This is a genomic window from Roseateles sp. FW301-B2, from assembly GCF_058788955.1.
The window spans coordinates 55476-110958 of the sequence record NZ_JBYTBE010000009.1; the positions used below are offsets into that span (position 1 = coordinate 55476).

Consider the following 55483-nt stretch of genomic DNA (forward strand, 5'->3'; position numbering starts at 1 on the left):
AGCCTGCAGGCGCGCAAGAGCGGTACCCGCATCGAGCTCGACCTGCCGCATCCCGCGCCGCGCGTGCGCTGCGACCGCACCATGGTCGAGCAGGTGCTGCTCAACCTCACCCGCAACGGCATCCAGGCGATGGACGGCCCCACCCCGCCGGCCGAGCGCGTGCTGACCCTGCGCGTGCGCCAGCTGCAGCAGCGCTGGGTCAGCATCGCGGTGAGCGATCGCGGGCCCGGCATCGCGCCCGCCATCGCCAAGCAGCTCTTCACGCCCTTCTTCACCACGCGCAGCGAGGGCATGGGCCTGGGGCTGAGCCTGTGCCGCACCGTGATCGAGCAGCATGGCGGCGCGATGGACTTCGAAACCCGCACCGAGGCCGCCGCCGGCCTGCCCGCCGGCACCGAGTTCCGCTTCACCTTGCCAAGCGCTGAGCGTGCCGCGTTAGCATCGCCCACCGATGAAGGAGGGATCCAAGCATGAACCGAGTCGCCTTGCCCATGGTCTATCTGGTGGACGACGAGGAGGTGGTGCGCGATGGCCTGGCCTGGTTGCTGCGCTCGCGCCGCCTGCTGTCGGAGGGCTATGCCAGCGCCGAGGCCTTCGAGGCCATGCTGGACGCGCTGCCGCGCCGCGGCGAGGGCTGGCCCGATGCGCCCAGCTGCCTGCTGCTGGACGTGCGCATGCCCGGCCTGAGCGGCATCGCCCTGTTCGAGCGGCTGATCGAGCGCGGCCTGGCGGCGTCGCTGCCGGTGATCTTTCTGACCGGCCATGGCGACGTGCCCACCGCGGTCGCCGCGGTGAAGCGCGGCGCCTTCGACTTCTTCGAGAAACCGTTCTCCGACAACGCCCTGGTCGACCGCGTCGAGCTGGCGCTGGCCGAGAGTGCCAAGGCGATCGCCGCGCGCTCGGCCCAGGGCGCGCTGGCGCATCGCATGGCCGAGCTGACCGAGCGCGAGCGCGAAGTCATGCAGCTGGTGATACAGGGCCTGCCCAACAAGCTGATCGCCGACCAGCTCAACATCAGCGTGCGCACGGTGGAGGTGCACCGGGCGCGCGTGTTCGAGAAGATGGACGTCAAGTCCGCGGTGGAACTCTCCAACATGCTGCGCGACGGCTGAGCCGCTCAGCCGCTCAGCCGACCAGCGCCTGCGCGCAGGCCCGCACGCGCTGCGGCACGCTGCCGGCCAGGGCGATGGCCGGGCGCGGCTGGCCGGGCTGTTGCTGCGGCCCCAGCAGCAGCTGCTCGAACACCGCCTGCACCTGTGCCGCCGTGACCTCCTGCAGCTGCGCCATCAGCTCCTGCGGCGCACGCAGCCGGCCGAAGTGGAACAGCTCCTGCGCCGCCGCTTCCATGCGGCGCGCCGGCTGCTCCAGGGCGCGTAGGCTGCGCATCTGCAGCTGCTTGCGTGCGCGTGCCAGCGCCACCGCATCCAGTGGCCCCTGGGCCTGGCGCAGCAGCAGCGCATGCACCGCCTGCAGATACTCCTCGGCCTGAGCCGGCGCGGTGGCCCCCTCGATCAGGAACTGGCCGTAGAGCGGCAGGATGTCGGCCGAGCAGGCCACGTGGTAGGCCAGGCCGCGGCGCTCGCGGATCTCGTCCAGCAGCGGCGAGCTCATGCCCTCGCCCAGCAGCGCGGCGGCCAGCACATGGGGCAGGTGCGCGGTGCTCTCGGCGGCGCCCAGACTCGGCGCCTCGAAGCCCAGCAAGACCTGGCACTGGCCGCTGCCGGCCATGCGCCGGGTTTTCAGGCCGCCCTGCCAGCGCGGCGCGCTCAGCTCATTGGGCAGGCCGGCGGGCATGGCGCCAAAGGCCTGCTCCACCAGGCGCGTGAAGGACTCGGCATCCACCGGCCCGGCCGCCGCCACCACCACATTGCAGGCGGTGTACTGGGCCCGGGCATAGGCCAGCAAGTCCGCGCGGCCTAAGCGCTGGATATTGGCGCGCGTGCCGATGATGGGCCGGCCCGCCGCATGGCCCGGCCCATAGCAGGCACGGTCCAGCAGCAGGAAGGCCACGCTGCCCGGGTCGTCCTCGAACTCGCTGAACTCCTGCTCGATCACGCGCCGCTCGCGCTCCAGCTCATCGGCGGGGAAGCTGCTGTTCAGCACGATATCGGCCAACCACTCCACAAAGGCCGGCAGATCGCCCGGCAGGCCCTCGATATGAAAGGCGGTGTGGTCCTTGTCGGTATGGGCATTGACCTCGGCGCCCAGCGCCTCGGCGTCGAGATTGATGCGCTGGCAGTCGCGCTTGGCCGTGCCCTTGAAGGCCATGTGCTCCACCACATGGCTGATGCCGTTCAGCCGCGCGCTCTCGTGCAGGCTGCCGGTGCGGATGAAGACGCTCAGGCTCAGCGTCTCGCGCCAGGGCATGGGGATGGTGACGGTGCGCAGGCCATTGGCCAGGGTGGCCAGGCTGGCGGGCGGGGCGGCGGAAGTGGGGGCTTGAAGCAAAGTAAGCGGTGCGAGGCGAAGAAAAGCCGAGTGTCACCCATGTGCGGAAGCTGGCCTTACATTGCCAGGCTGCAGACCTTTCACATCACCGCAGCCCGCAACCAGGCCTCCCGCCCCCCCTTCCTTCTTTTTGCATGCAGCCAGAGATCGCCGCCCAACTGGCAGCCGCCATCGAAACGCCCCGGCTCCTGCTGGAGCCGCTGTGCGCGCGCCATGCCGATGCGTTCTTCCAGCCGCTGCAGGACGACGAGGCCCTGTACCGCTGGATCTCCATGGCCAAGCCGGCCAGCCTGGAGGCCTTGCGCGCGCATTGGCAGCGCATCGAGCACAGCCGCATGGACCCCGACGCCCAGTTCGCATGGCCCATCTGGGCGGTGCGCCGCAAGTCCGATGGCCACTACCTCGGCCGCGTCGATGCCGAGATCACCGACGGCCTGGAGGCCAGCAATTTCGGGTTCTACTTCTTCAGCCGCTACTGGGGCAACGGCTATGCCAGCGAAGCCGCCGCCGCGGCGATTGAGAAGCTAACGGCGCGAGGCGTGCGCCGTTTCGTCGCCACCGTGACCGTGGGCAACGAGGCCTCGGGGCGGCTGCTGCAGAGAATTGGTTTTCAGTTCACGCGCATCCTGCCGGGCAACGATGTGATCAGGGGGATGGTGATGGATGACGAGGAGTATGTGAGGAGGGTGGGATAGGGCAGGGATGCAGCGGGTGAGGTCAGTCATCTGACTGGTACATAGGGACCGCTCCCGGCCAGGAGCGGAAGTTCGCCCATCCGATGCAGGAGACAGTTCTAGGCTGAACTGAGTCATTCACGGCAGCGTAGAGATCTGGTGAGGCCCTTCATAATCAAGCGCCGCGCTTGTTTGAGATGCCGACCTTCAATCATGGATAAATTCTTGCTGCAACAGCAGGTTCTTGAGCGGCTTGCCGAAGACCTGCTGCTAGCCGACGAGGCCGCGCGGGTGGCGCATGAAACGGCAACACACGAAGAGAACATCGCCGAGAACAAGTACGACACGCTCGGTCTTGAAGCTGCCTATCTGGCCACCGGCCAAGCTCGTCGCGCCGAAGCCATCCGCCAGGCGATGGCCAATTGGCGCCAATTCCGTCCATGCGCCTACGATGCCGACAAAGGCATTCAGGTTGGCGCGCTGGTTTGCCTCGTCGATGCCGACGACAAGCAGCAACAGTTCCTTCTCGGCCCGGCTGGAGGCAGCATGAAGTTGGTCAATGGCACTCAGGTCGTTCAGGTCATCAGCAGTGAAGCCCCCCTGGGCAAGGCCATGTTGGGCAAATACGAGGGTGATGAGGTGTCAATGGAGGGGGCGCCTATCCGACAGCAGTTCGAGGTGCTGTGGGTTCATTGAGCCGCCAGCAAGTTCACGCCTCACCCATGCACCCATCGACGCTGACGCCGCGGGCACCTCTCTGCGCTTCAGGCCCGCTCCTGCCTCGGCTCTACACCTTTCGCCGCTGCCCCTATGCGATGCGCGCTCGGATGGCGTTGCTGCAAGCTGGACAGGTCTTCGAGGCAGCGGAGGTCAGCTTGCGCGACAAGCCGGCAAGCTTGCTGGCCTTGTCTCCCAAAGCTACGTTGCCGGTGCTGCACTTGCCCGATGGCTGCGTGATCGAGGAGAGTTGGGACATCATGCGCTGGGCGCTGGCAGCACCCGATGCACAGGGTTGGTGGGCGAGGGCGCAGTCGCCTGCGAACCTTGACCTTGTGCAGCGAAATGACGGCGATTTCAAGCGTCACCTGGACCGCTGGAAGTACCCCCAACGGTACGCAAATGAGATGCTCACCCCAGACGAACACCGCGACAGGGCACTGGGAGTGCTTCTGGAGCCGCTTGAGGCACGGCTGCACAAGGCGTCCTACCTGGGAGGGGCCACGCCGTGCGCCACCGACTTGGCCGTGCTGCCCTTCGTTCGCCAGTTCGCCGCTGTGGAGCCGGGATGGTTTGCGAGGCTGGACTTGCCATCGGTACGGCAGTGGCTCGATGGATGGCTCGTCAACCCGCTGTTCGTTGCCTGCATGCACAAGTTGCCCACGGATGGCGTGAATCCCTTCCCGCCGCTCTAGCCCTGCCCTGGCTGTCCGCCATCGACCCAATCCAGTCGGCTGGGCTGGCAAGCTCGACGACTGCTTCGCAGCGAATTGAGCCTGTCACGCCAGCGGAGCTGAATGGCTGGTCTTGGCTGGCGCGGTCGCTCAGGCACTGAACCGCGAACGACTCAGACCAGCTGGTGGGCGTCGGTCGCGCTTGACAGCGATAGCTCGACGCCGACGCTCACCAGCTGCCTTACTTCGAGAACCAGCCGACAACGCGCTGACGCAAACGCTCGAAGAAGCCTGCGCGCTCCACGTCAGCGAGCGCGACGACGGGGGCCTCGCCGAGTTGCTTTCCGTTGGCCGTGGCGACGATCTTGCCGATCACGGCGCCCTTGGCGATCGGCGCTTCGACTGCAGGATTCAGCGTGATGGCCGTCTTGACTGCGGCTGCCTGGCCCTTGGGAACCACCAGCGTCCAGGGCTGTGCAAGGCCTGCATTGACGGCGGGCGCCACGCCGTAGGTGACTTTCGCGCTGGTCAGCGTCGCGCCCGCCTGTGCGGGGGACGCTTCCTCGAAGTTCGCGTAGCCCCAGTTGAACAGCACGCGCGTCTGGTCGGCGCGGGCCTGCTTGCTGTCGGCATTCATGATGACCGAGATCAGGCGCATGCCGTTGCGCTTGGCCGATGCGGTCAGGCAGTAGCCCGCTTCGTCGGTGTGCCCGGTCTTGAGTCCGTCGACCGTGGGGTCGGTGTACAGCAGCGCATTGCGGTTGCCTTGCTTGATGCCGTTGTAGGTGAACTGGCGCTCGGCGTAGATGGGGTAGTACTCGGCGCTGTTGCGGATGATGGCGGCCGCCAGCACGGCCAAGTCGCGGGCCGATGCCTTGTTGTTGGGGTCGGGCAGGCCGGCCGAATTCGCGAATTGGGTCTTGCTCATGCCCAGCTTCTTCGCCTCGGTGTTCATCATCGCCACGAAGCCGGGCTCGGAGCCGCCGATGTGCTCTGCCAAGGCCTTGGAGGCGTCGTTGCCGCTGGCGATGACCACGCCGCGCAGCATGTCCATCAGGGACGCCTGCGCGTTGAGCGGCACGAACATGCAGCTGTCACCCTCCTTGCCGCCGCGGCACCAGGCGCTGAGGCTCATGGTGACCGGATCGTTGGGCTTGACCTTGCCGCTCTTGAGCGCCTGCTCGACCAGGTAGCTGGTCATCATCTTGGTCAAGGACGCCGGTGGCAGCGGCTCATCCGGGTTCGACGAGGCCAGCAGCTGCCCGGTATTGAAATCCATCAGCACCCAGGCCTTGTTGGCGAGGACCGGCACCGACTGCCCGTTGGCGTCGGTGGTCATCGCGGGTTCGGCGGGGGCAGCGGCCTTTTGCTTGTGCGCGGCGGCGCGCGGCTTGGCGTGCGGGGCGCTGAGGGCCGTCGTGGGCGCTGCGACCAAGAAGGCGCTGGCAAGCATGACGGAAAGCGGAAAGGCGGAGTGGAAGCGGGAAATCATCGAGAGGTGCTTTTTCAAAAGGGCGACGGCTGGGAGCATGAAAGGGCTGGCAAAGGCGCGGGGCGCAATGCGGCCAGATGGGGCATTGTGCCAATGGAGTGACTCTGCCGATTGTGGTGGCGCTTGCTGCAGTTCAGGCACTGGACCGCGAGCGACTCAGATCAGCCTATTGCTGCCCCCGGTCCCGCCGCCGCCCCCCGCACCCCTGACACAATCCCCCCCATGGGTGAATTCGATCTGATCCAGCGCTTCTTTCTTGAGGGCCAGGGCCGGCTGGCGGCGGGTGATGAGGTGCCGGTGGGCATTGGCGATGACTGTGCGGTCATCAATCCGACGCCGGGCATGCAGTGGCTGGTGTCCAGCGACATGCTGGTGGAAGGGCGGCATTTCCTCTCCACGGTGGCACCGGAGCGCCTGGGGCACAAGGCGCTGGCGGTGAATCTGAGCGATCTGGCGGCCTGCGGCGCCACGCCGCGTGCCTTCACCCTGGCCTTGAGCCTGCCACGCGCTGACGAGGCGTTTCTCGCCGGCTTTGCGCGCGGGCTGTTCGCGCTGGCGCAGGCGCATGGCATTGCCCTGGTGGGTGGCGACACGACGGCCGGGCCGCTGAACATCTGTATCACGGTGATGGGCGAGGTGCCGCGCGGCCAGGCCTTGCTGCGCAGCGGCGCGCAGCTGGGCGACGACATCTATGTCTCCGGCACCACGCTGGGCGATGCGCGCCTGGCGCTGGAGCTGTTCCGCGGCACGGTGCAGCTGGCGGGCGATGCGTTTGAAAGCGTGCGCCGCGCGATGGAGTTGCCGCAGCCGCGCGTGGCCCTGGGCCAGGCCCTGCGCGGCCTGGCCAGCAGCGCCATCGATGTCTCGGACGGGCTGTGCGGCGATCTGGGCCATATCCTGGCGCGCTCCGGCGTCGGCGCCCGCCTGGAGGCGGATGCGCTGCCGCGCAGCGCGACCCTGGCCGCGCAAGACCTGGCCCTGCAGCGCCTGTGCACGCTCAGCGGCGGCGACGACTACGAACTCGTGTTCACCGCGCCGGCCGCGCGGCGCGCCGAGGTGGCAGCGGCGGCCGCCCTGGCCACCACCCCCGTCACCCGCATCGGCCGCATCGAGGCCGAGCCGGGCTTGCGCCTGTTCGACGCCCAGGGCCAGGTCTTGCCCCTGGCGCTGTCCTCCTTCGACCATTTCAAATCATGAGCGAACCCGCCGACCTGGCACCGCGCCGCGCCAGCGCGGCCTTCATGCTGGAGCACCCGGCGCACTGGATGGCGCTGGGCTTCGGCAGCGGGCTCTCGCCCAAGGCGCCGGGCACCGTCGGCACGCTGTGGGCCTGGCTGGCCTTTCTGGTGCTGAACCGCTGGCTCACGCCGCAGGGGTGGGCCTGGGTGATCGGCATCGGCACGCTGATCGGCTGGTGGGCCTGTACCGTCACCGCGCGCCATCTGCGCACCCCGGACCCGGGCGCCATCGTCTGGGACGAGGTGCTGGCCTTCTGGCTGGTGCTGTGGCTGGTGATGCCGGCGGGCCTGTGGATGCAGCTGGCGGCCTTCGGGCTGTTCCGCTTCTTCGATGCGGCAAAACCTGGCCCCGTGGGCTGGGCCGACCGCTTGTTCAAGGGCGAGCGTGGCGCGGCCGTCAGCTGGGCCCAGGGATTCGGCATCCTCTTCGATGATTTCGTCGCGGCTGGCTGTACCCTAGTCGTGTTGGCGCTGTGGCGCGCCGTTTCTTCTGGAGGCTGAACATCATGCTGTTCCCCGACGAGTCCGAGCTGATCGACCGCATTGCCCTGGCCCTGATACAGCGCCGCGAGCGCATGGGCACGGCGGAGTCCTGCACCGGCGGCCTGATCGCCGCCGCCTGCACCAGCCTGGCCGGCTCCAGCCAATGGTTCGAGCGCGGCGTGGTGAGCTATAGCAACCAGGCCAAGACCGAGTTGCTGGGCGTGCCCGGCGCGCTCATCGAGCTGCATGGCTCGGTCAGCGGCGAGGTGGCCCAGCACATGGCGCGCGGCCTGATGGCGCATGCGCCGATCGACTGGGCCCTGGCCGTCACCGGCATCGCCGGCCCCACCGGCGGCAGCGAGGGCAAGCCGGTGGGCACGGTGTGGCTGGCGCTGCTGCATGCCGGCAAGCCGGTGCGGGTCTGGAAGGAGCTGTTCCCGGGCGATCGTTGCGATGTGCGCATGGCCACCGTGCGCGCCGGCTTGACGGCCCTGTGCGAGGCCCTGGAGGACAGGGACAGCTGATGAGTCTGCTCTTGCTGGGGCGCTGGGCCGAGGGCGAGCAGCAGGCCTGGCTCCAGGCCCTGCAGGCCGCCATGCCGGGCGAGCAATGGCTGCTGGCGCCACCGCGCACGGCCGCCGAGGCCGCTGCCGTGGAGGCCGCCATCGTCGCCAACCCGCCCCATGGCAGCCTGCAGGGCCTGCCGAATCTGCGCCTGATCCAGTCGGTCTGGGCGGGGGTGGACAAGCTGCTCGGCGACCCGACGCTGCCCGCCGAGGTGCCGCTGGCGCGCATGGTCGACCCGGCCATGAACGAGGCCATGGTGCACACCGCGCTGTGGGCGGTGCTGGGCCTGCACCGCGGCTTCTTCCGCCTGCAGGCGCAGCAGCGCGAGGCCTTGTGGCGGCCGCTGCCGCAGCTGCGCGCGCAGGAATGGTCGGTGCTGGTGCTGGGCCTGGGCGAACTGGGCGGGCGCGTGGCTGTGGCGCTGGCGGCGCAGGGCTATGCGGTGAGCGGCTGGAGCCGCAGCCCGCGCCGGCTGGACGGCGTGCATTGCTGGCATGGCGAGGCCGGGCTGGCCGAGGCGATGGCCGGCGCCGACACCCTGATCAACCTGCTGCCGCTGACGCCGCAGACGCAGGGCTTCTTCGACGCACCGCGCCTGGCCGCGTGCAAGCGCGGGGCCGGCCTGGTGAACCTGGCGCGCGGCGCGCATGTCGACGAAGCGGCCCTGCTGGCGGCGCTGGACAGCGGCCAGATCGGCCATGCGTTGCTGGACGTGTTCGCCGTCGAACCGCTGCCGCCCACGCATCGCTTCTGGAGCCACCCGCGCGTGACGGTGCTGCCGCATACCGCGGCGCAGACCGATGCCCGCAGCGCCGCGCTGGTGGCGGCCGAGAACCTGGCGGCGCTGCGCCGCGGCGCGCCGCTGCAGCATCTGGTGGCGCGCACGCGCGGCTACTGAGCATGACGATGAGCGCTCCGGCCGCCCCCGCACTCTTCCTCCCGGCCGATGAACTTGCCCGGCTGGAGCTGGCGCTGCAGCAGGGCCCGAGCCTGGCCCTGCAGGCGCAGCTGGCCTGGGCCTTGCGCCAATCTGCCGGCGCGCGTGCGCAGGGGCTGGCCGAGCAGGTCGAGCAAGGCCTGGCGGCCTCCGGCTGGCCGCTGCCCGCGCAGGCCGCCTGGCGCGCGCGCATGCGGCTGGTGCGCGCCGAGCTGGCGCTGCAGGCGATGGATTTCGAGGCGGCGCGCACGCTGCTGGACGAGGCGCTGGGCGGCTTGCAGGCGCAGCAGGACGAGATCGGCTGCGCCGATGCCCACCACCTCGCCGCCTCGCTGGCGGCCGACCTGGGCGAGGTGCAGCGGGTGCACGATCAGCTGGGCCTGGCCATTGCCTGCGCCCGACGTGCCGGCGATGGCGAGCGCCTGCTGTTTCTGCAGGCGGTGCTGGGCCGGGCCGATACCTTTCGCGACCTCTCTACCGCGCGGCAGACCTGGGCCGCGCTGCTGGGCCTGGACATCGAGGGCCTGAGCCCGGTGGTGGCCGCCGCCGTGGCCGACCTGCGCGGCCTGGTGGCCGGCATGGCGGCCGAGTTCTCCCCCGCCATCGCGGCCATGACGCGGGCCTTCGAGCTCTCGCTGCAGACCGGCCAGCTGCGCCGCGCCATCGCGCTGGCCAGCAACCTCGGCCGCGCCTACTGGGGCATGAGCGAGTTCCAGGCCGCGATGGAATGGCTGACGCGCGGCCTGGCGCTGGCGCGCGAGGCCGGCTGGCCGGCCTCGATGGCGCTGTGCATGGCGCAGGCGGGCGAGACGCTCAGGCGGCTGGGGCGCCGCGACGAGGCGCGCGCGCAGCTGCAGGATTGCCTGCGCATGCTGGGCGCGCAGCCGGCCTCGCGCACCGCGGCGCTGGCGCTCAAATACCTCGCCCATACCGAGCAGGACGATGGCCGCACCGAGCCGGCGCTGCAGGCCTTCGATGCCCTGATGCAGCGCGCCGTGCATGCCGATGCCAACGATCTGAAGATCGATGCCCAGCTGGGGCGCGCGCGCGCCCTGCTGGCGCTGGGCCGCCATGCCGAGGCGCGCAGCGCCGCCGAGGCCGCGCTGCAGCTGGCGCACGGCCAGCTCGAGACCACGGTGGACCTGCTGTGGATCCTCGGCGAGGTGACGCTGGCCGAGACCGGCGCGCCGCAGCAGGCCTTGCGGTACTACCTGGAGGCGCTCGAGCGCGCCGCGCGCGTGGAAGCGTTCGTGCCCCCGCCCGAGCTGCTGGAGGCGGCCGCGCGGGCCCATGCGCTGGCGGGCGCCTATCAGCAGGCCTACGAGCTGGCGCAGCGCGCCGGCGTGCTGCGCCAGCGGCGTTTCGGCGAGGAGGTGGGCCAGCGCTCGCTGGCCCTGCACACCCATCACCAGATCGAACGTGCGCGCGCCGAAAGCGAGCACCTGCGCCAGCTGGCCGAATCGGAGGCGGCGCGCTTCCAGGCCTTGCGTGGCACGCACGAGGTGCTGCTGCATCTCAGCGAGGTCGGGCGCGAGCTCACTGCCGAGCTCGAGACCGACCGCGTGCTGGCGGTGCTGGAGCGCCATGTGCATGCGCTCATCGAGGTGGACAGCATGGCGGTCTACCTGCTCGACGAGGGCGGCACCCAGCTCTACTGCGCCTTCGGCATGGAGGACGGCCAGACCTTTGTCGATCCGCCGATCGCGCTGGACGACGCGCGCAGCTACTCGGCACGCTGCGTGCGCGAGGGGCGCGAACTCATCCTGCGCATGTCGGAGCTGCCGCGCGAGCATTACCAGGTGCCCGGCACCAGCGCCATGCAGGCCATGATGTTCGCCCCGCTGCGCGTGGGCGAGCGCGTGATCGGCGTGATCACGGTGCAATCCCTGCATCTGCCGGCCTATGGCGAACGCGAGACCCTGGCCTTCCGCAGCCTGAGCGCCTACGCGGCGATCGCGCTCGACAACGCGCGCGCCTATCGGCGCCTGTCCGATCTGCAGCGCCATGTGATGGCGCAGGAAAAGCTCGCCGCGCTGGGCTCGATGGTGGCCGGCGTGGCGCATGAGCTGAACACGCCGATCGGCAACAGCCTGCTGCTCGCCAGCACCCTGCTGGGCGGCGCGCGCGAGTTCAACGCCCGGCTGGCCCAGGGCGCGCTGCGGCGCTCGGACTGGCAGCGCTTTGCCGACCAGCATGTGCAGGGCCTGGAGGTGATCGAGCGCAGCATGGACGCCGCCGCCGCGCTGGTGCGCAGCTTCAAGCAGGTGGCGGTGGACCGCAGCGCCGAGCAAAGGCGCGCGTTCGCGCTGGCCCAGGTGTGCGAGCAATGCGCCCAGACCATGGGCCTGGCGCTGCGTCGCGCCGGCCTGCGGCTGTCGCTGCAGGTGCCCGCCGAGCTGCGCCTGGATGGCTATCCCGGCGAGGTGGGGCAGGTGCTGCTGATACTCATCAACAACGCCATGGCCCATGCCTTCGAGGGCCGCGAGAACGGGCAGATCGAACTTGGCGCCCAGGCCCTGGGCCCCGACCGCCTGGCGCTATGGGTGGCCGACAACGGCCAGGGCATGAGCGCGGCCCTGCAGGAGCGCATCTTCGAGCCCTTCTTCACCACCAAGTTCGGCCAGGGCGGCAGCGGCCTGGGGCTCTCGATCTGCCACAACATCGTCGAGACCCTGCTGGGCGGGCGCATCCGCGTCAGCAGCGAGCCGGGCCAGGGCAGCCGCTTCACCCTCGAACTGCCGCTGCAAGCCCCCTGAGTGCCGCGTTTGTGCGCATAGCGTGATTTGCTCGCGCCCGTGCGGGCGCCGTGGGCCAGGCGCGGTAGGCAGGCGGCGCCTGCTGCAGTAGTCTGGCGCTGTCGTTGGCCCCCACAAGAGCATCCGCATGCCGTTCCGTGCGGCCCTGGAATTGTTCCCCAGCCAAACCGCGCTCGAGGCGGGCGAGCAGCGCCTGCGCGCCACGCCGCAGGATCCCCAGCTGCAGCTCTTCATGGCCTGGGCGCTGCGCCAGCGCGACATGCCGCGCGCCCTGGCGCTGGCCGAGGCGCTAGAGACCCATGCGGCCACGCTGGCCGAGCCCGAGCGCCGCGGCCTGCGGCTGCGCCTGCAGCTGCTGCGCGCCGAGGCCGCGCTGCTGTATGCGCAGCTGGAGCAGCTCGAGCCCCTGCTGGCCGCGATCCGGGCCGAGGCGCTGGCGCTGGGCGACCTCGGCGCGCAGGCGGACGCGGCCTGGCTGGCCCAGGGCCTGGCCGCGCTGCGCGGCGACTTTGCCGGCGAGCAGCGCGAGCTGCTGGCCGCGGCGGCCGCCGCCGAGCAGGCCGGCGATACGCTGCGCCTGCTGATCTTCCGCGCCGAGCTGGGCCGCAGCGCCGCCTTCCAGGACAACCTCAAGGCCGAGCAGGACTGGGGCCCGCTGCTGCCCGCCGAGCTGGCCGGCCTGCCGCCGGCGGCGCGCGCCGCCGTGGCCGATTTCCGCGGCGTGCTGGCGGCGCTGCGCGCCGACTACGAGGCCTGCATCGCCAGCTTCGGCGCGGCCTTCGAGGCGGCGCTCGAATCGGGCCAGCTGCGCCGCGCCATCGCGCTGGCCAGCAACCTCGGTTTCAACTACGGCAATATGGCCGATTACGAGACCGCGCTGAGCTGGCTGCAGCGCGGGCTGGAGCTGGCGCGCGCGGCCGGCTGGCCCTCGCTGGTGGGCGGCTGCCTGATGCATGTGGGCGAGGTGCTGCGCCACCTGGGCCAGCTGGATGCGGCGCGCGAGGCCTTGCAGGAAGCGCAACAGGTGCTGCGCCCGCTGCCGCATGGCCGCAACCAGGCGGTGCGCCTGAACGTGCTGGCGCGCATCGAGCTGGAGTCGGGCCGCTATGCCGAGGCGCTGGCGGCCTACGAGGAGATGGCGGCGCTGCCCAGTGCCGCGGCCGCCGATCTGCGCGTGATCGCCGGCATCGGCCGGGCGCGCGCGCTGCTGGGCCTGGGGCGCGTGGCCGAGGCCGCCACCGGCATCCAGCAGACCCTCAGCCGGGCGCGCGCCCAGTTCAATCGCAACTACGAGATCGAGGCCCTGTGGGCCCAGGCCGACATCGCGCTGGCGCTGGACCCGCATGGGCCGGCGGCGCTGGGCTGGTACGAGCAGGCGCTGGCGCAGGCCGCCACCTTGCCCGCCTACCGGCCGCAGGCGGCCCTGCTGGAGGCGGCGTCGGCGGCGCAGGCCGCCCAGGGCAGGTTCGAGCGCGCCTATGCGCTGGCGCATGAGGCCAGCGCGAACCGCCAGCGCCATTTCAGCGAGGAGGCGACGCGCCGCATGACCGGCCTGCGCGCCCAGCACCAGATGGAGCGCGCGCGCGTCGAGCACGAGCATCTGCGCCGCAACCACGAGCTGCTGCTGCACCTCAGCAGCATCAGCCAGGAGATCACCACCGAGCTGCAGGCCGAACGCATCTTCGAGGCGCTGGAGCGCCTGGTGCACACCATGCTGGACGCGCAGAGCGTGGCCATCTACACGCTGGACGAGGCGGCCGGCCAGCTGGTCTGCAGCTTCGGCATGGAGTCCGGCCAGGCCTTCGTCGACCCGCCGATCGCGCTGGACAGCCCCAACAGCTATTGCGCGCGGGCGCTGCGCGAGCGCCGCGAATTCGTGCTGGGCACCGGCGAGCTGGCCGATCCGCACAGCGAGGTGCCGGGCACGCGCGCGATGCTGAGCATGATGTTCGTGCCGCTGCGCCTGAGCGAGCGCATGCTGGGCGTGATGACGGTGCAGTCGGTGCGCGCCGCCGCCTATGGCGAGCGCGAGCAGCTGATCCTGCGCATGCTGTGCTCCTATGGCGCCATCGCGCTGGAGAACGCGCGCGCCTATCAGCGCCTGGGCGCGCTGCAGCAGCAGCTGATGGCGCAGGAGAAGCTGGCGGCGCTGGGCGCGATGGTGGCGGGGGTGGCGCATGAGCTCAACACGCCGATCGGCAACAGCCTGCTGGTGGCCTCCACCGTGCTGGCCGCCACGCATGCGCTCGCCGAGCGCGTGGAGCAGCCCCAGCCGATGCGGCGCGCCGAGCTGCAGGCCTATCTGCAGCAGGCCGGCGAGGGCCTGGCGGTGATCGAGCGCAGCATGCAGGGCGCCGGCGCCCTGGTGAGCAGCTTCAAGCAGGTGGCGGTGGACCGCAGCGCCGAGCAGCGCCGCCGCTTCCGCGTTGCCGAGGTCTGCGAGCAATGCGCGCAGACCCTGGGCGTGGCGCTGCGCCAGGCCGGCGTCGGCCTGCAACTGCAGCTGGAGACGGCGCCGCAGCTGGACGCCTACCCGGGCGCGCTGGGCCAGGTGCTGGTGATACTGATGAGCAATGCGCTCACCCATGCCTTTGCCGGCCGCAGCGGCGGCACGCTGACGCTGGAGCTGCATGCGCTGGCCGGCGAACGCATCAGCCTGAGCGTGGCCGACGACGGCGTGGGCATGAGCGAGGCGGTGCGGCGCCGCGTCTTCGAGCCCTTCTTCACCACGCGCTTCGGTCAGGGCGGCAGCGGCCTGGGCCTGAGCATCGCGCACAACATCGTCGAGAGCTTGCTGGGCGGGCATCTGAGCGTCAGCAGCGCGCCCGGCCAGGGCAGCCGCTTCACCCTGGAACTGCCGCTGCGCGCGCCCTGACGTCCTGCCCTCAGAGCAGCCCGGCCAGCACGGTGTCCGGCGAATCCTCGCCCAGATCGGGCGGCTGCCATTGTTCCAGCCAGCCCGCGAACTCGGCCTCGGGCATGGGGCGGCTGACGTAATAGCCCTGGCCCTCGTCGCAGCCCAGGGTGGCCAGCAGCTTCCAGGTCTTGGCCGTCTCCAGGCCCTCGGCCACTACCGAGAGCCCGAGGTTGTGCGCCAGCTCGATGGTGGAGCGCACGATCTTGGCATCGTCGAGGTCGCGCTCCATCGCCATCACAAAGCTCTTGTCGATCTTCAGCTCGTCCACCGGCAGGCGCTTCAGATAGGCGAGCGAGGAGTAGCCGGTGCCGAAGTCGTCGATCGAGAGCTTGAAGCCCATCGCGCTGAGCTGTTCCAGCGTCATCATGGCGCGCGTCGGGTCGTCCATGATGGCGCTCTCGGTGATCTCCAGGCACAGCGCCTGGGGCGGCACGCGGTGCTGCTGCAGCACCGCGGCGATCTTCAGCGGCAGGTCTTGGTCGAGTAGATCGCGGGTGCTGAGGTTGACGCTGATGCGCAAGGCCTGACCCCGGGCCTCGGCGCGCGCCCAGGCCTGCACCGAGGCCTCCAGCACCCAGCTGGTGAGGCTGCGGATGAAGCCGGTCTGCTCGGCAAAGGGGATGAACTGCATCGGCGGCACCAGGCCGCGCTGCGGATGCTCCCAGCGCACCAGTGCCTCGGCGCTGATCACCAGGCCGCTGCGCAGGTCCACCTTGGGCTGCAGGAACAGGCGCAGCTCGTTGCCCTCCACGGCGCGGCGCAACTCGCCCAGCAGCGAGAGCGATTCCTGGCTGCCGGCGTCGAGCTCGGGCACATAGATCTGGCTGCCGGCCTGCTTGCGCTTGGCCGCGTACATGGCCAGTTCGGCACGCGCCAGCAGCTGGCTCACCTCGCGCCCCTGCTTGGGGTAGAGCGCGATGCCGATGCCGGCGCTGAGGTCCACGGTCTGGTCCTCGATGTGCAGCGGGCGCTCGAAATCGCGGTGGATGCGGCGCGCCGCCTCGAGCGCTTCCTCCTCGCCCGCGCCTTCCAGCATCAGCACGAATTCGTCGCCACCCAGGCGCGCCAGCAGATGCGCCTGGTCCTTCAGCAGCAGGCGCAGACGCTCGGCCAGGCCGCGCAGCAGCTCGTCGCCGAAGCGGTGGCCCAGCACGTCGTTGACATGCTTGAAGCGGTCCAGGTCCAGCATCAGCACCGCGCAGGGGGCCTCGCCCTGGCCCAGCCGCGCCTGCAGCTGCTGGCTGAACTGCTCGCGGTTGGGCAGGCCGGTGAGGGTGTCCCAGAAGGCCAGGCGGTGCACCTGCGCCTCGCGCTCGCGGATGCCCATGCGCATGCCCTCGAAGGCCTGGGCCAGGTCGCCGATCTCGTCGGTGGAGGTGCGCGCCACCGGCGTGGTGTAGTCGCCATGGCCGAGCCGCTCGGCCGATTCGGAGAGCGCCTTCACCGGCCCGCTGATGCGCCTGGCGGTGAGGATGCTGCCGCCCGCGAACACCAGCACGCCCAGCGCGCTCAGGCCCAGCAGGGTCAGCTGCAGCCGGCGGTAGGGCGCCACCGCCTCGTCGAAGGAGCGCAGCAGCACGGCGCCGAGCTGCTGGCCTGCTTCTTCCTCGCCCAGCTTCAGGTAGAGGCCGCGCCAGCGTTCCGCACCGAGCGCGAGCGGGAACTCGCGCTCGCCCTGCGGCACCTGGCCGGCCACGGTGCGGGTGGCGGCCTCGTCCAGCACCGAGGCGAGGGCCTGCCAGCTGCTGTCGGGCCGGCGCAGCAGCAGCACGGCCTGCAGCTTGGAGAGGCTTTGCAGCTCCAGCAGCTCGGTCTGGTCGAGCTCGAAGGCCATCAGCACCCAGCCGCCCAGCCCGGCGGCGCGCACCGGCACGGTCACCACCTGGTAGGCCTTGCCGTCGACGAGGGCCAGATTGGGCGACTTGGCGCTGGCGCCGCCCTTCGCGCCGGCCAGCCTGGGCAGCAGCTTGATGAAGGGCGCGGCCTGCTCGGTGGTGGCGGTGACGAGCCGGAAGGCCGGGTCCGCATAAGCCACCAGGCTGGCCTTGATGCGTTCGCCATGGCTGACGAGCGCGCTCTTCAGGGTCTCGCGGTCTTCCTCGGTGTTCAGTCCATCGCCCAGCACCTGGCTGAAGCCATAGTCGGCCTCCAGCAGGCGCGCCGCGTCCAGGCGCTGCTGGGCGTCCTGCACCAGCAGGCGCTGCAGCACGCGCGCACCGGTGGCCAGCTCCTGGCTGATGGAGGCGCTCGCGTTGCTGTCGATGCTCCTGGTGATGAGGGCCAGGCTGGCCAGCTGCACCACCAGCAGCAGCCCCAGGAAGAGGCCGACGATGCGGCCCTCCAGGCGCTTCAGGTTGAGGAAGTCCGGCAGGCGCATGGCCGGTTCATGGCCCCGCGGGCAGGCTGAGCGTGGTGTGGCCGGCGCTGTTGCCGACCTGCAGGGCCTGGGCCTGCAGCTGCGGCGTGGGCATGCTGGCATGCCAGACCAGCAGGCGGTGCTCACCGGCGGGCAGGTCCAGCTTCAGCTGGCCCTGGGCATCGCTCTTGCCGAACAGCGGCGTGTCCACCACCACGATGTGGGCGCTCATGCGGTCGTGGATATTGCAGCCCAGCGCGGCCACGCCGGGCTTGTCGAACAGCACCGGCTCGGCCGGCGTGCCGGAGTAGAGCTTGAGGTCGAACTTCTTGGCGGCCGAGAAGGAATAGACATGGTGGCGCACGGTGTCGAAGTTCGGGAAGCTCACCGGCGTGCCGGTCTGCACCACCAGCAGCGCGGGCTGGAACTGGCGCTCGCGCTGCGCCATCTCGGCCTTGGCGCCGGGGCCGGCCTTGCTGGGCTGACCCTTCAGTTCCACCGCCACGGCGGCGTTGGCGAGCGGCTGGCCGGCGCTGTTGCGCAGCTCGATGGTCCAGGGCACGGCCTGGGCCGCGCCCATGGCCGATGCCAGCGCCAGTCCGGCGGTCCACCGTTGTCGCGGCAGCACAGTCATGATGAGCAATCTCCCTGGCTTTGCAGCCTTGACCATAACGCGAATTCGGCCCCGCGGCATGCGGGCCGGGCCGCGCCTCAGGCCTGCAGAGCCAGCTTGATGCCGCCGCGCGCCTGCGTCGCCTCGACCAGCATCAGGGCCAGGCGGCGCAGCGCGCCCCAGGCGTCCAGCGGCCATTCGGGGTGGCGCAGGCCCTTGACGATGCCGTCGCAGATCTGTGCCGCCGCCACCAGGCTGGCCAGATTTTGATCGTTCAGCCCTGGCGCGATGCGCTCGAAAAGCCGCTCCTTGTTGCCCCATACGCGCGCTTCGCGCAGCGCCATCGGCAGGGGCTTGCCGGCGTCCAGCGCATCGCGCACCTTCTTGAGCGCGCGCACGTCCTCGGCCAGGGTCCAGTGCACCAGCACCGCGGCCTCGCCCTCGGCCTCCAGGCCTTCCAGCATGCGCAGCACGCGCGGCACCTGGCCGGCCAGCACCGCCTCGCTGAGCTTGAAGACGTCGTAGCGCGCCACGTTCAGCACCGCCGATTCGATCTGCGCCAGCGCGATCTCGCCCTGCGGATAGAGTAGGGCGAGCTTCTGCAGCTCCTGGTGGGCGGCGAGCAGATTGCCCTCCACGCGGTCGGCAAAAAAGGCCAGGGCGCGCTGGCCTTCCTCGCCCTCGCTGACGCGTTGGCCCTGGGCGGCCAGGCGCTGGGCGATCCACTGCGGCAGGGCGCGGCGCTCCACCGGCTCCACCTTGAGGGTGACGCCGGCGCCGTCGAGCGCGCTGAACCAGGCACTGCTGAGCTGGGTCTTGTCCAGGCGCGGCAGGGTCACGAGCGTGACCACGTCCTCGGGCAGGCGTTCGCAATAGCGCTGCAAGGCCTCCGAGCCATCCTTGCCGGGCTTGCCCGAGGGGATGCGGATCTCGATGAACTGGCGCTCGGCGAACAGGCTCATGGCCTGGGCCGCGCCCAGCACCGGGCCCCAGTCGAAGTAGGCGCCCGCGACGATGAAGACCTTGCGCTCGCCATAGCCCTGCGCGCGCGCGGCGGCGCGGATGGTGTCGGCCGCCTCCTGCGCCAGCAGGGGCTCGTCGCCATGCACGGTGTAGATGGGCTTGAGCCCCTTGGCGAGTTGGGCGGCGAGGGCCTCGGCGCGGATCTGCATCAGCTTACCTGCTCAATTGATCGGCAGGCGAATCGCGGCCAGGCGCCGCATCAGCAGCGCCACCGCCTCGGACTGCATGGCGCGGTACAGCGAGGCCTCTTCCTGCTCCTTGGCGAGGGCCTGGCTCTCGGTGTAGTTCATGTCGCGCAGGATGCGCAGCTCGGTGCGCGGCAAGAGGATGTCCATGCCCGGCGTGCGGATCAGGAAATCGACGTTCAGCTTGAGCTGCCACTCGCGCACCTGGCCGGCGCTGGTGGACACCACCGCGTTCTTGCTGCGCTCGTCGCGCTTGGCTTCCAGCACCAGCTCGGCCTTGTTGGGGTCTTCCAGCAACTGCACCTGGGTGCGCGCCAGTTGGCGCCTCAGCTCGGCCGCGAAGGGCGAGCCGGGCTTGAAGCCCTGCAGGGCCAGGCTGCGGAACTGCAGCTCGGGCTCGCGGCGCAGCTCGAAGCCGCAGCCCGTGAGGGCCGCGCCGAGCGCGGATGCCAGCAGCAGGCGCCTGTGCATCAGACCACCAGGTTGACGAGGCGACCGGGCACGATGATGACCTTCTTGGGCGCCTTGCCTTCGCTGAACTTGGCAAAGTCCTCGCTGGCCAGGGCCGCGGCCTCGATGGCGGCCTTGTCGGCGGCGGCCGGCACCTTGATGGCGCCGCGCAGCTTGCCGTTCACTTGCAGCATCAGCTCGATCTCGTCCTGCACCAGGGCGGCCTCGTCCACCGCGGGCCAGGGCGCGTCCAGCAGGTCGCCGAGCTCGGCGGCAAAGCCGAGGTCCTGCCACAAGGTGTGGGCGATGTGGGGGCAGGCCGGGTAGAGCACGCGCAGCAGCACCGAGAAGCCCTCGCGCACGGCGGCGTCCTGGCCGGCGGCCTTGAAGCCTTCCAGCGCGTTCAGCAGCTTCATGCCGCCCGAGACCACGGTGTTGTACTGCATGCGCTCGTAGTCGTACGAGACCTGCTTAAGCACCATGTGCACCTCGCGGCGCAGCGCCTTGCCCTCGCCGCTCAGCGCAGCAAAGTCAGTGCCGGCGGCCTGGATGGCGGCCGCGTGCTTGGCGCCGAAGCCCCACACGCGCTTGAGGAAGCGGTGCGCGCCTTCCACGCCGGCATCGTTCCACTCCAGCGTCTGTTCGGGCGGCGAGGCGAACATCACGAACAGGCGCGCGGTGTCGGCGCCGTACTGGTTGATCAGCTCCTGCGGGTCGACGCCGTTGTTCTTGGACTTGGACATCGTCGTCATCTCGTACTCGAGCGGCGTGCCGTCGGTCTTGAGCGTGCCGCCGATGACCTGGCCATGCTCGTTGGTCTGCACGTTGACCTCGTGCTCCCAGTAGTAGTTCTTGCCCGCGTCGGCCGGCTTGTGCGAGAACGCGCCCTTCAAGACCATGCCCTGGGTGAGCAGGTTCTTGAACGGTTCATCGAAGCTGATGAGCTTGAGATCGCGCATCACCTTGGTCCAGAAGCGCGCATAGAGCAGGTGCAGGATGGCGTGTTCGATGCCGCCGATGTACTGGTCCATCGGCATCCAGTACTGCGTGCCATCGGCCACCATGGCGTCGGGGCTCTTGGCATCGCAATAGCGCATGAAGTACCAGGACGAATCCACGAAGGTGTCCATGGTGTCGGTTTCGCGCTTGGCCGGCTTGCCGCAGGTGGGGCAGCCGACGTTCAGGAAGCCGGCATGCTTGTTGAGCGGATTGCCGCTGCCATCGGGGATGCATTCCTCGGGCAGCACCACCGGCAGGTCCTTGGCAGGTACGGGCACCGAGCCGCAGTCATCGCAGTGGATGATGGGGATGGGCGTGCCCCAGTAGCGCTGGCGGCTGATGCCCCAGTCGCGCAGGCGCCAGGTGGTCTTCTTCTCGCCCAGGCCCTTGGCGCCGACCAGTTCGGCCACCTTGGACACGGCGGCCTTGTGGCCCAGGCCATCGAGTTCGCCGGAGTTGACGCAGACGGCCTTGAGCTTGTCGCCATACCACTCGGCCCAGGCGTCCAGGCTGAACGTCGCGCCGTCGACGGCGATGACCTGCTTGATCTCGATGCCGTACTTCTTGGCAAAGGCGAAATCGCGCTCGTCATGGGCGGGCACGCCCATCACCGCGCCGTCGCCATAGCTCATCAGCACATAGTTGCCGACCCAGACCTCGACCTGCGCGCCGGTGAGCGGATGGGTGACGAACAGACCGGTGCGCTGGCCCTTCTTTTCCTGCGTGGCCAGCTCGGCCTCGGTGGTGCCACCGCGCTTGCATTCCTCGATGAAGCCGGCCAGCTCGGGTTGCGACGCCGCGGCGTGGCTGGCGAGCGGATGCTCGGGGGCCACGGCGCAGAAGGTCACGCCCATGATGGTGTCGGCGCGGGTGGTGAAGACATAGAGCTTGCCGTCCTGGATCAGCGCGCCGTCGGCGCCCTTGATCTCGTGCGGGAAGGCGAAGCGCACGCCCTCGCTCTTGCCGATCCAGTTCTCCTGCATCAGGCGCACGCGCTCGGGCCAGCCGCTCAGATAGCTCTTGTCCTCGGGGTTCGCCACGGCCGAGAGCAGCTCGTCGGCGTACTTGGTGATGTTGAGGTAGTAGCCCGGGATCTCGCGCTTCTCGACCACCGCGCCGGAGCGCCAGCCCTTGCCGTCCACCACCTGCTCATTGGCCAGCACGGTCTGGTCCACCGGGTCCCAGTTGACGACCTGGGTGCGGCGCTCGGCGATGCCGGCCTCCAGCATCTTCAGGAACAGCCACTGGTTCCACTTGTAGTACTCGGGCGTGCAGGTGGCTATTTCTCGAGACCAGTCGATCGCCAGCCCCATGGCCTGCATCTGGCTCTTCATGTAGGCGATGTTCTCGTAGGTCCACTTGGCGGGCGGCACCTTGTTCTTCATCGCGGCGTTCTCGGCCGGCAGGCCGAAGGCGTCCCAGCCCATCGGCATCAGGACGTTGTAGCCCTTCATGCGCAGCTGGCGCGTGAGCATGTCGTTGATCGTGTAGTTGCGCACATGGCCCATGTGCAGCTTGCCGCTGGGGTAGGGCAGCATGGAGCAGGCGTAGAACTTGGGCTTGCTCTGGTCTTCGCCGACGCGGTAGGCGTCACGGGAGTTCCAGTACTGGCGCGCGGCGGCTTCGATCTCGGAGGGGGCGTACTTGTCGTTCATGCGGCAAATTGTACGTGGCGGGTCATGCCGCCCCGCCCGCCTCAAGCGCTCAAGGCGCCGACGCTGCCGCCTCGGCCACGAAGGCGATGCGGTTCAGGCCCACGCCCTGTACCCAGCCGATCAGCTCGGCCACCTGGCCATAGGGCACCAGGCGGTCGGCGCGCAGCTGGATCTCGGCCTCGGGCCGTGCCTTGGCCAGCTCGGCGATGCGGGCCTTGAAGGCCTTGGCGTCGAGCTGCTCGTCGCCCAGGTGTAGCGCACCGTCCGGCGTGATCGCGACGGCGATGAACTGCGGCGCCTCCGAAGGGCTGGCGGCCTCGCTCTTGGGCAGGTCCAGGCGCAGCGAGGAGGACATCAGCGGCGCGGCGATCATGAAGATCACCAGCAGCACCAGCATCACGTCGATCAGGGGCGTCATATTGATCTCGCCCATGGGCTTGGGCTGATCGCGGCGCTCCAGGCGACCGAAGGCCATGCTAGTGGTCCAGCAGCTCGCGCAGGTCGTGCGCAAAGCCTTCCAGCTCGGCCTCGCAGGCGCCCACCAGCTTGCCGAAGACGTTGTAGGCCAGCACCGCGGGGATCGCCACGGCCAGGCCGGCGGCGGTCATGATGAGGGCCTCGCCCACCGGGCCGGCGACTTTTTCGATGCTGATATTGCCGGCCGCCGAGATGCTCACCAGCGCGTGGTAGATGCCCCAGACGGTGCCGAACAGGCCCACGAAGGGCGCTGTGCTGCCGATCGAGGCCAGCAAGACCTGGCCCCATTGCAGGCTGCGCAGGGCCTGGTGCAGGGCATCGCGCAGGCGGCGCGTGAGCTGCGATTCGCGCCGGCCGGCGGCCTCCAGGCTCTGGCCTTGGGCGGTGGCCGTGGCCGCGTCCAGCATGGGCAGCAGCAGCAACTCGCGGTCCATCGCCCGCAGGGCGATGCGGCCGGCCTCCAGATCGGCGGCGGCCCAGAAGGCGGGCACGGCGCGCGCCAGGTCGCGGCGTGCGCGGCCCAGCACCCAGCTCTTCCAGAGGATCAGCATCCAGGCGCTGATCGACATCAGCAGCAGCAAGAGGGCCACGGCGCGCGTGACCGCGTCACCCTGGGCCCAGAACTCGGTATAGCTGCCGATGCCGCTCATCAGCCCAGGCCGAGCACTTCGTCCATGCCAAATAGGCCGGCGCCATGGCTGGCCAGGAAGCGCGCGGCGCGCAGGCTGCCCTGGGCATAGGTGACGCGGCTGGAGGACTTGTGCGTGATCTCGATGCGCTCGCCGGTGCCGGCGAACAGCACGGTGTGGTCGCCCACGATGTCGCCGCCGCGCACGGTGGCAAAGCCGATGGTGGAGGGGTCGCGCTCGCCCGTCACGCCTTCGCGGCCGTAGACGGCGCAGTCCTTCAGATCGCGGCCCAGGGCCGCGGCCACCACCTCGCCCATCTTCAGCGCGGTGCCGCTCGGGGCATCGACCTTGTGGCGGTGGTGGGCCTCGATGATCTCGATGTCGTAGCCCTCGTTGAGGGCGCGCGCCGCCATGTCCAGCAGCTTCATCACCACGTTCACGCCCACGCTCATATTGGGCGCCATCATGATGCCGATGTGCTGGGCGTGGGCGCCGATCTGGGCCTTCTGCGCGGCATCGAAGCCGGTGGTGCCGATCACGGCCTTCACGCCCAGCTCGCGGCACACGGCCAGATGGGCCAGCGTGCCCTCGGGGCGGGTGAAGTCGATCAGCACCTGGGCATTCTTGAGGCCCTCATGCAGGTCGGCGCTGATGCTGATGCCGCTCGTGCGGCCCAGAAAGGCGGCGGGGTCCTGGCCCAGCGCCGGGCTGCCGGGCAGGTCCAGCGCGCCGGCCAGCTGGCAGTCGGGGGCGTTGACCACCGCTTCGATCAGCATGCGCCCCATGCGGCCGGAGGCGCCGGCCACCGCAATGCGCAGCGGCTCGCTCACGAGCGCGGCTCCAGCGGCGGGTAGGCGCGCACGGCACCCATGGGTTCGACGGCGGCGGCCTCGGGGCGCACCGGCTTGGGCAGGGCCTGGCGCTCGGCCTCGCTCAGCTCCAGCTTGGGCGCGGGGCCGCTGGGCTTGAAGGTGTTGATCGAGGCGATGAATTCCTGCTCGGTGGGCAGGTCGTCCGGCGCCGCGATGGATTTGAGCTTGTCGCCGTCAAACAGGGCCACCACCTGGCGGCTCTGCGACACCACGCCCTGGCGGCGGATGGTGAATACATAGTCCCAGCGCTCGCCGTGGAAGAGGTCGGTCAGCAGGGGCGAGCCCAGCAGGTCGCGCACCTGGGCGCGGCTCATGCCCGGCTTGACGCGCTCCAGCTGTTCCTTGGTCAGCACATTGCCCTGCACGATCTCGACGCGATAGGGGCGCATCAGGCCCAGCACCTTGTCGCCGCTGACCGAGAAGGTCTCGGAGCTCGGCAGGGTGGGCAGGTAGGAGCAGGCACCCAACACCGGCAGCAGGGCCAGCACAGCGAGCGGTGCGCGGGCCGCACCTGCAAAACGAGTCAACAGTGGCATGTCTTCAGGGCTCTCGGGGGATGCCTTTAGGGGCTTGGGGCTCGGCCGGGGGCTGAGCTGGCTATGATCGGCGCATTCTAGCGGCAGGCCCATGGAGGGTTTGCCGGCCCAAGTCTGACATGAACCGCACCGACGAGATCAAGAACAGCGGCCTCAAGGCAACGCTGCCGCGCATCAAGATTCTGGAGATCTTCCAGAAGACTTCGCAGCGCCATATGACGGCCGAGGACGTCTACAAGGCCCTGCTGGTGGAGGATGCCGACATCGGGCTGGCGACGGTCTATCGCGTGCTGACCCAGTTCGAGCAGGCCGGCCTGGTGTCGCGCAACCATTTCGAGACCGGCAAGGCGGTGTTCGAGCTCAACCAGGGCCACCATCACGACCATCTGGTCTGCATGACCTGCGGTCGCGTGGAGGAGTTCTACGACGAGCAGATCGAGGCCCGCCAGCATGCCATCGCCAAGGAGCGGGGCTTCGAGCTGCAGGAGCATTCGCTGGCCCTGTATGCGGCCTGCGTGAAGAAGGACTGTCCGCACAAGGAGCGCTAGTCAGCGCTCGGGTACAGGCCCGAAAGGCCCTCAGCTATCGTCGCTGAGACCCTTTTCAATCGCGCGCTGGTGGCGCTCGACGAACTCGCGGTAGGTATCGATGCCGCGCAGCTGCAGGATGGTGTTGCGCACCGCGGCCTCCACCAGCACCGCCAGGTTGCGGCCGGCATCCACCGCGATGATGACCTTGCGCACCGGCATGCCCAGCACCTCTTCGTACAGGGGCTCATAGGGCAGGCGCTCGAAGTCGCGCTCCATGGTCTCCTTGCGCACCAGGTGCACGATCAGCTTGAGCCGCATCTTGCGGCGCACCGCGGTCTCGCCAAAAATGGCCTTGATGTCCAGCAGGCCGATGCCGCGCACCTCCAGCAGGTTCAGCAGCAGCTCGGGGCAGCGGCCCTCGATGGCGGTCTGGGCGATGCGGTAGAAGTCCACCGCGTCATCGGCCACCAGGCCGTGACCGCGCGAGATCAGCTCCAGGCCCAGCTCGCTCTTGCCCAGGCCGGATTCGCCGGTGAGCAGCACGCCCAGGCCCAGGATGTCCATGAAGACGCCGTGGCGCGTGGTGCGGTTGGCGCAGATCTGGGCCAGATAGGTGCGCACCACGTCGATCGCGTGGCCGGCCGATTCCTGCGTGACGAAGAGCGGGATGTCTGCGCGGTCGCACATCGCCACCAGCCGGTCCGGCGGGCTTTCGCCATCGGCCACGATGATCACCGGCGGCTCGAGCGTGACGATGCGCGAGATGCGGCGATCCAGCACCTCGCCCGAGGCCTGGCTCAGATAGGCCACCTCGCGGCGGCCGACGATCTGCACCCGGTAGGGGTGGATGTAGTTCAGGTAGCCGACCAGATCGGCGGCGGACTGCGCGTCGCGCACCGCGGTGTCATCGAAGCGGCGCTCCGGATGCGCGTGGCCGGCGATCCACTCCCAGCGCAGGGTTTCGCGGTGCTCTTCAAAGAGCCGGTCGGCACTGATCGAGGTGGGTTTCACTAAGCCTGGACTCTAGCGCGGGTTCAGGCCACGGACTTGAGTGGTTCCCAGTCGGCGATCAGCCGGTGCACGGCGGCGGCGTCCGGCTCGGTCTTGAGCTTTTCGCGCAGGTCGCGGTCCGACAGCATCTCGGCGATCTCGGAGAGGATCTCCAGATGGCGCTGGGTGGCCGCCTCGGGCACCAGCAGGAAGATCAGCAGGCTGACGGGCTCGTCGTCGGGGGCATCGAAGCCGATCGCCTGCTGCACGCGCAGCACCGCGGCGAGCGGGTTCTTCAGGCCCTTGATGCGGCCGTGCGGGATGGCCACGCCATGGCCCAGGCCGGTGGAGCCCAGGCGCTCACGGGCGAACAGGTTGTCCGTCACCGAGGCGCGGGAAATCGAATGGTTGTTCTCGAACAGCAGGCCGGCGTGCTCGAACACGCGTTTCTTGCTGGATGCGTCCACATTCACCAGCACATTGCCGGCAGGGAGGATGGCTGCGAGACGGTTCATCAGGTCACAGCGCCGATTACGGCTGGATAGGCCTTGGGCGGGACGCTTGTTCGGTAGCTAGGCTGCGGATTATAGAAATTGCCCGGGCCTGGTGGGGCCCTGCAATCGCCGGGGGTGCAGTATTCACGGAACTTGCGGCACTGCAGCAACATCCGGGTACGCAGGGCGAATTGTGCCTTGTAAACAAAAAGGCGACCGATGCGGTCGCCTTCGCTGCTTGCTCCAGGGCTCAAGGGGCCGGTACGTCCAGCCGCTTGGCGGAGGCGTGGTGGTGGTCCTGAACCTTTTCCTTGTAGCGTCCGACCTGACGGTCTAGCTTGTCCATCAACTGATCAATCGCGGCGTAGAGATCCTCGTTGGCCTGTTCGACAAAGATGTCGCGTCCCTTCACATGGACGGTGACTTCGGCCTTCTGTCTGCGTTCCTTTTCCTTTTGCTTCTCCACGGTGAGCAGGACGTTGATGTCAACAACCTGGTCAAAGTGGCGGGTCACCCGGTCTAGCTTGGTGAGCACGTACTCACGCAAAGCTGGTGTCACTTCAAGATGGTGGCCGCTGATAGTCAGGTTCATAAAGCCTCCTTTCACAAGGGCTTGGTCGGAAAGACGGGAAAGCGGATCAATCAAAGAGCAGGGGATAGGGGGGAGGATGTCGGGTAGCGGATAAGGAGGGAGTGGGGAACTTGTCGAATTCAGTGTGCTCCTGAAGCCTGATCGTGACAAGCGTTTTAAACCAGGGTTTGTGGTCATTTGAAAGTCCAATTCCGCGCCTTCCCCGACTTGTGACGAAATGCACACAGGCCTCAGATGCGCCTGTTGATGCGGGTTTCAAGCCCTGCGGCGTTTTTGCTTGGAGGCTCCTGCCGCGATGTGATAATGCGCGCTTCCCATCTCTGGAGCCTTACTTGGACAGCGACCACCCTCGGTGACCGTCCACTCCAGTGCCAAACGCAGCGGCCTGCGCATCTGAATGCGGGCCGCGCCGCTTGTCCGGAGTGAGACGGGTTCCGAACTTTTGACCCTCATCCGGACGAGCCTTGGGCGCCCTGCGCCCGCATTAACACCAGGCCCGTCCCCCTGCGCCAGGCGCCATCAGCGCCATACGCTGGAGACTGCATGCTGAACGTGTTCACGCTGGACAACGGCCGCCTCAAGGGCGGGCTGTTCCAGGAAGAAATCGAAACCGCCGAAGACCTGGCCCTGAGCCGGCCGATCTGGGTCGACCTGGAAAGCCCGACCCAGGAAGAAAAGGGCTGGATACGCGATCGCTTCGGGCTCACCATCCCCGAGGACATCGTCGACGAAGACCTGGAGGAGTCGGCGCGCTTCTACGAGGAAGACAACGGCGAGCTGCACATCCGTTCCGACTTCCTGATCGACGACGACGAGTCGGCGCGCAATGTGCGCGTGGCCTTCATCCTCTACAACAACGTGCTGTTCTCGGTGCACAACGAGGACCTGCCGGTGTTCCGCCTCCTGCGCCTGCGGGCGCGCCGCATCCCGGCCCTGATCGAGGATGCCAAGGATGTGCTGCTCAAGCTCTACGACGCCGACGCCGAGTACTCGGCCGATGTGCTGGAAGGCATCTACGACAACCTCGAGAAGGTCAGTGCGCGCGTGCTGAAGAAGGACGTCAACGACACCGAGGCCGGCGAGGTGCTGGCGGCGATCGCGCGCGAGGAAGACTTGAACGGCCGTATCCGCCGCAATGTGATGGACACGCGCCGCGCGGTCAGCTTCATGATGCGCAGCCGTATGCTCAATGCCGAGCAGTTCGAGGAGTCGCGCCAGATCCTGCGCGACATCGACTCGCTGGACTCGCACACCGCCTTCCTGTTCGACAAGATCAACTTCCTGATGGATGCGACCGTCGGTTTCATCAACATCAACCAGAACAAGATCATCAAGATCTTCTCGGTGGCCAGCGTGGCGCTGCTGCCGCCGACGCTGATCGCCAGCATCTACGGCATGAACTTCAAGCACATGCCCGAGCTGGAATGGGAGTGGGGCTATCCCTTCGCGCTGTTGCTGATGGTTGCGACGGTGGCCGCGCCCTTTGTGTACTTCCGCCGCAAGGGCTGGCTGCGCTGATCAGGCGCGCAGCCGGCGCTTGATCAGGCGCAGCAGCGTGCCCAGCAGCGGCACTTGCTCGTAGAGCTGCTCGGCGGCGTCCCAGTAATCTCGGTGGTAGGCCACGCGGCCGTCGGGTGCGAAGCGCAGATGGCTGCTGCCATGGATGCGGCGCTCCTGGGTCTCGCCCTTGAGCCGGAACAGGAAGTCCCAGCTGATGAAGCCCTGGGAGCCCTGCGTGATTGCATCCAGCACCACGAAGCGGGGCGAGGCCAGGGTTTCGAACATATGGGCGAATACGCGCTCGATGCCGGCCAGGCCCTGCACCTCGTTGAACGGATCCTTGAAGAAGGCTTGCTCCGTGTAGCGCTCGCCAAGGCGCGCCAGATCGGACGTGCCGAGCTGCTCGAAATAGGCGATCAATGCAGCCATGCGCTTGTCGGGGTGTCGTGGGGCTGTGGTCATGACTGGGGAGGCGAGGTCGCGCGCCGCACGAGCCGGAAGTACAGGCCATAGGGCAGCATGCGCATGAGCTTGAGCCAGAGCGTGAAACGCTTGGGGAAATGGATCTCGAAGGCGCCGCGCGCCCAGCCGCGCAGCATCGCCTGGGCGGCCTGCTCGGGGCTGAGCAGCGCTGGCATGTGGAAGTCGTTGCGCGCCGTCAGCGGCGTGGCCACAAAGCCTGGATGCACCACCGACACGCCCAGCCGCAGCGGCTGCAGATCCAGGTAGAGCACCTCGGCCAGATGGGTCAGCGCGGCCTTGCTGGGCCCGTAGGCCATCGACCTCGGCAGGCCGCGGTAACCGGCCACGCTCGACACCAGGCTGAGGTGCCCGCCCCGGCCCTGGTGCGATTGCAGGGCCAGCTGCGGCAGCAGCACCGCCAGCAGATTCAGCGCGCCGACGTAGTTGATGTCCAGGTGGCGCTGGGCCTCGGCGAGTGAGAACTGCGCCGCGCCCATGGCCTGGTAATGGCCGGCGCAGTAGACGCACAGGTCGATGCGCCCATGCTGGCGCAGGATCTGGCGCAGCGCCTGCGGCAGGGCGCCGGGGTCCAGCACATCCAGCGGCAGGGCCAGGCTGCCGGGATGCGCACGCGCGAAGTCCTGCAGGCGCGCCGCCTGGCGCGCCGACACGCAGACGCGCGCGCCGCGCGCATGCAGCGCGGTGGCGAGCGCCTGGCCGATGCCGCTGGATGCGCCGACCAGCCAGACCACCTTGCCCTCCCAGTCCTGCAGCTTGGGGTTGAGCGCCATGTTCAGAGCTTCCGGAACGACAGCGTGACCTCGCCCAGGCGGATGCCGAACTTGCTCATCTGCGCCTTGTTGAGCATGACCTTGTCGTCCAGCAGGTACATCCAGTCGTCGAAGTCCACCTCGACGACCTTGCCGTCCACCGGCAGCTTCAGCGTGTAGCTCCAGCGCAGCGCATTGCCCGCCGACATGCCCTGCGCCTCGCCCAGCACGTCGGCGGCGCGGCCACTCCAGCGGCCGTCACCCAGGCGCTTGAGCTGCCAGACGCGGCGCTCCCTGGCGCCATCGCTGTACTCGAAGTCCTCTTCCAGCACGCCCTCGTCGCCCTGCCAGTGCCCCAGCAGCCGGACGATGAAACGGCGCTGCACCTTGCCGGCACGGTCGGTGAAGATGCCATGCGCGAGCAGCGGGCCGTTGAAATAGCTGCGCAGGTCCAGTGCCGGGGCCTCGCGCGCGTAGTCGGCCGGCTCGGGGGCGCTGGCGCAGCCCGCCAGGGCCAGGGCGCTCAGCAGCAGGGTGCGACGGGTGAGAGCTGTCATCGGGCTTCCTCCAGCCGCAGCGCACCTGGCTCGCGGCGTATCCACAGCAGATAGAGCAAGGCCGCGGCAGCGGCCTTCAGCAGGCAGGGCAGGGCGGCATAGGCCAGGGTCAGGGCTTGCAATGCCTGGGGTTCGCGCTGCCCCGGCGCATAGCCCAGCGCGCCGAGCAGCGGCAGCGCCAGCCCGGCGGCCAGCGCCAGATTGAGCTTGTTGCAGAGGTTCCACCAGCCGAAGAAGACGCCCTCGGCCCGGCCGCTCAGCCCGGCCGCCTGCAGCACGCGCGCGAGCATGGCGGCAGGGATGCTCAGGTCGGCGCCCAAGGCAAGACCTGACCCCAGGCAGACCAGGGTGAAACCCGCCACCGCGCCGCTCGGCAGGCTGGCCGCCCAGGCAAAGCAGGCCAGCGCCAGCAGCATCGCCATCAGCCAGCTGCGCGCCTGGCCGAAGCGCGCTACGGCGCGCAGCCAGAGCGGCATCGACAGCGCCGCGGCGGCGAAATAGCTGCCCAGGTAGAGGCCCTCGGCCTGCGGCGTCTGCAGGCGGTCGCGCACGAAGAACAGCAGCAGCGTGGCCGGGATGGCGGCGGCCACGCCGTTCAGCAGGAACACCGGCAGCAGGCGCCGAAAGCCCGGCACGCGCCAGGCCAGCCAGGGGTCCGGGCGCGGCGCGGTGGCCGGCCCGGGCCGCGCCCGGGGTGCGCCCCACAGACCCAGCAGCGCCAGGGCCAGCGCCAGGGGCAGCAGCAGGCTGGTGGCGCCGATGCCGGCCAGGCCGGGCAGCACCGAGGCGCAGATCACACCGGCCAGGGCCAGCCCTTCGCGCCAGGCCGCGATGCGCGTCTGCTGCACGGCGCTGCCGCCCAGGCTGGCGCCCCAGGCCTGGTGCATCACGCTGAGCAGGCTGTAGGCCAGGTAGGCCGCCATCAGCATCAGCGCGCACCAGGCCAGCAGGCCCGTCGGGCCCCAGGCGGGCGGGTGGAACAGGGCGGCAAAGGCCGCGGCCAGCAGCAGCGCGGCCAGGCTCAGCAGCGCGAACAGCGGGCGCGGGCCGCGCCGCAGCCAGCGATCGCAGGCCAGGCCGATGAAGGGGTCGGCCAGGGCATCGAGCGCGCGCGACACCAGCAGCAGCAGCCCCAGCGTCGCCAGCGGCACGCCGTACTGCTGCGCATAGTGCGCCGGCAGGTTCACATACAGCGGCAGCGCCACGAAGGCGAGCGGAAAGCCCAGCGCGCCATAGCGCAGGCCGGCCAGCGCACCGAGTTCAGCCGCCGTCATGCCGGCCCTCCAGCAGGGTGTTGCGCAGGCCGGGCTCGGAGCTGCGCTCCGACAGCCAGATGCCGAAGAACAGCCGCGCGAACTCGGGCTCGGCGATCAGCCGGCCGCGCCGGCCGTTGACGAAGAACTGCGCACCCTGCGCCGGCAGCAGCTGCCCGCTGAGGCGGTCGCCCGCCTGCACATCCGGAAAACTCTGCTGCATCTCGGCCAGCCAGCGCTGCGCCGCGGCGTCGGCGATCTCGGCCTGGCGGCGCATCTCCTGCAGCGAGCGCTTGGCAATCTCGGCGCCGCGCAGGCTGCGCGCGTATTCCAGCTCCAGCGCCAGCGGCTGCTCGGGCCAGTTGCGCGCATCGACGCGCTCCCTGACCCACAGCCGGATGTCGTAGATGGCCAGGCCGAAGAAGCGCATGCGCGCCTGACCCTGCAAATGCAGGCCCGCCAGCTCCGGCGGGGCGGGGCGTGCGCGGGCGGCCGGCCAGCACAGCGCGGCGGCCAGGCTCAGCAGGGTGCGGCGCCGCGGCATCGCGGCCTCAATCCCGCCGCAGCGTGAACTGCATGACATCGGTATTGCCGGCCGCGAAGGCGGCCTCGCAATAGGCCAGGTAGAACTCCCACAGCCGCATGAAGCGGGTGTCGAAGCCCTGCTCGCGCACCGTCGCCTCCTGGGCCAGGAATGCCTCGCGCCAGCGCTTCAGCGTCTCGGCATAGTCGAGCCCGAAGGCCAGCTCGTTGACCACGCGCAGGCCGGCCCTGGCCGCATGGGCGCGGAACTGGCTGGGGCTGGGCAGCATGCCGCCGGGGAAGATGTATTGCTGGATGAAGTCGCTGGAGCGCGTGTAGCGCTCGAACAGATCGTCGCGGATGGTGATGCTCTGGATGCAGGCACGGCCGCCGGGCTTGAGCTTGTCGCGCAGGGTCTGGAAGTAGCCATCCCAGTACTGCCGGCCCACCGCCTCGAACATCTCGATCGAGACGATGGCGTCGAAGGGGGCGTCAGCGATGTCGCGGTAGTCCTGGAAGCGCAGCTCGGCGCGCTCGGCCAGGCCGGCGCCTTGCAGGCGCTGCTGCGCCCAGGCAAGTTGCTCGCTCGACAGCGTCACCCCGGTGAGCCGCGCGCCGAAGTCGCGCGTGGCGGTCTCGGCCACGGCGCCCCAGCCGCAGCCGATCTCGAGCACGCGCTGGCCCGGCTGCAGCTCGCATTCGCGCAGGGCGCGCTGCATCTTGGCCTGTTGCGCCTGCGCCAGGGGCTGGCGGCCGTCGCCGTCAAACCAGGCGCTCGAGTAGTTCATGCTCGGGTCCAGCCAGAGCTTGTAGAAATTGTTGCCGAGGTCGTAATGCGCGTGGATGTTCTTGCGGCTGCCCTCGCGGCTGTTGCGGTTGAGCCAATGCCTGATGCGGTAGGCCAGCGCGCCCCACCAGCGGCCGTAGACCACGCGCTCCAGCGCCTCGCGGTTGCGCACCAGCAGCTCCAGCAGGGCGCAGAGGTCGGGCGTGCTCCAGTCGCCCGCCACATAGCTTTCCGCAAAGCCGATGTCGCCGGCGCGCAGGGCGGCGGCGCAGACCTCCCAGGACTTGATGCGCAGCGCCGCCCGCGGCCCCTCATGCCGGCCGAAATGCAGCTGGCTGCCGTCGGGCAGCTGCACGTCCAGGCTGCCATGCTGGAGCAGGCTGAGCAGGCGGAATACCCGGCGCGCGGCGCCGGGGGCGCTCTCCGGCAGGCCGAAGCGGTTGGTGCAGGTGGTCGAGTTCATCGTGGTGGCGGTTTCTGGCGAGGCCGTCAGCGGGTCAGGAATCGGGGCGGCTCGGCCGGCTTGCGGAAGAAGGGCACACGCTTGAGCCAGAGCCTGAGCGCCTGCCAGTGAATGCGCGCCATCACGGCGGCGCTCAGCCAGGGCATGGCAAGAAAGGCGGCGCGGGCGCTGCGCTCGCTGAGCGGCTGCAGCTCACCGCTGACGCTGGTCTCCAGCAGCGCGCCGGCCTCGTCGTGGTGATCGATGCGCGCCACGGTGCGCGCGCACCCGGCCTGCCAGGCATGCATGAAGCGGAAGCGGTAATGCCCGCCGACGCGGCAGAAGGGCGAGACATGGAAGACCTTGTGGGCGCGCAGCTCGCGCCCCAGCTGCGCGCCCTGCAGCAGATAGCAGTGGCGTTCACCGAAGGTGTTGTTGACCTCCACCACGATGGCGGCCAACTCACCGTCGGCGCGCTCGCAGTACCAGAAGCTCACCGGCTTGAAGGCATAGCCCAGCACGCGCGGCAGGCAGTGCAGCCAGACCTCGCCGGTGGCGTCGTCGATGCCCTCGCGCGCCAGCAGCGCATCCAGCCAGTGCAGGCAGTCGGGCCCGCCGTCGCCATGGTCGGCGTCGTGAAAGCTCAGCCAGCCGAAGCCGTTGCGATGCAGGGCCGCGCAGGGCTGTTCGCGCAGGCGCCGCAGCGGCAGCATCAGGAAGTAGCTGGCATAGCTGAAATGGTGCCGGGCCGGGCGCAGGCGCGTGTGGCGCACCCGGCCCATGCCCAGCAGCGCCTGCTGCGGCCAGGCGCTGCTGCTCACGGCGTGGCTCCGGCCGGGGCGCGCGCGGCCCAATGTTCCAGCATGCGCTTGGCCACGCCCAGGCCCGACAGCAGGCCATCCTCGTGAAAGCCATAGCGGGTCCAGGCGCCGCAGTACCAGAGATGATCGCGGCCCTGGATCTCGTGCAGGCGCTCCTGGGCACGCACGGCGGGCAGGTCGAACACCGGATGCGCATAATCGAACTCGCCCAGCACCTGTGCGGCATCCGGCTCGCGCACCGGGTTCAGCGACACCAGCACCGGCTGCTGCCAGGGCAGGGGCTGCAGCCGGTTGAGCAGGTAATGCAGGCAGACCGCCTGGTCTTCGCGCCCGCGCCGGAGCTGGCCGGCGCTGCCGCCATGTTCGTAGTTCCAGGCCGCCCAGGCGCGCCGGCGCTGCGGCAGCAGGCCCGCGTCGGTATGTAGCACGGCGCGGTTGCGGTGGTAGCCGATGCTGCCGAGGATCTGGCGCTCCTGCAGGTTGGCGTTGCCGAGCAGGGCCAGCGACTGGTCGCTGTGACCGGCCAGCACCACCTCATCGAACAGCTCGGTGCCGGCGCCGCTGTGCACCCTGAGCTGCGTGCCGCAACGCTCCACCGCATGGACGGCGCAGTTCAGGCGCTTGTGCCGGATCTGCGGCAGCAGCTTGTCCACATAGTGGCGTGCGCCGCCGCGCACCGTGAACCACTGCGGCCGCTGCGTCACCTGCAGCAGCCCATGGTTGTGGCAGAAGCGGATCAGCGTGCGGATCGGGAACTGCAGCATCTGCGCGGTCGGGCATGACCAGATGCAGGCCACCATGGGCAGCAGATACCAGCGCCGGAAGGCCTCGCCGAAGCGCTGCTCGCCGAGGAAGTCGCCGATCGATTGCGACAGTGCGGCTTCGCTGCCGCGCTCGGCCAGTGCGGTGCAGAGGCGGTTGAAGCGCAGCAGATCCTGCAACATGCCCCAGAACGCGGGGCGCAGCAGATTGCGACGCTGGGCGAACACGCTGTTGAGGTTGGAGCCGCTCCATTCGAGGGCCAGCTCGGGCAGCTGGACCGAGAAGGACATGTCGCTGGCCGCGACCTCCACCCCCAGCTGCGCGAACAACTGGATCAGCAGCGGGTAGGTGCGCTCGTTGAAGACCAGGAAGCCGGTGTCGACGCCGTGCCGCTGACCCTGCAGCGTGATGTCGACGGTGTGCGTGTGGCCACCGAAATAGTCCCCGGCCTCGAACAGCGTGACATCGGCGTGGCGGCTGAGCGCCCAGGCGGCCGAAAGACCCGCAATGCCGGAACCGACCACCGCCACGCGCGGGCCGCCAGGGCCGGCGCCACCACCGGGGGGAAGCGCATGCAGGCCGGCCAGGAACTCGCTCAGCCCGCGTGCATGATCGGCGGCGCCCGAGGCCTGGCGCAAAAGCAAAGGGCTTCCGCACGAGGCGGAAGCCCTGGACATAAAAGTAGCCGCAAGACGCCCCGGAGCTAACGAGGGAGGGAGGGAGGAGGAGGAGAAAGGCTCCGGGATTACAGCCCCATTGACGGGGAGATCTTGCGACTGAAAGTTGGTGGAAACTTTACCTGTTTGTTGCGGGCTTGTGCTCAAAGCCGAGACGTCTGCCACGGTATCGGCAGCCGCACTCAAGGGCTTGACCACTGTGTACTGCGTCCGCCCATGCTTGGCGCTGGCCAGGGCGGATTTGTCCCAGCTAGCGGGGACAATGGTCAGCAGATGAGCAACAGTATGGGTCATGAAGTTAACGCCTGGCTGACGCGGCTTGCCGCCCGGTGAGTCGGCATGGGTGCGCTGGTATTGGGCCGGCTTTGAACATTGTTTGTCCTAGTCAAATCGATGTCGCGTCGCTATATTAGGGCATATCAAACGGAATGTCATATGTTTGTCCAGGACAAAATTGCAAATAAATGGCTGGTGGACGGAACGCGCCGTGGCTGAATCCGCGTCCTCCGGGATGCCGGGCATTGCCGCCGTCGAGCGCGAGACCGGGCTCAGCAAGGACACCTTGCGCATCTGGGAGCGCCGCTATGGCTTTCCGGCACCGCTGCGCGATGCGCAGGACGAGCGCATCTATCCACCCGAGCAGGTCGAGAAGCTGCGCCTGCTGAAGCGCCTGCTGGATGCCGGCCATCGGCCCGGGCGCGTCGTGCCCGCCGATCGGGAGGTGTTGCAGGCCTTGCTGGCGGAGGCGATGCAGCGGCGCAGCAGCTTGCAGGCCAAGCAGGGCCACCTGCCTGCCGAGACGCTCGCGCCTTATCTGGACTTGCTGCAGTCGCATCGGGTGGAAGACTTGCGCCGCCTGCTGGCCCAGGCCATCGTGCGCATGGGCCTGGGCGCGGCCGTGCTGGAGTTGATCGCCCCCTTGACGACGCAGGTGGGCGAGCTCTGGATGCAGGGCGAGCTGGCGGTGTTCGAAGAGCACATCTACTCGGAATGCCTGCAGCAGGTGCTGCGCCAGGCCATCCATGCGGTGCCGCGCCAGGCCTTGAGTGAGCGGCCGCGCGTGCTGCTCAGCACCCTGCCGGGCGAGGCCCATGGCCTGGGCCTGCTGATGGCCGAGGCGATGCTGACGATCGAGGGCTGCCAATGCCTCTCGCTGGGCGTGCAGACGCCGCTGGCCGACATCCCGCTGGCGGCGCGCGCCCATGCCGCCGACATCGTGGCGCTGAGCTTCAGCAATGTGCTGCCCGCCGGCGCGGTGCACGAGGGCCTGCAGCAGTTGCGCGCCCTGCTGCCGCCCGCAGTGGCACTATGGGCCGGCGGCAGCGGCAGTGCCCTGCAGCGCAGCGCGGTCGGCGGCGTGCAGCGCGTCGCGCAGCTGGGCGAGGTGGCCGCCGCGGTGCAGCGCTGGCGCGCCGACCCCGCCTGAGCGAGGCCCTGCCGGCCGTCCGGCCACGCGTGCGTTGTCACGGCAGACGCATAGAATTTGCTGCCTTAGCGAGGACTCGTCATGCTTTACCCCGAACTCTTCAAGCAACTCGAAGCCGTGCGCTGGAACATGGACACGGACATCCCCTGGGACAAGTTCGATGCCAGCCGGCTCACCGAGGACCAGGCCCGCACCATCAAGATGAATGCCATAACCGAGTGGTCGGCGCTGCCGGCCACCGAGATGTTTCTGCGCGACAACCGCGACGACAGCGACTTCTCGGCCTTCATGAGCGTGTGGTTCTTCGAGGAGCAGAAGCATTCGCTGGTGCTGATGGAATACCTGCGCCGCTTCCGCCCCGACCTCGTGCCCACCGAGCAGGAGCTGCACGAGGTGCGCTTCGATTTTGATCCCGCGCCAGCGCTGGAAACGCTGATGCTGCATTTCTGCGGCGAGATCCGCCTGAACCACTGGTATCGGCGCGCGTCGGAATGGCATACCGAACCCGTCATCAAGGCGATCTACGAGACCCTGGCGCGTGATGAGGCGCGCCACGGCGGCGCCTACCTGCGCTACATGAAGCGCGCCATGCAGAAGTTCGGCGACGAGGCCAAGGCGGCCTTTGCCAAGGTGGGGGTGCTGATGGCCAGCGCGCGCCGCACCGCCCAGGCCCTGCATCCCACCAATCTGCATGTGAACGCCAAGCTGTTCCCGCGCGACACCATCCAGAGCCGCCTGCCCGACCCCGAGTGGCTGGAGAAGTGGCTGGACACGCAGATCCAGTTCGACGCGGTGTGGGAGAACAAGGTGGTGGAGCGCATCCTCCACAACATGAGCCTGCTGATGGATCGCAGCTTCGCAAGCGTGCAGGAGCTGAACCGCTTCCGCAAGGAGATGGCCGCACGCGTCGCCGCGGCCACCGGGGTGGTGGTGCCGCTCGCATCAAGCTGAAGCGCCGGCCCCTGCCCCCAATGAAAAGAGCCCGCTGACGCGGGCTCTTGGCATTCGGCCTGGTGCCGTGCTCAGTGGGCGTTGCGGCGATGCAGGATCAGCAGGCCGAAGCAGGCGGCGGCGATGGCGAGCCCGCCGATCAGGTGCGGCGAGGCCAGCTGACCCAGGGCGGCCAGCGCGTCGTGCAGCGCCCAGCTGGAGATCTCGCCGATGAACTGCGGCAGGCTGGCCGGGCCGTCCACGGTGCGCTCCAGCTCCTTCTTGGCATCCATCAGGGCGCGGCCGGCGCCGTCCGCCTGGGCTTGCAGCAGCTTCCAGACGATCGGGTTGTCGTAGACCTTGTTCAGCACATTGCCGGCGATCAGCGTGGCCACGATCAGCAGCGGTGCGCCCCAACGCTTCAGCCAGGCCGAGGCGGCCATCAGGCCCAGGTAGATGGGCGCCAGCCACAAGCTCATCAGCAGCACGCCGAAGCCCAGGCGCAGCACGCCCACCACGCCGGCGATCAGCAGGCCCAGCCAGGACACCTCGGTGAGGGCCGCCAGGCCGCTGACCTTGATCACCACCGCCGCGGCCATCACCAGGCCCAACCCGGCGCTGATCGCCAGGGCCAGCAGGGGCACGAACACCACATGCATCAGCACGGTGGCGGCGATGCTCTCGGTGTGCGTGCCGGGCAGCGAGAGCCAGAACTCGATCGAGCGATCCTGCTGGTCGCGGCGCGCCAGGCCCGGAATCTGGAACATCGACACCAGCCAGCTGATGCCGAAGCCGCCCAGCGCGGTGGCGCCCAGGGCCACCGCGGCCACCGCCATGGTGGGGGCGCTGCTGGCATCGGTTTCGACGCGGCCGAAGGGCATGGCCAGCAGCACCAGCAGCGGCGGGATCAGGATCAGCAGCAGCCAGCCGCGGTGGTGCTGCATCCATTCGCGCTGCAGCAGGGTCATGAAACGTGTGGACATGGTTTTCTCCTCGTTTGTTCTGCTCAGGCCTGGCGGCTTTGCATTTCGGGCTTGCGGGTCAGGGCCATGAACAGGTCCACCAGGCTGGGGCGGAAGCGCTGGCCCAGGGCCTGCAAGTCCACCGGCGGCTCGCCGTCGAACAGCGCCGCGGGCTTGCCCTGCAGGCGGTAGCGCAGCAGCGGATGGGCCGAGGCCACCGCATCGGCGGCGGCGGCATCGTGCGAGAGGGCCACGAAGCGCGAGTCCATCTCCTCCAGGCTGATGTTGAGCACCAGCTTGCCCTCGTCCAGCATCATCACGTCGGACAAGAGGGTCTCGATCTCCTCCACCTGGTGGGTGGAGATGATGACGGTGCGCTCGCCATCGCACCATTCGTCGATCAGCATCTCGTAGAAGCTCTTGCGCGACATCACATCCAGGCCCAGGGTGGGCTCGTCCAGGATCATCAGCCGCGTGTCGATGGCGGCGATCAGCGCCAGGTGCAGCTGCGTCACCATGCCCTTGGAGAGGTTCTTCACCTTGTCGCCGCTGGCCACGCTGGTGCGCTTGAGCAGGGTGCGGGCGCGTTCGGCCGAGAAGCGCGGCTGCAGCCCGCTCATCAGGGTCAGCAGCTCTTCCACCTTGGCCCAGCGCGGCAGTACCGCCACGTCGGGGATGTAGGAGAGCGAGGTCAGCAGCTCGTTGCGCTGGGCGCGCGGGTCCAGGCCCAGCACGCTGAGTTGGCCCGAGCCACCGATCAGGCCCACCATGGCCTTCATCAGCGAGGTCTTGCCGGCGCCGTTGTGACCCAGCAGGCCCACCACGCGACCCTTGGGGATCTTGAAGCTGATGTCGTCGACGGCGGTCTTGCGGCCGTAGCGCAGGCTGAAGCCGCTGGCTTCGACGAGGTTGGAGTGGTCCGTGTTGTTCATTGTTGTCCCCAGTTCAGATCCGAGGCCGACAGGCCCAGGCGTTGCAGCTTGGCGCGCAGCTGCGGCCATTCCTTTTGCAGGAACTGCTGGCGCTCGCTTTGCAGCAGGCGCTCGCGCGCCCCCTGGCGCACATACATGCCCACGCCGCGGCGGCTCTCGACCAGGCCGTTGTCCACCAGGGCCTGCAGGGCCCGGCTGACGGTGAGCGGATTGATCAGGTAGCGGCTTGCGAGGCTGCGGACCGAGGGCAGGACTTCGCCCTCGGGAGGGGTGCCGTCCAGCAGCTGCGCGGCCAATTGGTCGGCCAGCTGCTGGTAGATCGGCGCGTTGTCGTTCCAGCTTTGCATGTCCTTGTCGGGGCGGGACCCCGCGGTGTGTTGCTGATGTAGCACACCATAACAAGACTCCCCCGGGCGACCCAGGCCGTGGCGACAGGCTGCTCAAAAAGACGGATGAAACGTCGAATACCGCTCGGGGCGGTATCGCGCTCAATCCCCTTGCGGCGCAAGCCCGCTGACGCTGAAGGCGACGCCGCGCCCGTCCAGACCGGAACCGATGGCGACGGTGCCGCCCAGACTGTGCACCACCTGGCGCACGATCGCCAGGCCCAGGCCGCTGCCGCTGGCTCCGGTTTGGTCGCTGCGCCAAAAGCGTTCGAACACGCGTTGCCGGTCGGCTTCGGCAATGCCAGGGCCATCGTCGGCGACTTGCAGGCACAGGCCTTCGGCCTGCTCGCTCAAGCGGACTTCGATGCGACTGCCTTCGGGGCAATAGCGCAAGGCATTGCCGACCAGATTGCCGAGCAGTGAGCCCCACAGCGTAGGCGATATCCGGCTGGGCAATTGGTCTGGCGCTTCGAGCGCCAGGCTGATGCGGCGCGCCTCGGCCAGCGGCAACAGTTCAGCCAGCTGGGCGCGCGTCTGCTCGGCCAGATCGGTGTTCCGGTCGGATGTGGTGTGGACAGACTCAACGCTGGCCAGAGTCAGCAGTTGCTGGCTCAGATGCGCGGCGCGCGTGACCGCGCCCTCCAGGGCTCGCGCGGCCTGCTCACGTTCGGCTTCGGTCTCGGCCTGGCGCAACACATGGGCCTGTGCAGCGATGACGGCCAGCGGCGTGCGCAACTCGTGCGCGGCTTCCTGCACGAACCGGCGTTCGCGCTCGCGCTGCAGGCGCAGACGACCGAGCATCGCGTCGAAGGCCTGGCCCAGGGGCTGCAACTCCGATTGCGGCAGGTGTACGTCCAGCGGGCCCAGGTCCTGGGCATCGCGCTGCGACAGGCGCTGCACCAGTTCGCGCAGCGGGCGCAGGCCGCGATGCAAAGCCAACCACAGGGGCAGCAGCACGACCGGGAATGCGATCGGCAGGTAGAACCCCAGCTGATGCGCCACCTTGCGCAGCATCGCCTCGGGGCCGCGGACTGGCTCGGCGACGCGCACCGAGCCCACGGCGCTGTCTTGCCGATAGGCCCAATGTGGGCGCCCTTCGATCATGTGGTCATCCCGACCTGGGGTCTGGGCCAGCAAGGCGGCACGCCAATGGGGGTGCGATTCGTACAGGACCTGACCATCAGGTGCCAGCCATAGCACCGCCAGCTCGCCCTTCCAACGATCGGGCTGGGCGCGGCGCCATTGGTTGGCGTCGTCGATCAGGACGCGCAGTGAAACCGCGCGATTCATCGCGGGCGTCCTTTGCAAATGTGCGGTGATGTTGACGACGATCTCCCGGACGCCGGGATCCACCGCCATATCGCGCCGGTATTCGAGGTAATTCCAGGCCAGAATCTCCAGCCCGACCAACATCAAGGTAGCAAGCAGCGCCAGGCCAATGCGGCGACTTAGTGAGGGACCGAGCATCCGGCGCCACGCGGTGCGGCGGCTCATGTCAGCAGGCGATAGCCTATGCCGCGCACGGTGCCAATGCGCTCGGCGCCGATCTTGCGGCGCAGGTTCGACAGGTGCATCTCGAGGTTGGCGAAATCCAGCGCCTCGCCCAAGGGCGCCAGCTTTTGCGCCAGCTTGCCCTTGGGAACGACGGTGCCAGCTTCGCCGGCCAGCAGATTCAGCAGATCGAACTCGCGCGGGCTCAGCTCGACAGCACGCCCACACACCCGCACTTCGCGCTCGCGCGGCCGGATCGTCAGGTCGCCGATGCGCCAGTTCTCGCTGGCCTGGCCCGCGCTGCGACGCAGCAGGGCCCGCAAGCGGGCCATCAACTCGGGTATCTCGAAGGGCTTGCTGAGGTAGTCGTCGGCGCCGCCGTCCAGACCCTCCAATCGATCGGCAAGACCGACCCGTGCGGTCATGACCAGCAGCGGCGTGGCGGCCCCTTGAGCGCGCCAGCGCTTGAGCAATTGCAAGCCGCAACCATCGGGCAAACCGAGATCGAGCAACACCGCGTCCTGCTGGACAGGGTCCAAGCGTTCGGGCGCATCGGCGCCGCGGCGCAGCCATCGGCTGCTGAAGCCGCCCTGGCGCAGCGCGGCCTGCAGGGCCTTGCCAAGGTCGAGATCGTCCTCGATTAACAGAATGTGCATGGCGCAGTATCGGTGCGGTCGGGAGGCGCGCGGCCAAAGGCCAGCCAAAGCGCACTGCCGCAGCTACCCCGAAGTCGGGCGCGCGCTGGCAGACTCGCGCTGCTTCCACGACACCCCAACATCATGTCCCAGTTGACTCAGCGCCGCCTGCTCCTGCAATCCATTTGGGCTCTGCCTTTGGCTGGCTGTGGCGGAGGAGGCGGGGGCGGCGAGGGGACGCTGGCGTCCGAGCGCGTGCTGCCCCAGGTCAGCACGCAGCCTGCTGGTTCGAGCCAGGGGGCGATACCCGCGGTCGACGATATGGTCCAGCAGCAGTTGCTCGCACAGCGCATTCCGGGGGCCAGCTTGGTGGTGGCCAGGTCCGGCCGAATCGTCTATGCCAAGGGCTATGGCTATGCCGATCTCGAGGCTGCCACGCCAATACAGGTCGAACAGCGCTTTGAGATCGGTTCGGTCACCAAGTCCTTTGCCGCGAGCGCCATCATGCTGCTGGTCGAAGACGGCCTCCTCACGCTCGATGACAGGCTTGATCCGTATCTTGGCGCCACGCCCGCGGCCTGGAACGGCATCACGATCCGGCATCTGCTCAACCATAGTTCGGGCCTGCCCGAATACCCGGACGATGCCTTCTTCGCAGCGCTCGAACGTGATCAGGGCTTCTCCGACGCCGAGCTGCTGGCGCGCTTCAAAACCTATGGCCTGGCCTTCCCGCCCGGCTCGTCCTTCCTCTACAGCAATACGGGCTACGACCTGATCGGCCTGATCATCCAGAAGGTCAGCGGCCAGCACTACGGCGAGTTCCTGCGCCGGCGCGTGTTCCAGCCGCTAGGCATGGACAGCGCGCGCCTGATGGCGCCGAACGAGTCGGCAGCAGGCAACGCGATCGGCTACGAGATCGTGGCCGAGCAACGCCGTCCCCATGCCTACAACAGCGCCGAGCGCAACTACTTGGCGCTGGCGGCCAGCGGCCTGCAGATCAACGCACTTGACATGGCGAAGTGGGACGCGGCGCTGTACACCGAGCGCATTCTGAAGCGCGCCACGCTGGACCTGATGTGGACGCCCAACAGCCTGATGCAGGCCGCGAACGCGACGACGCCCGACATCTGGTACGGCCTGGGCTGGCAGCTGCGCACCCAGCAGGGACATCGCTGGGTTTATCACTCAGGAGGCATGCCTGGCCATGTGGTCGACTTCATTCGCTATCCGGACGATCAGCTGACGGTCATCGTCATGACCAATCTGGACGAACGGCACGCCAACGCGCGCGTGATCGCACGAACGGTGGCGCAGATCATCCAGCCGGGCCTATAGGCTCCTTGGCGCGCCCAGCGCCTGCCAGCCGCCTATGGGATGAAGTGGTAATGGGATACGGAGCTGGGCAACTTCGAGGCCAGTCCGCTGGACGTTAGCGTGCCCGTCGAGGCGGCGCTGTGCCTGCTGACTGCCTTGCCCGCGCCGGGCGCGACGTCATCGGACCGCGCCTGGCGGTCTGGCGCGTGCTTAGCGAGCCGCTCGAAGGCCCTTGCCAGAAGTCTCCCGCTGGCGGGGCGCCTGCGCCTACTTGGCCGCGAAGCGGTCCTGGTCGGCCTTGCGGTCGGCCGCCACCTTCTGGGCGGCGGGGCGCTCGCCGATCAGCTTGGCGTAGGACTTCCACTCGACGCCATGGGCGGCCAGCAGGTCCTCGCCCAGCACCGACTTGGTGGCCATCGCCACCAGGGGCAGGCTGACCCAGCCGGCGCAATCGGCCTGGGTGAAGCTGTCGCCGGCCAGGTAGGGGCCGAACTTGGCGAGGCGCTTGAAGGCCGGGATGTTCTTGTCCAGCAGCTTCTTCACGCGTTCCTTGTTGGCGTCGCTGCAGCTGCCGCCGAAGAAGGCCTGGCCGTAGAGCTCGCGCGCCACCAGCTCCAGGTGCAGCTCAACAAAGGTGATCAGCTCATGCACCTTGGCGCGCGCGAAGGGCTCGGCCGGCAGCAGGGGCTGGGCGGGGTAGGCCTGCTCCAGATAGTCCAGGATCACCTGGCTCTCGCACAGCGTGCCCTGCTCGGTGCGGATGAAGGGCACCTTGCCCAGCGGCGAGGCGGCCAGCACGGCCTCGTCCTTGGAATGCGTCATCACCACCTCCTCCTGGAAGGGGATGCCTTTTTCCAGCAGGGCCAGCTTGACCTTGTTGTAGTAGTTCGAGAGCGAGAAGCCGCAGAGTGTGATCATGGTTAGTGTCTCCTTGTGGGGTGGGCGCAGTCTATGCCGAGGCGCGGCGCGCCTTTGCCACCCAGGAGACAGGCCGCTATTTGTTCACCAGCAGGATGCCCAGCGCCAGCCCGATCAGGGCGATGACCAGGCGCAGCGTGATCGCCTCGCCCAGCACCAGCACCCCGGCCAGCAGGCCGAACAGCGGCGTGCTGAGCGTGAAGCTGGCCAGGCGCGTGGCCGGGTAATGGCGCACCAGCCAGAACCACAGCAGATAGCTGGCAAAGGAGACGATCACCGCCTGGAAGCCGAACCAGCCCAGCAGCCGGGCCGACCAGGCCAGCGGCAGCGGCTCGTGCAGGGCCAGGGCTGCCAGGCTCAGCGCCAGGCCCGAGACCGCCAGCTGGTAGAACAGCGTCTTCTCGGCGCTGGCGCTGGCGAGCCGGCTGCCGCGTATCGCCAGCGTGGTGCCGCCCCATAGCAGCGCGGCCAGCAGGCCCAGCGCATCGCCCAGCCACTGCTGCGGCTGCCCGCCCGCGCCGAAACCTTCGGCAAAGGCGAACGCCACCGCGCCGAAGGCCAGCAGCAGGCCCAGGCCCTGGCGCGGCGTGAGCTTCTCGTGCCGCGAGATGAAGGGCATGCCCAGCGCCACCACAAAGGGCGCGAGGTAGATGAACACCACCATGCGCGAGGCGCTGGTGTACTGCATGCCCCAGAAGATGGCCGCGAACTCGGCCGCGAACAGGCCGCCGGCCAGCAGGCCGCCACCCAGGCTGCCGTCGCGCTCGAACAGCGCGATGCCGCGCGCCCGTGCCCAGAGCCACACCAGCGCACCGGCGATCAGCGAGCGCAGCCCCGCCTGCCAGAACGGGGTGATCTCGCTCAGCGCCGCCTTGATGGCCACCTGGCCCAGGCCCCAGAGGGCGCAGCAGAACAGCACGGAGGCGACGGCAAAGGCGTCGAGGTGGGGCTTGCGATCAGACTTCAGCATGGTGCGATGATGCCCGCAGCCGCCGCCAGGCCAGCCACGCCAGGGCGCTGAGCGCACCGGCCAGCGTGCCGCTGAGATGGGCAAAGGGCGCGATCGCGATGTCCCAGCCGGGCAGGGTGCGCAGCGCAGGGCCCAGCGGCTGTTCCAGCCACAGCTTGGCCAGCAGGCCGGCCGCGATGGCCGCCCCTACCAGCCGATCCCGCCCGCGCCGTGCCAGCAGCTCCACCACCGCCACCGCCACCCCCGCGTGCAGCAGGCCCGAGAGCCCGCCGTAATGCAGCAGCGCGGGTTGCAGGAGCAGGCCCAGCTGGGTGAGCGGCCAGGCGGCCAGCCAGGCGGGGGTGGCGCGCAGCCGGCCGGCCCGGCCCAGCAGGGCCAGCACCGCACAGCCGGCCAGATTGGCGAGCAGATGCTGGGCGCTCCAGTGCACCAGGGCGGCGCTGAGGGCGCGCCAGGGTTCATGGGCCCACAGGGCGGGCTGCCAGTCCAGCCACGCGCGCGGCAGCCACCAGGCCAGGCCGGCCAGCGTGGCCAGGCCGGCGCTGAGGGCCGCCCAGGACATCAGCCGAACACGGCCCGCCAGAGCGCCAGCACCGCGTCACGGTGCGTGGCAATGCCCTGCGCCGCCTGCGCCGCCTCGTCCAGCGCGGTGGACTGTTCGTCCAGGCGTGCCCGGTGCTGCACGCGGCGCAGCTCGCGGTAGGCATCGGCGGCGGCCTTGCCCACGCCGGCGGGCAGCAGGCCGGCGGCCTCCGCGCGCTGCAGCAGGGCGATATTGCCGGCGTTGTCCAGCAGCTCGGCATGCTGGCGCGCATGCGCCAGGATCAGGAACTGCAGCGCGAACTCCGCGTCCATCATGCCGCCGGGGCTGTGCTTCACATCGAACAGGCCGGCGCGCACCGGGCGGGCCTGGCGCACCTTCTCGCGCATCGCCTGCACCTCCTGGCGCAGCGCCTGGATGTCGCGCTCGGCCGTCAGCACGGCGCGGCGTACGCCCTCGAAGCGCGCGGCCAACTCGGGTGCGCCGGCGCAGAAGCGTGCGCGCGTGATGGCCTGGTGCTCCCAGGTCCAGGCGGTGTTGCTGCCGCGGCCGGTCTGGTAGTGCTCGAAACTGGCCAGCGAGGTCACCAGCAGGCCGGAGTTGCCGTTCGGGCGCAGCGCGGTGTCGATGTCGAACAGCTCGCCAGCGGCGGTGCGCAGGGTCAGCCAGGTGATCAGCTTGCGCACGAAGGCGCCGTAGATCTCGGGCGAGTTCTCGTCCGCGTCGTCGAACAGGAACACCACGTCCAGGTCGCCGCCGTAGCCCAGCTCCTTGCCGCCCAGCTTGCCGTAGGCGATCACCGCAAAGCTCGGGGCCGGGCGGTGCGCCTGCTTGAGGCGCGCCCAGGACCAGCTGATCACGCATTGCAGGGTGGCGTCGGCCAGGGCCGAGAGATCGTCGGCCACCTGCTCCACCGTGATATGGCCCTCGACGTCGCGCACCAGGGTGCGGAACACCTCGGCATGGTGGGCGCGGCGCACGCTGTCCAGCAAGGCCTCCTCATCGGCCTCGCCATGCTGGGCCCAGGCATCGTGGCGGGCCTGCAGGTCGGCGATGAAGGTGGCGCCGTCGAAGCGTTCGTGCATCAGCCGGCTGTCGGCCAATTCGTCGATCACGCCGGGATGCTGCATCAGATAGCGCATCGGCCAGCGCGCCAGGCCCAAGAGGCGCAACAGCCGGGTCTGCACCGCGGGGCGCTCCACCAGCAGGGCCAGATAGCTCTCGCGGCGCAGCAGCGGCTCGACCCAGTCGACGAAGCGCAGCGCGGCGTCCAGCGAGCATGCGCCCTCCTTCACGCCGATGGCGGCGCGGCCCACCAGCTTGGCCAGGCGCAGGCGCGATTCCTCGCGCAGGTTCTGCACGCGCGGCTGCTGGGCCCAGCGGCGCACCGCGGCGGCCAGCTCGGGCGGCAGCTTCTCGAGGAACTCGTCGGCATCCACCGGCAAGGCCGGGCCGCCGCATTGGCCGTTCTTGCAGGCGCCGGGCTTGGGCGCCTGGCCGTCGTGCAGCAAGGCGTCGAATTCGGTGGCCACCAGCTCGCGTACCTCGCACAGGCGGTCCAGCAGCTGGCAGGCTTCGGCGCTGCAGACCATGCCCATGGAGCGCGCGATCCACTTCAGGTCATCGTCGCTGTTGTCACCCGACGGCAGGCAATGAGTCTGCTGGTCGTCGAGGAACTGGATGCGGTGCTCGACGCGGCGCAGGAAATCGTAGGCCTCGGCCAGCTTGGCGGCGGTGGCCGGCTTCATCAGCCCGCGCGCCGCCAGCCGGGAGAGCGCCTTGACGGTGGAGCGGGTGCGGATCTCGGGGAACTGGCCGCCGCGCACCACCTGCAGCAGCTGCACGGTGAACTCGATCTCGCGGATGCCACCGCGCGAGAGCTTCACGTCGTTGGAGCGCTCGGGCCGGCCGGCGGCGCGCTTCTGCGCCTCGTCGCGGATCTTGCGGTGCAGCTGCCGCAGGCCCTCGAACACGCCGTAGTCCAGGTAGCGGCGGTAGACGAAGGGCGTGACCAGGGAGCGCAGCGCCACCGCACGCGAGGGCGGTGCGCCGGCCTCGGGCTGGCGCGGCGCCACCACCCGGCTCTTCAGCCAGGCGAAGCGCTCCCATTCGCGCCCCTGCACGAGGAAGTACTCCTCCAGCATCGACAGGCTCACCACCGGCGGGCCCGAGTTGCCGTTGGGGCGCAGCGCCAGGTCGACGCGGAACACCTGGCCGTCCTCGGTGACATCGCCGATCAGCGCATAGAGCTTCTTGGCCACCTGGGTGAAGTATTCGTGCGCCGAGACCGGCTTGGCGCCATCGGTCTCGCCCTCGTCGTCGTAGACATAGATCAGGTCGATGTCGGAGCTGACATTGAGCTCGCGCCCGCCCAGCTTGCCCATGCCCACGACCCAGAATTCGATCACCTCGCCGGCGCTGTTGCGCGGCTGGCCGTGGATGGCGTCCTGCTCGATGCGCGCCTGCGTCAGCGCCGCGCACAGCGTCACCTCGGCCAGCGTGGTCATCGCCTCGGTGATGGCCTTCATCGGCGCGGCCAGTTCGACGTCGTGCACCGCCAGGCGCTCCAGCACCAGATGGCGGGTCACGCGCAGCGCGCTGGCGAGGTTGCGGCCCTCGGCCTGCAGCTGCGCGATCAGCGCCTGCATGGCGGCCCGGTCGGGCAGGCCGGCGGCCAGCAGGGGCAGCTCCTGGTCGTAGCGGCGCCGAATGCGCTGCACGAAGCGGCTGTGCGCGGCCAGCGCCGCCTTGGTTGCAGAGGGTAAAGAATGCTCGTCGACGCTCATGGGGCAGGGTGGCCTGTGCTAGATTCGCTGCGATCCTGAGAGCGATGGGGCGCCCCCCAAGGCTTTGCGAGTGTCATCGTTTCTCATCCTGTGTGCCGCGCCCGAGAGCGCGTGCCTTCTACATGTCCTTGCTAGCCACCGTCTTCGCCGCCGCCAACCGCCCCGCCCGCTGGGCCCGCCGCTGCGCCAGATGGGCCGTGGCCCTGGTGCTGCTGGCATGGAGCCTGATGCTGCTGGCCTGGCTGGTTTTGCACTGGGCGATTCTGCCGCACATCGATGAATGGCGCCCTGCGCTGGCGCGACAAGCCTCCAAATCGCTGGGGTTGAATCTGCAGATCGGCCAGATCGAGGTGCGCTCGGGGGGCTGGATACCGGCGCTGGAAATGCGCGATGTGCGCCTCATCGACCAGCATGGCCGCGAGGCCCTGCGCCTGCCGCGGGTGGCGGCGGCGCTGTCGGCGCGCTCGCTGCTGGCGCTGGAGCTGCGCTTCGAGCAGCTGCTGATTGATGCCCCCGAGATGGTGGTGCGGCGCGACGCCCAGGGCCGCATCTTCGTGGCCGGCCTGAGCGTGGACGAGGCCGAGCGCGCCGAGGCCGGCGGCGATCTGGCCGACTGGTTCTTCGTCCAGCATGAGTTCGTGATCCTGAACGGCCGCGTGCGCTGGATCGACGAGGCGCGCCAGGCGCCGCCGCTGGAGCTCTCGCGCGTGGACCTGGTGCTGCGCAACGGCCTGCGCCGCCACGAGCTGCGCCTCGACGCCACGCCCCCGCCCGCCTGGGGCGAGCGGCTCTCGCTGCGCGGCCAGTTCACCCAGTCGCTGCTCAAGCGTCCCGGCGATCTGCAGCATTGGAGCGGCTCGTTGTTCGCCGACCTGCCGCGCGCCGATGTGCGCGAGCTGCGCCGCTACCTGGACCTGCCCTTCGAGCTCAGCGAGGGCGATGGCGCGCTGCGCGCCTGGCTGGAGATCAAGCAGGGCCAGAGCCAGGCCGCCACCCTCGATCTCGGGCTGCGCGCCGTCAAGCTCAAGCTGGGCAAGCGCATCGAGGCGCTGGAGCTGGCGCAGATCGCCGGCCGGCTCTCGATGCAGCGCAATGCGCAAGGCCTCAGCTTTACCGCGCGCCAGCTCGGCTTCGAGGATGGCGAGGGCCTGGTGTGGCCGCGCTCGGACTGGTCGCTCTCGCTGCGCACGCGCCAGGCCTCCCAGGTGCTGGGCGCCGAGCTGGGCGAGCTGCTGGGCGGCGAGCTGACGGCCCAGCAGATGGATCTGGGCCTGGCCGCGCGCATCATGGCGCGCCTGCCGGTGCCGGCGGCCGCGCACCAGCTGGCGCAGGAGATGGCGCCCAGCGGCCGCGTCAGCGCCTTCAGCGCGCGCTGGGAGGGCGCGCCCGAGGCGCCGCAGAGCTACCGCATCAAGGGCGCGCTGGACCAGCTGAGCCTGGCCGCCGGCGTGCCGGCCGACGCGCACGGCGCGGCCCGCCCGGGCCTGGCCGGGGCGCAGCTGCAGTTCGATGCCACCGAGAAGGGCGGCACGGCGCGGCTGGCAATACGCGACGGCATGCTGGACTTTCCCGGCGTGTTCGAGGAGCCGCGCATCCCCCTGCAGACGCTCAGCGCCGGGCTGGACTGGCGCATCGAGGCGCGCAAGGACGGCGGCCCGCCCCAGGTGGAGCTGCGCGTCAGCGAGCTGCGCCTGCAGAACGAGGATGTGAAGGCCGAATTCGAGGCTACCTGGCGCACCGGCGCCAAGCCCGGCAGCGGCCGCGGCGCGCGCCTGCCCGGCAGCCTGGACCTCAGCGGCCGCATCGACCAGGCCCCCGCTAGGCGCGTGGTGCGCTACCTGCCGCTGGTGGTGGGCGAGACCGCGCGCGGCTATGTGCGCGATGCCATCCGCGGCGGCGAGGCGCACCAGGTGCAGGCGCGCGTGCGCGGCGACCTGGCCGATTTCCCCTTCGACGGCCCCCATGCTGGCGCAGGCATCTTCCGCATCAGCAGCCAGGTGAAGGACGTGGAGCTGGCCTATGTGCCCAGCCACGCCGCCACCGAGACCAGCCCCGCCTACAACTCGCCCTGGCCGGTGATGGAGCAGCTCAATGCCGAGCTGATCTTCGAGCGCGGCAGCATGCAGATTCGCAAGGGCCGCGCCAAGGTGCTGGGCTACGAGCTCTTCAACGTGAACGGCGGCATCCCGGACCTGGCGCACCAGGCCCAGCTGGAGATGGACGGTCAGGGCCGCGGCCCCATGGCCGAGCTGTTGCGCTTCATGCGCAGCTCGCCGCTCTCGGAATGGACTTCGCATGGCCTGGACGCCGCCAGCGCCAGCGGCAACGCCAGCCTCAAGCTGGGCCTGAAGATCCCGCTTCTGGATGCCAGCAAGTCCAGCGTCAAGGGTCAGGTCTTGCTGGCCGGCAACGAGCTGCGCCTGCGGCCCGACGTGCCGCTGTTTTCCAACACGCGCGCGCGCATCGATTTCGACCGCAAGGGCGTGCAATTGCAGGCCGCCGGCGCACGGGTGCTGGGCGGCGAGGCCCTGTTCGAGGGCGGCAGCCAGGCCGATGGCAGCCTGCGCTTCAGCGCCCAGGGGCAGCTGAGCGCCGAGGCGCTGCGGCGCGCCAGCGAGCTGGGCCTGCCCAGCCGCCTGGCCCAGTTTATGAGCGGCTCGACCGGCTACAAGCTGGAGCTGGGTTTCGTCAGGGGGCAGACCGAGTTCAACCTCGGCAGCTCGCTGCAGGGCCTGGCGCTGGATCTGCCGGCGCCGCTGCGCAAGGAGGCCGACAGCACGCTCAACCTGCGCCTGCAATCGCGGCTCTTGCCGGTGAATGGGAATGAAGGCGCCACGCGCGACGAGCTGCGCCTGGAGCTGGGCAACCAGCTGCAAGCGCATTACCAGCGCGAGCTCGGCGGCGAGAGCGCGCAGGTGCTGCGCGGCGCGCTGAGCGTGCTGGACAACCTGCCGCCGCTGCCGCCCAGCGGCGTGCAGCTGCAGGCCAATCTGGCCAGCTTCGATGCCGACGCCTGGCTCGCCACCGCGCAGCGCCTGCTCGGCCCGGTCAGCCTGGAGAACATGGACAGCGGCTACGCGCCCAGCCAGCTGGCGCTGCGCGCGCAGAGCTTCAAGGCCGCGGGCCGCCAGGTCTCGCGCCTGGTGGCGGGCCTGAGCCGCGCGCCCGAGCAGAACGGCTGGCGCGCCACCATCGATGCCGAACAGCTGAGCGGCTATCTGGAGCTGCGCCAGGCGCGCGCCGGCCAGCCCGGCCGCGTCTACGCCCGCCTGGGCCGGCTGGCCCTGCCCAAGAGCGAGGCCGATTCGGTGCTGCAGCTGCTGGAGAAGCAGCCCAGCAGTGTGCCGGCGCTGGACATCGTGGTGGAGGATTTCGAGCTGCGCGGCAAGAAACTGGGCCGCCTGGAGATCGATGCCCAGCTGGTGGGGCCGACGCGCGAATGGAAGCTCGCCCGGCTGCAGATCAAGCACCCCGACGCGCTGCTCAACGCCACCGGGCAATGGGTGGCCGAGCCTGGCCAGAGTCAGCGCCGCACCCTGCTGGACTGGCAGCTGGACGTCAGCGACGGCGGCAAGCTCCTGCAGGCGCTGGGCCAGGGGCAGATCCTGCGCGGCGGCAAGGGCCGCCTGAACGGCCAGCTCGGCTGGCAGGGCTCGCCGCTGAGCCCCGACTACCCCAGCATGGGCGGCCAGCTGCATGTGGCGCTGGACGCCGGCCAGTTCCTGCAGGCCGAGCCCGGCGTGGGCCGGCTGCTGGGCGTGCTGAGTCTGCAATCGCTGCCGCGCCGCCTGCTGCTGGACTTCCGCGATGTGTTCTCGCAGGGCTTTGCCTTCGACAGCTTTACCGGCGACCTGCGCATCGAGAAGGGCGTGGCCCATACCAGCAACCTGCGCATGGTGGGCCTGCAGGCGGCGGTGCTGATGGAGGGCCAGGCCGATCTGGCCGCCGAGACCCAGGATCTGCGCGTGCTGGTGGTGCCCGAGCTCAACGTGGGCGGCGCTTCGCTGGCTTATGCGGCCATTAATCCGGCGATCGGCCTGGGCACCTTCCTGGCCCAATGGCTGTTGCGCAAGCCCATGGCGGCGGCCGGCACGGAGGAATTCCATGTCACCGGCATGTGGGATGCGCCCAAGGTCGATCGCATCGAGAAGTCCGAGCGCAAGCCGCCCGAGGAGGCGGCATCAGGAGCAGCACCATGAAGCTGGCAGCGATACAGATGGTCTCGGGCCCCGAGGTGGCGGCCAATCTGGCGCGTGCGCGCCATTGGATGGAGGCCGCCCGCGCCCAGGGCGCCGAGCTGGTGGCCCTGCCCGAGTATTTCTGCCTGATGGGCACGGCCGACGCCGACAAGTTGGCCATCGCCGAGGCCGATGGCGAGGGCCCGATCCAGGCCATGCTGAGCCAGGCGGCGCGCGAGCTGGGCCTGTGGGTGATCGGCGGCACCCTGCCGATACGCAGCGCGCGGGCCGACAAGGTGCGCAATGCCTGCTGCGTCTATGCCCCGGACGGCCGTCGCGCGGCGCGCTACGACAAGCTGCACCTGTTCTGTTTCGACAATGGCCGCGAGCGCTATGACGAGGGCCGCGTGCTCGAGCCCGGCGACGCGCCGGTGACGCTGCAGGCCGGGCCGCTCAAGCTCGGGCTCTCGGTCTGCTACGACCTGCGCTTTCCCGAGCTTTACCGTGCCATGGGCGTGGGCGGCCCCTGCGACCTGCTGGCCGTGCCCGCGGCCTTCACCTACACCACCGGCCAGAAGCATTGGGAGCTGCTCTTGCGTGCCCGCGCGGTGGAGAACCTCGCCTATGTGATCGCGCCGGCCCAGGGCGGCACGCATCCCAACGGCCGCCGCACCTGGGGCCACAGCATGATCGTCGACCCCTGGGGCGAGGTGCTCGCCTGCCTGCCTGAGGGCGAGGGCCTGGCCATCGCCGAGCTGGACGCGCCGCGCATGGCCGCCCTGCGCGCCCAGCTGCCGGCCCTGCAACACCGCCGACTTTGATCGAGGAGCACGCCATGCAACGCCGCACATCACTCTTGGCCCTGCTGGGGGCAGGTCTTGCGCTCGCCGGCTGCGGCACGCCCGCCGACCCCGAGGGCATGCGCCTGAGCGTGGCCGACGGCCTGCAGCTGCGCGGTTGGGTGCCCGAGGCGCTCAAGCAGCAGGTGCAGCTGGGCCAGGTGCTGGGCGGCCAGCCGACCGGCCGCCTCTGGGGTTCCAAGATCGGCGACGAGGCGCTGCGCGTGGCGCTGCAGGAATCGCTCAAGGCCGCCGGCATGCTGGCGCCGCAGCCTCAGGGCGGCCGCTACGAGCTGCGCGCCGCGCTGCTGGCGCTGGAGCAACCCGCGGTGGCGGTGGGCGACGCTCGCGTGGCGCTGACGATGGCCTATGAACTGCTGGACAAGGCCAGCGGCAACAAGCTCTACCAGCGCGAGCTGCGCAGCGTGCATGTGGCCGAGTTCGGCGACGCCATGCTGGACCAGAACGAGCGCCTGCGCCTGGCCAACGAGGGCGCGCTGCGCAAGAACATCAATGCCGCGCTGCGGGAGCTGCTGGAGCTGCGCTACTGAGACGAGCCTGCGCCGGCTGCGGCTGGCCCAGCCAGGCTTGCCGCGTGGTCTGCAGGAGTTGACGGAGGGTTTGGGCCTGAATATTGTTCATGGCCCCAGTGTCGGGGCGCTTGATGACAGGCCGTTGAAGGCCGTGCAGGGCGGGGCGCCTGAGCCGGGGGTCAGGCGCTCGCCCGGCACGGCCTGGCCACCGTGCCGCCCGCATCTGCTCAGCGCACGACGCCGAGCTCCTCGCGCTGTCCGCGGTTGAAGGTGTAGAGCGTCAGTGCACCGTTCTTGATATCGCCCTTCTCGTCGAAAGCGACGCTGCCGGTGACGCCGGAGTAGCTGATCTTCTGTAGCACCGGCAGGTACTTGGCCGGTTCGGCCGATCCCGCCTTGACCATCGCCTCGGCCATCACCTTCGTGGCATCGTAGGTGTAGGGCGAGTAGATCTGGACCTCGATGCCGAACTTCTTCTTGAAGTCGGCCTTGAACTTGTCGAGCGCCGGCCGCTGTGCCGCGTCAACGCCACCAGCGATCGCGCAGACCACTTGGCCGTCGGGCACCTGGCCCGAAGCCAGCTTGGGCAACTCGGCGGTGCAGATACCGTCGCCGCCCATGAACTTCGACTGGATGCCCAGCTGCTTCATCTGCCGCAGCATCGGGCCGGCCACCGCGTCCATGCCGCCGTAGAAGATCACGTCGGGCTTGGCCGCCTTGATGCCGGTGAGGATGCCCGTGAAGTCGGTCGCCTTGTCGTTGGTGAACTCACGTTTGGCGATCGT

The 55483-nt window shown here is 69.3% G+C and carries 51 protein-coding genes (2 of these 51 only partly in view); 19 read left to right on the forward strand and 32 right to left on the reverse strand.

Features of this window, described 5'->3' with window-relative positions:
* Window positions 1–474: the final stretch of a sensor histidine kinase gene (locus AC3WQY_RS08430; protein WP_492707406.1), read on the forward strand. It extends 1611 nt beyond the left edge of the window; only the last 474 of its 2085 coding nucleotides appear in the window; its start codon lies off the left edge, out of view; the stop codon is at window positions 472–474.
* A complete protein-coding gene (locus tag AC3WQY_RS08435) occupies window positions 471–1112 on the forward strand; it encodes a response regulator transcription factor (protein WP_285234095.1) in 642 nt (213 codons plus the stop codon). The genes AC3WQY_RS08430 and AC3WQY_RS08435 overlap by 4 nt, the downstream gene beginning before the upstream one ends.
* A gap of 13 nt (window positions 1113–1125) precedes the next feature.
* On the opposite strand, the gene AC3WQY_RS08440 is transcribed toward AC3WQY_RS08435, so the two are convergent.
* Window positions 1126–2448, reverse strand: a complete 1323-nt coding sequence (locus AC3WQY_RS08440; RefSeq protein WP_492707411.1) for a M16 family metallopeptidase — start codon at window positions 2446–2448, stop codon at window positions 1126–1128.
* A gap of 134 nt (window positions 2449–2582) precedes the next feature.
* On the opposite strand from AC3WQY_RS08440, the gene AC3WQY_RS08445 reads away from it, so the two are divergent.
* The 3 genes from AC3WQY_RS08445 to AC3WQY_RS08455 all read left to right on the forward strand — a co-directional run bounded on the left by AC3WQY_RS08445 (window position 2583) and on the right by AC3WQY_RS08455 (window position 4534).
* Window positions 2583–3143 carry a GNAT family N-acetyltransferase gene (locus AC3WQY_RS08445; protein ID WP_492707415.1) on the forward strand — a complete coding sequence of 187 codons (561 nt, stop codon included), beginning with the start codon at window positions 2583–2585 and terminating at the stop codon, window positions 3141–3143.
* A gap of 192 nt (window positions 3144–3335) precedes the next feature.
* Window positions 3336–3818 (forward strand): GreA/GreB family elongation factor, encoded by a 483-nt coding sequence (locus tag AC3WQY_RS08450; protein ID WP_492707417.1) that lies wholly within the window; start codon window positions 3336–3338, stop codon window positions 3816–3818.
* A gap of 26 nt (window positions 3819–3844) precedes the next feature.
* Window positions 3845–4534, forward strand: coding sequence for a glutathione S-transferase (locus AC3WQY_RS08455; protein ID WP_492707419.1), 690 nt, complete (start codon window positions 3845–3847; stop codon window positions 4532–4534).
* Between the two features lie 220 nt (window positions 4535–4754).
* On the opposite strand, the gene AC3WQY_RS08460 is transcribed toward AC3WQY_RS08455, so the two are convergent.
* Window positions 4755–6044, reverse strand: coding sequence for a D-alanyl-D-alanine carboxypeptidase family protein (locus tag AC3WQY_RS08460; RefSeq protein ID WP_492707421.1), 1290 nt, complete (start codon window positions 6042–6044; stop codon window positions 4755–4757).
* 183 nt (window positions 6045–6227) lie between these two features.
* On the opposite strand from AC3WQY_RS08460, the gene thiL reads away from it, so the two are divergent.
* The 6 genes from thiL to AC3WQY_RS08490 all read left to right on the forward strand — a co-directional run bounded on the left by thiL (window position 6228) and on the right by AC3WQY_RS08490 (window position 14861).
* The gene (gene thiL, locus AC3WQY_RS08465) at window positions 6228–7202 is read left to right on the forward strand and encodes a thiamine-phosphate kinase (protein ID WP_492707423.1); all 975 of its coding nucleotides are present in this window, start codon (window positions 6228–6230) and stop codon (window positions 7200–7202) included.
* A complete protein-coding gene (locus AC3WQY_RS08470) occupies window positions 7199–7744 on the forward strand; it encodes a phosphatidylglycerophosphatase A family protein (protein WP_492707425.1) in 546 nt (181 codons plus the stop codon). Before thiL ends, AC3WQY_RS08470 begins: the two co-directional genes overlap by 4 nt.
* A 5-nt stretch (window positions 7745–7749) precedes the next feature.
* A complete protein-coding gene (locus AC3WQY_RS08475) occupies window positions 7750–8250 on the forward strand; it encodes a CinA family protein (protein ID WP_285234087.1) in 501 nt (166 codons plus the stop codon).
* Window positions 8250–9191 carry a 2-hydroxyacid dehydrogenase gene (locus tag AC3WQY_RS08480; protein WP_492707428.1) on the forward strand — a complete coding sequence of 314 codons (942 nt, stop codon included), beginning with the start codon at window positions 8250–8252 and terminating at the stop codon, window positions 9189–9191. The genes AC3WQY_RS08475 and AC3WQY_RS08480 overlap by 1 nt, the downstream gene beginning before the upstream one ends.
* A gap of 8 nt (window positions 9192–9199) precedes the next feature.
* Window positions 9200–11986: an ATP-binding protein gene (locus tag AC3WQY_RS08485; RefSeq protein ID WP_492707430.1), complete on the forward strand. Its 2787-nt coding sequence runs from the start codon at window positions 9200–9202 to the stop codon at window positions 11984–11986.
* A 127-nt stretch (window positions 11987–12113) separates the two neighbouring features.
* Window positions 12114–14861, forward strand: coding sequence for an ATP-binding protein (locus tag AC3WQY_RS08490; RefSeq protein WP_492707432.1), 2748 nt, complete (start codon window positions 12114–12116; stop codon window positions 14859–14861).
* Between the two features lie 10 nt (window positions 14862–14871).
* On the opposite strand, the gene AC3WQY_RS08495 is transcribed toward AC3WQY_RS08490, so the two are convergent.
* From AC3WQY_RS08495 to AC3WQY_RS08535, 9 genes are all read right to left on the reverse strand, one after another.
* A complete protein-coding gene (locus AC3WQY_RS08495; RefSeq protein ID WP_492707434.1) occupies window positions 14872–17280 on the reverse strand; it encodes a putative bifunctional diguanylate cyclase/phosphodiesterase in 2409 nt (802 codons plus the stop codon).
* A gap of 7 nt (window positions 17281–17287) precedes the next feature.
* Window positions 17288–17893, reverse strand: a complete 606-nt coding sequence (locus AC3WQY_RS08500) for a methylamine utilization protein (RefSeq protein WP_492707436.1) — start codon at window positions 17891–17893, stop codon at window positions 17288–17290.
* Window positions 17894–17970: 77 nt separating this feature from the next.
* A complete protein-coding gene (holA, locus tag AC3WQY_RS08505; RefSeq protein WP_285234081.1) occupies window positions 17971–19044 on the reverse strand; it encodes a DNA polymerase III subunit delta in 1074 nt (357 codons plus the stop codon).
* Between the two features lie 12 nt (window positions 19045–19056).
* Window positions 19057–19551 carry an LPS-assembly lipoprotein LptE gene (locus AC3WQY_RS08510; RefSeq protein ID WP_492707438.1) on the reverse strand — a complete coding sequence of 165 codons (495 nt, stop codon included), beginning with the start codon at window positions 19549–19551 and terminating at the stop codon, window positions 19057–19059.
* The gene (gene leuS, locus AC3WQY_RS08515; RefSeq protein ID WP_492707440.1) at window positions 19551–22184 is read right to left on the reverse strand and encodes a leucine--tRNA ligase; all 2634 of its coding nucleotides are present in this window, start codon (window positions 22182–22184) and stop codon (window positions 19551–19553) included. Before leuS ends, AC3WQY_RS08510 begins: the two co-directional genes overlap by 1 nt.
* 49 nt (window positions 22185–22233) lie before the next feature.
* Complete coding sequence (locus AC3WQY_RS08520) at window positions 22234–22659, reverse strand: ExbD/TolR family protein (protein WP_492707442.1); 426 nt, start codon at window positions 22657–22659, stop codon at window positions 22234–22236.
* A gap of 1 nt (window position 22660) precedes the next feature.
* Complete coding sequence (locus AC3WQY_RS08525; RefSeq protein WP_492707444.1) at window positions 22661–23311, reverse strand: MotA/TolQ/ExbB proton channel family protein; 651 nt, start codon at window positions 23309–23311, stop codon at window positions 22661–22663.
* Window positions 23311–24120 carry a 4-hydroxy-tetrahydrodipicolinate reductase gene (gene dapB, locus AC3WQY_RS08530; RefSeq protein WP_492707446.1) on the reverse strand — a complete coding sequence of 270 codons (810 nt, stop codon included), beginning with the start codon at window positions 24118–24120 and terminating at the stop codon, window positions 23311–23313. The genes AC3WQY_RS08525 and dapB overlap by 1 nt, the downstream gene beginning before the upstream one ends.
* The gene (locus AC3WQY_RS08535; protein WP_285234076.1) at window positions 24117–24698 is read right to left on the reverse strand and encodes an outer membrane protein assembly factor BamE; all 582 of its coding nucleotides are present in this window, start codon (window positions 24696–24698) and stop codon (window positions 24117–24119) included. Before AC3WQY_RS08535 ends, dapB begins: the two co-directional genes overlap by 4 nt.
* Window positions 24699–24817: 119 nt before the next feature.
* Here AC3WQY_RS08535 and fur point away from each other — a divergent pair, with 119 nt between their 5' ends.
* A complete protein-coding gene (gene fur / locus AC3WQY_RS08540) occupies window positions 24818–25246 on the forward strand; it encodes a ferric iron uptake transcriptional regulator (protein WP_492707448.1) in 429 nt (142 codons plus the stop codon).
* Between the two features lie 30 nt (window positions 25247–25276).
* Here fur and hprK read toward each other — a convergent pair whose 3' ends face one another.
* The 3 genes from hprK to hpf form a co-directional block, all read right to left on the reverse strand.
* Window positions 25277–26239: an HPr(Ser) kinase/phosphatase gene (gene hprK / locus AC3WQY_RS08545; RefSeq protein ID WP_285234074.1), complete on the reverse strand. Its 963-nt coding sequence runs from the start codon at window positions 26237–26239 to the stop codon at window positions 25277–25279.
* Between the two features lie 23 nt (window positions 26240–26262).
* Entirely contained in the window at window positions 26263–26733 is a 471-nt protein-coding gene (locus AC3WQY_RS08550) for a PTS sugar transporter subunit IIA (protein WP_285234073.1), read from the reverse strand.
* A gap of 229 nt (window positions 26734–26962) precedes the next feature.
* Window positions 26963–27304, reverse strand: coding sequence for a ribosome hibernation-promoting factor, HPF/YfiA family (hpf, locus tag AC3WQY_RS08555; RefSeq protein ID WP_285234072.1), 342 nt, complete (start codon window positions 27302–27304; stop codon window positions 26963–26965).
* 543 nt (window positions 27305–27847) lie between these two features.
* Here hpf and corA point away from each other — a divergent pair.
* Entirely contained in the window at window positions 27848–28822 is a 975-nt protein-coding gene (corA, locus tag AC3WQY_RS08560) for a magnesium/cobalt transporter CorA (protein WP_492707451.1), read from the forward strand.
* On the opposite strand, the gene AC3WQY_RS08565 is transcribed toward corA, so the two are convergent.
* Genes AC3WQY_RS08565 through AC3WQY_RS08600 form a run of 8 tightly spaced genes read right to left on the reverse strand, consistent with a single transcriptional unit; the run spans window position 28823 to window position 35758 of the window.
* Window positions 28823–29233 (reverse strand): nuclear transport factor 2 family protein, encoded by a 411-nt coding sequence (locus AC3WQY_RS08565; RefSeq protein WP_492707453.1) that lies wholly within the window; start codon window positions 29231–29233, stop codon window positions 28823–28825.
* Window positions 29234–29262: 29 nt separating this feature from the next.
* Entirely contained in the window at window positions 29263–30057 is a 795-nt protein-coding gene (locus tag AC3WQY_RS08570; RefSeq protein ID WP_492707455.1) for an SDR family NAD(P)-dependent oxidoreductase, read from the reverse strand.
* 2 nt (window positions 30058–30059) lie between these two features.
* The gene (locus AC3WQY_RS08575; RefSeq protein ID WP_492707457.1) at window positions 30060–30593 is read right to left on the reverse strand and encodes a DUF3833 domain-containing protein; all 534 of its coding nucleotides are present in this window, start codon (window positions 30591–30593) and stop codon (window positions 30060–30062) included.
* Window positions 30590–31867 carry an MFS transporter gene (locus AC3WQY_RS08580; protein ID WP_492707459.1) on the reverse strand — a complete coding sequence of 426 codons (1278 nt, stop codon included), beginning with the start codon at window positions 31865–31867 and terminating at the stop codon, window positions 30590–30592. The genes AC3WQY_RS08575 and AC3WQY_RS08580 overlap by 4 nt, the downstream gene beginning before the upstream one ends.
* Window positions 31854–32390, reverse strand: a complete 537-nt coding sequence (locus AC3WQY_RS08585; RefSeq protein ID WP_492707461.1) for a chalcone isomerase family protein — start codon at window positions 32388–32390, stop codon at window positions 31854–31856. Before AC3WQY_RS08585 ends, AC3WQY_RS08580 begins: the two co-directional genes overlap by 14 nt.
* Window positions 32391–32397: 7 nt before the next feature.
* Window positions 32398–33618, reverse strand: coding sequence for a class I SAM-dependent methyltransferase (locus AC3WQY_RS08590; RefSeq protein ID WP_492707463.1), 1221 nt, complete (start codon window positions 33616–33618; stop codon window positions 32398–32400).
* A gap of 26 nt (window positions 33619–33644) precedes the next feature.
* The gene (locus AC3WQY_RS08595) at window positions 33645–34379 is read right to left on the reverse strand and encodes a DUF1365 domain-containing protein (protein WP_492707549.1); all 735 of its coding nucleotides are present in this window, start codon (window positions 34377–34379) and stop codon (window positions 33645–33647) included.
* A gap of 35 nt (window positions 34380–34414) precedes the next feature.
* Window positions 34415–35758: an NAD(P)/FAD-dependent oxidoreductase gene (locus AC3WQY_RS08600; RefSeq protein WP_492707551.1), complete on the reverse strand. Its 1344-nt coding sequence runs from the start codon at window positions 35756–35758 to the stop codon at window positions 34415–34417.
* Window positions 35759–36344: 586 nt separating this feature from the next.
* Here AC3WQY_RS08600 and AC3WQY_RS08605 point away from each other — a divergent pair.
* Both AC3WQY_RS08605 and AC3WQY_RS08610 read left to right on the forward strand, forming a co-directional pair.
* Window positions 36345–37283, forward strand: a complete 939-nt coding sequence (locus AC3WQY_RS08605) for a MerR family transcriptional regulator (RefSeq protein ID WP_492707465.1) — start codon at window positions 36345–36347, stop codon at window positions 37281–37283.
* 81 nt (window positions 37284–37364) lie between these two features.
* Entirely contained in the window at window positions 37365–38234 is an 870-nt protein-coding gene (locus tag AC3WQY_RS08610) for a ferritin family protein (RefSeq protein ID WP_285234063.1), read from the forward strand.
* Between the two features lie 71 nt (window positions 38235–38305).
* On the opposite strand, the gene AC3WQY_RS08615 is transcribed toward AC3WQY_RS08610, so the two are convergent.
* From AC3WQY_RS08615 to AC3WQY_RS08635, 5 genes are all read right to left on the reverse strand, one after another.
* On the reverse strand, window positions 38306–39196 hold the full coding sequence (locus AC3WQY_RS08615; RefSeq protein WP_285234062.1) for a hypothetical protein: 891 nt from the start codon (window positions 39194–39196) through the stop codon (window positions 38306–38308).
* A 23-nt stretch (window positions 39197–39219) separates the two neighbouring features.
* Window positions 39220–40107 carry an ABC transporter ATP-binding protein gene (locus AC3WQY_RS08620; protein ID WP_492707468.1) on the reverse strand — a complete coding sequence of 296 codons (888 nt, stop codon included), beginning with the start codon at window positions 40105–40107 and terminating at the stop codon, window positions 39220–39222.
* Window positions 40104–40454: a GntR family transcriptional regulator gene (locus AC3WQY_RS08625; RefSeq protein ID WP_285234060.1), complete on the reverse strand. Its 351-nt coding sequence runs from the start codon at window positions 40452–40454 to the stop codon at window positions 40104–40106. The genes AC3WQY_RS08620 and AC3WQY_RS08625 overlap by 4 nt, the downstream gene beginning before the upstream one ends.
* Before the next feature lie 141 nt (window positions 40455–40595).
* Window positions 40596–41987: a sensor histidine kinase gene (locus AC3WQY_RS08630; RefSeq protein WP_492707470.1), complete on the reverse strand. Its 1392-nt coding sequence runs from the start codon at window positions 41985–41987 to the stop codon at window positions 40596–40598.
* Complete coding sequence (locus tag AC3WQY_RS08635) at window positions 41984–42640, reverse strand: response regulator (protein ID WP_492707472.1); 657 nt, start codon at window positions 42638–42640, stop codon at window positions 41984–41986. The genes AC3WQY_RS08630 and AC3WQY_RS08635 overlap by 4 nt, the downstream gene beginning before the upstream one ends.
* Window positions 42641–42763: 123 nt before the next feature.
* Here AC3WQY_RS08635 and AC3WQY_RS08640 point away from each other — a divergent pair, with 123 nt between their 5' ends.
* On the forward strand, window positions 42764–43954 hold the full coding sequence (locus AC3WQY_RS08640; protein WP_492707474.1) for a serine hydrolase domain-containing protein: 1191 nt from the start codon (window positions 42764–42766) through the stop codon (window positions 43952–43954).
* Between the two features lie 246 nt (window positions 43955–44200).
* Here AC3WQY_RS08640 and AC3WQY_RS08645 read toward each other — a convergent pair whose 3' ends face one another.
* From AC3WQY_RS08645 to glnE, 4 genes are all read right to left on the reverse strand, one after another.
* Window positions 44201–44851, reverse strand: a complete 651-nt coding sequence (locus tag AC3WQY_RS08645; protein ID WP_492707476.1) for a glutathione S-transferase family protein — start codon at window positions 44849–44851, stop codon at window positions 44201–44203.
* A 76-nt stretch (window positions 44852–44927) separates the two neighbouring features.
* Complete coding sequence (locus tag AC3WQY_RS08650) at window positions 44928–45821, reverse strand: DMT family transporter (RefSeq protein ID WP_492707478.1); 894 nt, start codon at window positions 45819–45821, stop codon at window positions 44928–44930.
* Window positions 45808–46383: a rhombosortase gene (rrtA, locus tag AC3WQY_RS08655; RefSeq protein WP_492707479.1), complete on the reverse strand. Its 576-nt coding sequence runs from the start codon at window positions 46381–46383 to the stop codon at window positions 45808–45810. The genes AC3WQY_RS08650 and rrtA overlap by 14 nt, the downstream gene beginning before the upstream one ends.
* Entirely contained in the window at window positions 46383–49148 is a 2766-nt protein-coding gene (gene glnE / locus AC3WQY_RS08660) for a bifunctional [glutamate--ammonia ligase]-adenylyl-L-tyrosine phosphorylase/[glutamate--ammonia-ligase] adenylyltransferase (protein WP_492707481.1), read from the reverse strand. The genes rrtA and glnE overlap by 1 nt, the downstream gene beginning before the upstream one ends.
* A gap of 122 nt (window positions 49149–49270) precedes the next feature.
* Here glnE and AC3WQY_RS08665 point away from each other — a divergent pair, with 122 nt between their 5' ends.
* Genes AC3WQY_RS08665 through AC3WQY_RS08675 form a run of 3 tightly spaced genes read left to right on the forward strand, consistent with a single transcriptional unit; the run spans window position 49271 to window position 54716 of the window.
* Window positions 49271–53347 (forward strand): YhdP family protein, encoded by a 4077-nt coding sequence (locus AC3WQY_RS08665; RefSeq protein WP_492707483.1) that lies wholly within the window; start codon window positions 49271–49273, stop codon window positions 53345–53347.
* On the forward strand, window positions 53344–54147 hold the full coding sequence (locus tag AC3WQY_RS08670) for a carbon-nitrogen hydrolase family protein (RefSeq protein WP_492707485.1): 804 nt from the start codon (window positions 53344–53346) through the stop codon (window positions 54145–54147). The genes AC3WQY_RS08665 and AC3WQY_RS08670 overlap by 4 nt, the downstream gene beginning before the upstream one ends.
* 14 nt (window positions 54148–54161) lie before the next feature.
* Window positions 54162–54716, forward strand: a complete 555-nt coding sequence (locus tag AC3WQY_RS08675; protein WP_285234050.1) for a hypothetical protein — start codon at window positions 54162–54164, stop codon at window positions 54714–54716.
* Between the two features lie 209 nt (window positions 54717–54925).
* Here AC3WQY_RS08675 and AC3WQY_RS08680 read toward each other — a convergent pair whose 3' ends face one another.
* A protein-coding gene (locus AC3WQY_RS08680) for a branched-chain amino acid ABC transporter substrate-binding protein (protein WP_492707487.1) crosses the window boundary here: on the reverse strand, window positions 54926–55483 show its 3' portion. 585 nt of this gene lie beyond the right edge of the window; only the last 558 of its 1143 coding nucleotides appear in the window; its start codon lies beyond the right edge, outside the window — the gene reads right to left on this strand; its stop codon occupies window positions 54926–54928.

Bases quoted from the DNA above. Each gene is read 5' to 3' on its own strand.
- AC3WQY_RS08670 (WP_492707485.1), top strand. From the start codon at position 53,344: ATGAAGCTGGCAGCGATACAGATGGTCTCGGGCCCCGAGGTGGCGGCC.
- AC3WQY_RS08630 (WP_492707470.1), bottom strand. From the start codon at position 41,987: ATGAGCCGCCGCACCGCGTGGCGCCGGATGCTCGGTCCCTCACTAAGT.
- AC3WQY_RS08665 (WP_492707483.1), top strand. From the start codon at position 49,271: ATGTCCTTGCTAGCCACCGTCTTCGCCGCCGCCAACCGCCCCGCCCGC.
- rrtA (WP_492707479.1), bottom strand. From the start codon at position 46,383: ATGTCCTGGGCGGCCCTCAGCGCCGGCCTGGCCACGCTGGCCGGCCTG.
- AC3WQY_RS08535 (WP_285234076.1), bottom strand. From the start codon at position 24,698: ATGCCACTGTTGACTCGTTTTGCAGGTGCGGCCCGCGCACCGCTCGCT.
- AC3WQY_RS08580 (WP_492707459.1), bottom strand. From the start codon at position 31,867: ATGACGGCGGCTGAACTCGGTGCGCTGGCCGGCCTGCGCTATGGCGCG.
- AC3WQY_RS08575 (WP_492707457.1), bottom strand. From the start codon at position 30,593: ATGACAGCTCTCACCCGTCGCACCCTGCTGCTGAGCGCCCTGGCCCTG.
- leuS (WP_492707440.1), bottom strand. From the start codon at position 22,184: ATGAACGACAAGTACGCCCCCTCCGAGATCGAAGCCGCCGCGCGCCAG.
- hpf (WP_285234072.1), bottom strand. From the start codon at position 27,304: ATGAACCTGACTATCAGCGGCCACCATCTTGAAGTGACACCAGCTTTG.
- AC3WQY_RS08485 (WP_492707430.1), top strand. From the start codon at position 9,200: ATGAGCGCTCCGGCCGCCCCCGCACTCTTCCTCCCGGCCGATGAACTT.
- holA (WP_285234081.1), bottom strand. From the start codon at position 19,044: ATGCAGATCCGCGCCGAGGCCCTCGCCGCCCAACTCGCCAAGGGGCTC.
- AC3WQY_RS08445 (WP_492707415.1), top strand. From the start codon at position 2,583: ATGCAGCCAGAGATCGCCGCCCAACTGGCAGCCGCCATCGAAACGCCC.
- AC3WQY_RS08510 (WP_492707438.1), bottom strand. From the start codon at position 19,551: ATGCACAGGCGCCTGCTGCTGGCATCCGCGCTCGGCGCGGCCCTCACG.
- AC3WQY_RS08490 (WP_492707432.1), top strand. From the start codon at position 12,114: ATGCCGTTCCGTGCGGCCCTGGAATTGTTCCCCAGCCAAACCGCGCTC.
- AC3WQY_RS08525 (WP_492707444.1), bottom strand. From the start codon at position 23,311: ATGAGCGGCATCGGCAGCTATACCGAGTTCTGGGCCCAGGGTGACGCG.
- AC3WQY_RS08565 (WP_492707453.1), bottom strand. From the start codon at position 29,233: ATGGCTGCATTGATCGCCTATTTCGAGCAGCTCGGCACGTCCGATCTG.
- AC3WQY_RS08460 (WP_492707421.1), bottom strand. From the start codon at position 6,044: ATGCTCCCAGCCGTCGCCCTTTTGAAAAAGCACCTCTCGATGATTTCC.
- AC3WQY_RS08635 (WP_492707472.1), bottom strand. From the start codon at position 42,640: ATGCACATTCTGTTAATCGAGGACGATCTCGACCTTGGCAAGGCCCTG.
- AC3WQY_RS08450 (WP_492707417.1), top strand. From the start codon at position 3,336: ATGGATAAATTCTTGCTGCAACAGCAGGTTCTTGAGCGGCTTGCCGAA.
- AC3WQY_RS08495 (WP_492707434.1), bottom strand. From the start codon at position 17,280: ATGCGCCTGCCGGACTTCCTCAACCTGAAGCGCCTGGAGGGCCGCATC.
- fur (WP_492707448.1), top strand. From the start codon at position 24,818: ATGAACCGCACCGACGAGATCAAGAACAGCGGCCTCAAGGCAACGCTG.
- AC3WQY_RS08470 (WP_492707425.1), top strand. From the start codon at position 7,199: ATGAGCGAACCCGCCGACCTGGCACCGCGCCGCGCCAGCGCGGCCTTC.
- AC3WQY_RS08585 (WP_492707461.1), bottom strand. From the start codon at position 32,390: ATGCCGCGGCGCCGCACCCTGCTGAGCCTGGCCGCCGCGCTGTGCTGG.
- AC3WQY_RS08620 (WP_492707468.1), bottom strand. From the start codon at position 40,107: ATGAACAACACGGACCACTCCAACCTCGTCGAAGCCAGCGGCTTCAGC.
- AC3WQY_RS08615 (WP_285234062.1), bottom strand. From the start codon at position 39,196: ATGTCCACACGTTTCATGACCCTGCTGCAGCGCGAATGGATGCAGCAC.
- thiL (WP_492707423.1), top strand. From the start codon at position 6,228: ATGGGTGAATTCGATCTGATCCAGCGCTTCTTTCTTGAGGGCCAGGGC.
- AC3WQY_RS08675 (WP_285234050.1), top strand. From the start codon at position 54,162: ATGCAACGCCGCACATCACTCTTGGCCCTGCTGGGGGCAGGTCTTGCG.
- AC3WQY_RS08520 (WP_492707442.1), bottom strand. From the start codon at position 22,659: ATGGCCTTCGGTCGCCTGGAGCGCCGCGATCAGCCCAAGCCCATGGGC.
- AC3WQY_RS08645 (WP_492707476.1), bottom strand. From the start codon at position 44,851: ATGATCACACTCTGCGGCTTCTCGCTCTCGAACTACTACAACAAGGTC.
- AC3WQY_RS08500 (WP_492707436.1), bottom strand. From the start codon at position 17,893: ATGACTGTGCTGCCGCGACAACGGTGGACCGCCGGACTGGCGCTGGCA.
- AC3WQY_RS08475 (WP_285234087.1), top strand. From the start codon at position 7,750: ATGCTGTTCCCCGACGAGTCCGAGCTGATCGACCGCATTGCCCTGGCC.
- AC3WQY_RS08640 (WP_492707474.1), top strand. From the start codon at position 42,764: ATGTCCCAGTTGACTCAGCGCCGCCTGCTCCTGCAATCCATTTGGGCT.
- AC3WQY_RS08455 (WP_492707419.1), top strand. From the start codon at position 3,845: ATGCACCCATCGACGCTGACGCCGCGGGCACCTCTCTGCGCTTCAGGC.
- AC3WQY_RS08595 (WP_492707549.1), bottom strand. From the start codon at position 34,379: ATGGGCCGGGTGCGCCACACGCGCCTGCGCCCGGCCCGGCACCATTTC.
- AC3WQY_RS08610 (WP_285234063.1), top strand. From the start codon at position 37,365: ATGCTTTACCCCGAACTCTTCAAGCAACTCGAAGCCGTGCGCTGGAAC.
- glnE (WP_492707481.1), bottom strand. From the start codon at position 49,148: ATGAGCGTCGACGAGCATTCTTTACCCTCTGCAACCAAGGCGGCGCTG.
- AC3WQY_RS08550 (WP_285234073.1), bottom strand. From the start codon at position 26,733: ATGAACCGTCTCGCAGCCATCCTCCCTGCCGGCAATGTGCTGGTGAAT.
- AC3WQY_RS08625 (WP_285234060.1), bottom strand. From the start codon at position 40,454: ATGCAAAGCTGGAACGACAACGCGCCGATCTACCAGCAGCTGGCCGAC.
- corA (WP_492707451.1), top strand. From the start codon at position 27,848: ATGCTGAACGTGTTCACGCTGGACAACGGCCGCCTCAAGGGCGGGCTG.
- AC3WQY_RS08480 (WP_492707428.1), top strand. From the start codon at position 8,250: ATGAGTCTGCTCTTGCTGGGGCGCTGGGCCGAGGGCGAGCAGCAGGCC.
- AC3WQY_RS08650 (WP_492707478.1), bottom strand. From the start codon at position 45,821: ATGCTGAAGTCTGATCGCAAGCCCCACCTCGACGCCTTTGCCGTCGCC.
- AC3WQY_RS08570 (WP_492707455.1), bottom strand. From the start codon at position 30,057: ATGGCGCTCAACCCCAAGCTGCAGGACTGGGAGGGCAAGGTGGTCTGG.
- AC3WQY_RS08590 (WP_492707463.1), bottom strand. From the start codon at position 33,618: ATGAACTCGACCACCTGCACCAACCGCTTCGGCCTGCCGGAGAGCGCC.
- AC3WQY_RS08435 (WP_285234095.1), top strand. From the start codon at position 471: ATGAACCGAGTCGCCTTGCCCATGGTCTATCTGGTGGACGACGAGGAG.